Source organism: Collinsella sp. 1033st1_E11_1033SCRN_220408 (assembly GCF_039062465.1).
GTDB lineage: Bacteria > Actinomycetota > Coriobacteriia > Coriobacteriales > Atopobiaceae > Parolsenella.
This window is the reverse complement of record NZ_JBCLNF010000002.1, coordinates 228,620-284,532: the sequence shown is the minus strand read 5'-3', so window position 1 is coordinate 284,532 and position 55,913 is coordinate 228,620. Positions and strand designations below refer to the sequence as shown.

At 62.9% G+C, this 55,913-nt stretch carries 52 protein-coding genes and 1 tRNA gene (1 of these 53 cut by a window edge); 36 read left to right on the top strand and 17 right to left on the bottom strand.

The window, feature by feature from the left end; translation table 11 throughout:
• Window positions 1-325: 325 nt before the first annotated feature.
• From ABCN07_RS03270 to ABCN07_RS03260, 3 genes are all read left to right on the top strand, one after another.
• Window positions 326-2,167 (top strand): CBS domain-containing protein, encoded by a 1,842-nt coding sequence (locus tag ABCN07_RS03270; RefSeq protein ID WP_343005354.1) that lies wholly within the window; start codon window positions 326-328, stop codon window positions 2,165-2,167.
• Window positions 2,168-2,324: 157 nt separating this feature from the next.
• Complete coding sequence (locus tag ABCN07_RS03265) at window positions 2,325-3,515, top strand: Nramp family divalent metal transporter (RefSeq protein ID WP_343005415.1); 1,191 nt, start codon at window positions 2,325-2,327, stop codon at window positions 3,513-3,515.
• 594 nt (window positions 3,516-4,109) lie between these two features.
• Window positions 4,110-4,982 carry a hypothetical protein gene (locus ABCN07_RS03260; protein ID WP_343005353.1) on the top strand — a complete coding sequence of 291 codons (873 nt, stop codon included), beginning with the start codon at window positions 4,110-4,112 and terminating at the stop codon, window positions 4,980-4,982.
• 254 nt (window positions 4,983-5,236) lie between these two features.
• Here the strand turns inward: ABCN07_RS03260 and deoC (ABCN07_RS03255) are convergent, their stop codons facing one another.
• Complete coding sequence (gene deoC, locus ABCN07_RS03255; protein WP_343005352.1) at window positions 5,237-5,968, bottom strand: deoxyribose-phosphate aldolase; 732 nt, start codon at window positions 5,966-5,968, stop codon at window positions 5,237-5,239.
• Between the two features lie 283 nt (window positions 5,969-6,251).
• Here deoC (ABCN07_RS03255) and ABCN07_RS03250 point away from each other — a divergent pair, with 283 nt between their 5' ends.
• The 10 genes from ABCN07_RS03250 (at window position 6,252) to ABCN07_RS03205 (ending at window position 15,551) form a co-directional block, all read left to right on the top strand.
• Window positions 6,252-6,992, top strand: a complete 741-nt coding sequence (locus tag ABCN07_RS03250; RefSeq protein ID WP_343005351.1) for a GntR family transcriptional regulator — start codon at window positions 6,252-6,254, stop codon at window positions 6,990-6,992.
• Window positions 6,993-7,460: 468 nt separating this feature from the next.
• Window positions 7,461-8,351 carry a DMT family transporter gene (locus ABCN07_RS03245; protein WP_343005350.1) on the top strand — a complete coding sequence of 297 codons (891 nt, stop codon included), beginning with the start codon at window positions 7,461-7,463 and terminating at the stop codon, window positions 8,349-8,351.
• 26 nt (window positions 8,352-8,377) lie between these two features.
• Window positions 8,378-8,851, top strand: coding sequence for a PTS galactosamine transporter subunit IIB (agaB, locus tag ABCN07_RS03240; protein WP_343005349.1), 474 nt, complete (start codon window positions 8,378-8,380; stop codon window positions 8,849-8,851).
• Between the two features lie 61 nt (window positions 8,852-8,912).
• The gene (locus ABCN07_RS03235) at window positions 8,913-9,719 is read left to right on the top strand and encodes a PTS sugar transporter subunit IIC (RefSeq protein ID WP_343005348.1); all 807 of its coding nucleotides are present in this window, start codon (window positions 8,913-8,915) and stop codon (window positions 9,717-9,719) included.
• A complete protein-coding gene (locus ABCN07_RS03230; RefSeq protein ID WP_293814802.1) occupies window positions 9,706-10,509 on the top strand; it encodes a PTS system mannose/fructose/sorbose family transporter subunit IID in 804 nt (267 codons plus the stop codon). Before ABCN07_RS03235 ends, ABCN07_RS03230 begins: the two co-directional genes overlap by 14 nt.
• Before the next feature lie 197 nt (window positions 10,510-10,706).
• The gene (locus tag ABCN07_RS03225) at window positions 10,707-11,714 is read left to right on the top strand and encodes an SIS domain-containing protein (protein WP_343005347.1); all 1,008 of its coding nucleotides are present in this window, start codon (window positions 10,707-10,709) and stop codon (window positions 11,712-11,714) included.
• Entirely contained in the window at window positions 11,714-13,219 is a 1,506-nt protein-coding gene (locus tag ABCN07_RS03220; RefSeq protein ID WP_343005346.1) for a PfkB family carbohydrate kinase, read from the top strand. The genes ABCN07_RS03225 and ABCN07_RS03220 overlap by 1 nt, the downstream gene beginning before the upstream one ends.
• Window positions 13,216-13,650 carry a PTS galactosamine/N-acetylgalactosamine transporter subunit IIA gene (agaF, locus tag ABCN07_RS03215; RefSeq protein WP_343005345.1) on the top strand — a complete coding sequence of 145 codons (435 nt, stop codon included), beginning with the start codon at window positions 13,216-13,218 and terminating at the stop codon, window positions 13,648-13,650. Before ABCN07_RS03220 ends, agaF begins: the two co-directional genes overlap by 4 nt.
• A gap of 52 nt (window positions 13,651-13,702) precedes the next feature.
• Complete coding sequence (locus ABCN07_RS03210; protein WP_343005344.1) at window positions 13,703-14,818, top strand: SIS domain-containing protein; 1,116 nt, start codon at window positions 13,703-13,705, stop codon at window positions 14,816-14,818.
• 136 nt (window positions 14,819-14,954) lie between these two features.
• The gene (locus ABCN07_RS03205) at window positions 14,955-15,551 is read left to right on the top strand and encodes a hypothetical protein (protein ID WP_343005343.1); all 597 of its coding nucleotides are present in this window, start codon (window positions 14,955-14,957) and stop codon (window positions 15,549-15,551) included.
• 220 nt (window positions 15,552-15,771) lie between these two features.
• Here ABCN07_RS03205 and ABCN07_RS03200 read toward each other — a convergent pair whose 3' ends face one another.
• Window positions 15,772-16,527 (bottom strand): DeoR/GlpR family DNA-binding transcription regulator, encoded by a 756-nt coding sequence (locus ABCN07_RS03200; RefSeq protein ID WP_343005342.1) that lies wholly within the window; start codon window positions 16,525-16,527, stop codon window positions 15,772-15,774.
• Window positions 16,528-16,780: 253 nt separating this feature from the next.
• Here ABCN07_RS03200 and ABCN07_RS03195 point away from each other — a divergent pair, with 253 nt between their 5' ends.
• A complete protein-coding gene (locus ABCN07_RS03195) occupies window positions 16,781-17,449 on the top strand; it encodes a transaldolase family protein (RefSeq protein ID WP_343005341.1) in 669 nt (222 codons plus the stop codon).
• Window positions 17,450-17,824: 375 nt separating this feature from the next.
• Here ABCN07_RS03195 and ABCN07_RS03190 read toward each other — a convergent pair whose 3' ends face one another.
• Entirely contained in the window at window positions 17,825-18,610 is a 786-nt protein-coding gene (locus ABCN07_RS03190; RefSeq protein WP_343005340.1) for a DeoR/GlpR family DNA-binding transcription regulator, read from the bottom strand.
• A 356-nt stretch (window positions 18,611-18,966) separates the two neighbouring features.
• On the opposite strand from ABCN07_RS03190, the gene ABCN07_RS03185 reads away from it, so the two are divergent.
• From ABCN07_RS03185 to deoC (ABCN07_RS03170), 4 genes are all read left to right on the top strand, one after another.
• Window positions 18,967-19,422 (top strand): PTS sugar transporter subunit IIA, encoded by a 456-nt coding sequence (locus tag ABCN07_RS03185; RefSeq protein ID WP_293814788.1) that lies wholly within the window; start codon window positions 18,967-18,969, stop codon window positions 19,420-19,422.
• Between the two features lie 93 nt (window positions 19,423-19,515).
• Window positions 19,516-20,937: a PTS ascorbate transporter subunit IIC gene (locus ABCN07_RS03180; RefSeq protein ID WP_343005339.1), complete on the top strand. Its 1,422-nt coding sequence runs from the start codon at window positions 19,516-19,518 to the stop codon at window positions 20,935-20,937.
• A gap of 203 nt (window positions 20,938-21,140) precedes the next feature.
• Complete coding sequence (locus ABCN07_RS03175) at window positions 21,141-21,425, top strand: PTS sugar transporter subunit IIB (RefSeq protein WP_293814784.1); 285 nt, start codon at window positions 21,141-21,143, stop codon at window positions 21,423-21,425.
• Window positions 21,426-21,693: 268 nt separating this feature from the next.
• The gene (gene deoC / locus ABCN07_RS03170; protein WP_343005338.1) at window positions 21,694-22,338 is read left to right on the top strand and encodes a deoxyribose-phosphate aldolase; all 645 of its coding nucleotides are present in this window, start codon (window positions 21,694-21,696) and stop codon (window positions 22,336-22,338) included.
• Window positions 22,339-22,684: 346 nt separating this feature from the next.
• On the opposite strand, the gene ABCN07_RS03165 is transcribed toward deoC (ABCN07_RS03170), so the two are convergent.
• From ABCN07_RS03165 to ABCN07_RS03145, 5 genes are all read right to left on the bottom strand, one after another.
• Window positions 22,685-23,230, bottom strand: coding sequence for a LemA family protein (locus ABCN07_RS03165; RefSeq protein WP_343005337.1), 546 nt, complete (start codon window positions 23,228-23,230; stop codon window positions 22,685-22,687).
• 175 nt (window positions 23,231-23,405) lie between these two features.
• A tRNA-Ser gene (locus ABCN07_RS03160) sits at window positions 23,406-23,496 on the bottom strand.
• 53 nt (window positions 23,497-23,549) lie between these two features.
• On the bottom strand, window positions 23,550-23,909 hold the full coding sequence (locus ABCN07_RS03155; RefSeq protein ID WP_293814779.1) for a cupin domain-containing protein: 360 nt from the start codon (window positions 23,907-23,909) through the stop codon (window positions 23,550-23,552).
• 189 nt (window positions 23,910-24,098) lie between these two features.
• Window positions 24,099-25,661 (bottom strand): autoinducer-2 kinase, encoded by a 1,563-nt coding sequence (gene lsrK / locus ABCN07_RS03150; protein ID WP_343005336.1) that lies wholly within the window; start codon window positions 25,659-25,661, stop codon window positions 24,099-24,101.
• 12 nt (window positions 25,662-25,673) lie between these two features.
• Window positions 25,674-26,600, bottom strand: coding sequence for a sugar-binding transcriptional regulator (locus tag ABCN07_RS03145; protein ID WP_343005335.1), 927 nt, complete (start codon window positions 26,598-26,600; stop codon window positions 25,674-25,676).
• Between the two features lie 533 nt (window positions 26,601-27,133).
• Between ABCN07_RS03145 and ABCN07_RS03140 the strand changes: the two genes are divergently transcribed.
• From ABCN07_RS03140 to tadA, 6 genes are all read left to right on the top strand, one after another.
• A complete protein-coding gene (locus ABCN07_RS03140; RefSeq protein WP_343005334.1) occupies window positions 27,134-28,720 on the top strand; it encodes a sugar ABC transporter ATP-binding protein in 1,587 nt (528 codons plus the stop codon).
• Window positions 28,721-28,782: 62 nt separating this feature from the next.
• Window positions 28,783-29,832 (top strand): ABC transporter permease, encoded by a 1,050-nt coding sequence (locus ABCN07_RS03135; protein ID WP_343005333.1) that lies wholly within the window; start codon window positions 28,783-28,785, stop codon window positions 29,830-29,832.
• Window positions 29,832-30,872: an ABC transporter permease gene (locus ABCN07_RS03130; RefSeq protein WP_293836080.1), complete on the top strand. Its 1,041-nt coding sequence runs from the start codon at window positions 29,832-29,834 to the stop codon at window positions 30,870-30,872. The genes ABCN07_RS03135 and ABCN07_RS03130 overlap by 1 nt, the downstream gene beginning before the upstream one ends.
• Window positions 30,873-30,900: 28 nt before the next feature.
• The gene (locus ABCN07_RS03125) at window positions 30,901-32,028 is read left to right on the top strand and encodes a substrate-binding domain-containing protein (RefSeq protein ID WP_343005332.1); all 1,128 of its coding nucleotides are present in this window, start codon (window positions 30,901-30,903) and stop codon (window positions 32,026-32,028) included.
• A gap of 261 nt (window positions 32,029-32,289) precedes the next feature.
• A complete protein-coding gene (lsrF, locus tag ABCN07_RS03120) occupies window positions 32,290-33,168 on the top strand; it encodes a 3-hydroxy-5-phosphonooxypentane-2,4-dione thiolase (protein ID WP_293814765.1) in 879 nt (292 codons plus the stop codon).
• Window positions 33,169-33,360: 192 nt separating this feature from the next.
• Window positions 33,361-33,858, top strand: a complete 498-nt coding sequence (gene tadA, locus ABCN07_RS03115) for a tRNA adenosine(34) deaminase TadA (protein WP_343005331.1) — start codon at window positions 33,361-33,363, stop codon at window positions 33,856-33,858.
• A 129-nt stretch (window positions 33,859-33,987) separates the two neighbouring features.
• Here tadA and ABCN07_RS03110 read toward each other — a convergent pair whose 3' ends face one another.
• The 5 genes from ABCN07_RS03110 to ABCN07_RS03090 form a co-directional block, all read right to left on the bottom strand.
• Window positions 33,988-35,247, bottom strand: a complete 1,260-nt coding sequence (locus tag ABCN07_RS03110; protein ID WP_343005330.1) for a DEAD/DEAH box helicase — start codon at window positions 35,245-35,247, stop codon at window positions 33,988-33,990.
• A 79-nt stretch (window positions 35,248-35,326) separates the two neighbouring features.
• The gene (locus ABCN07_RS03105; RefSeq protein ID WP_343005329.1) at window positions 35,327-36,187 is read right to left on the bottom strand and encodes a MetQ/NlpA family ABC transporter substrate-binding protein; all 861 of its coding nucleotides are present in this window, start codon (window positions 36,185-36,187) and stop codon (window positions 35,327-35,329) included.
• Window positions 36,188-36,320: 133 nt separating this feature from the next.
• Entirely contained in the window at window positions 36,321-36,998 is a 678-nt protein-coding gene (locus tag ABCN07_RS03100; protein ID WP_293814761.1) for a methionine ABC transporter permease, read from the bottom strand.
• Window positions 36,998-37,756: a methionine ABC transporter ATP-binding protein gene (locus ABCN07_RS03095; protein ID WP_343005328.1), complete on the bottom strand. Its 759-nt coding sequence runs from the start codon at window positions 37,754-37,756 to the stop codon at window positions 36,998-37,000. Before ABCN07_RS03095 ends, ABCN07_RS03100 begins: the two co-directional genes overlap by 1 nt.
• A gap of 236 nt (window positions 37,757-37,992) precedes the next feature.
• Window positions 37,993-38,517: a nitroreductase family protein gene (locus ABCN07_RS03090; RefSeq protein WP_343005327.1), complete on the bottom strand. Its 525-nt coding sequence runs from the start codon at window positions 38,515-38,517 to the stop codon at window positions 37,993-37,995.
• Window positions 38,518-38,918: 401 nt separating this feature from the next.
• On the opposite strand from ABCN07_RS03090, the gene metA reads away from it, so the two are divergent.
• The 3 genes from metA to ABCN07_RS03075 all read left to right on the top strand — a co-directional run bounded on the left by metA (window position 38,919) and on the right by ABCN07_RS03075 (window position 40,732).
• Window positions 38,919-39,899: a homoserine O-succinyltransferase gene (metA, locus tag ABCN07_RS03085; protein WP_343005326.1), complete on the top strand. Its 981-nt coding sequence runs from the start codon at window positions 38,919-38,921 to the stop codon at window positions 39,897-39,899.
• Between the two features lie 244 nt (window positions 39,900-40,143).
• Window positions 40,144-40,422, top strand: coding sequence for an AbrB/MazE/SpoVT family DNA-binding domain-containing protein (locus tag ABCN07_RS03080; protein ID WP_343005325.1), 279 nt, complete (start codon window positions 40,144-40,146; stop codon window positions 40,420-40,422).
• A complete protein-coding gene (locus ABCN07_RS03075; RefSeq protein WP_330029745.1) occupies window positions 40,412-40,732 on the top strand; it encodes a type II toxin-antitoxin system RelE/ParE family toxin in 321 nt (106 codons plus the stop codon). The genes ABCN07_RS03080 and ABCN07_RS03075 overlap by 11 nt, the downstream gene beginning before the upstream one ends.
• Window positions 40,733-40,937: 205 nt before the next feature.
• Here ABCN07_RS03075 and yfcE read toward each other — a convergent pair whose 3' ends face one another.
• The 3 genes from yfcE to ABCN07_RS03060 all read right to left on the bottom strand — a co-directional run bounded on the left by yfcE (window position 40,938) and on the right by ABCN07_RS03060 (window position 43,319).
• On the bottom strand, window positions 40,938-41,522 hold the full coding sequence (gene yfcE, locus ABCN07_RS03070) for a phosphodiesterase (RefSeq protein ID WP_343005324.1): 585 nt from the start codon (window positions 41,520-41,522) through the stop codon (window positions 40,938-40,940).
• 10 nt (window positions 41,523-41,532) lie between these two features.
• The gene (locus ABCN07_RS03065) at window positions 41,533-42,684 is read right to left on the bottom strand and encodes an amidohydrolase (RefSeq protein WP_343005323.1); all 1,152 of its coding nucleotides are present in this window, start codon (window positions 42,682-42,684) and stop codon (window positions 41,533-41,535) included.
• A 212-nt stretch (window positions 42,685-42,896) separates the two neighbouring features.
• Window positions 42,897-43,319 (bottom strand): hypothetical protein, encoded by a 423-nt coding sequence (locus ABCN07_RS03060; RefSeq protein WP_343005322.1) that lies wholly within the window; start codon window positions 43,317-43,319, stop codon window positions 42,897-42,899.
• 300 nt (window positions 43,320-43,619) lie between these two features.
• On the opposite strand from ABCN07_RS03060, the gene ABCN07_RS03055 reads away from it, so the two are divergent.
• The 4 genes from ABCN07_RS03055 (at window position 43,620) to dapD (ending at window position 47,680) form a co-directional block, all read left to right on the top strand.
• Entirely contained in the window at window positions 43,620-45,044 is a 1,425-nt protein-coding gene (locus ABCN07_RS03055; protein ID WP_343005321.1) for a diaminopimelate decarboxylase, read from the top strand.
• Window positions 45,045-45,189: 145 nt separating this feature from the next.
• A complete protein-coding gene (gene dapA, locus ABCN07_RS03050) occupies window positions 45,190-46,080 on the top strand; it encodes a 4-hydroxy-tetrahydrodipicolinate synthase (protein ID WP_343005320.1) in 891 nt (296 codons plus the stop codon).
• Window positions 46,073-46,852, top strand: a complete 780-nt coding sequence (gene dapB / locus ABCN07_RS03045; protein WP_343005319.1) for a 4-hydroxy-tetrahydrodipicolinate reductase — start codon at window positions 46,073-46,075, stop codon at window positions 46,850-46,852. Before dapA ends, dapB begins: the two co-directional genes overlap by 8 nt.
• 123 nt (window positions 46,853-46,975) lie before the next feature.
• Window positions 46,976-47,680, top strand: coding sequence for a 2,3,4,5-tetrahydropyridine-2,6-dicarboxylate N-acetyltransferase (gene dapD / locus ABCN07_RS03040; RefSeq protein ID WP_343005318.1), 705 nt, complete (start codon window positions 46,976-46,978; stop codon window positions 47,678-47,680).
• Window positions 47,681-47,973: 293 nt separating this feature from the next.
• Here dapD and ABCN07_RS03035 read toward each other — a convergent pair whose 3' ends face one another.
• Window positions 47,974-48,162, bottom strand: coding sequence for a ferredoxin family protein (locus tag ABCN07_RS03035; RefSeq protein WP_293814750.1), 189 nt, complete (start codon window positions 48,160-48,162; stop codon window positions 47,974-47,976).
• Window positions 48,163-48,639: 477 nt separating this feature from the next.
• On the opposite strand from ABCN07_RS03035, the gene dnaK reads away from it, so the two are divergent.
• The 5 genes from dnaK to clpB form a co-directional block, all read left to right on the top strand.
• Window positions 48,640-50,547, top strand: a complete 1,908-nt coding sequence (gene dnaK / locus ABCN07_RS03030) for a molecular chaperone DnaK (protein ID WP_343005317.1) — start codon at window positions 48,640-48,642, stop codon at window positions 50,545-50,547.
• Between the two features lie 17 nt (window positions 50,548-50,564).
• Window positions 50,565-51,428 (top strand): nucleotide exchange factor GrpE, encoded by an 864-nt coding sequence (locus ABCN07_RS03025; RefSeq protein ID WP_343005316.1) that lies wholly within the window; start codon window positions 50,565-50,567, stop codon window positions 51,426-51,428.
• Between the two features lie 117 nt (window positions 51,429-51,545).
• On the top strand, window positions 51,546-52,511 hold the full coding sequence (locus tag ABCN07_RS03020) for a DnaJ C-terminal domain-containing protein (protein ID WP_343005315.1): 966 nt from the start codon (window positions 51,546-51,548) through the stop codon (window positions 52,509-52,511).
• A 63-nt stretch (window positions 52,512-52,574) separates the two neighbouring features.
• A complete protein-coding gene (locus ABCN07_RS03015) occupies window positions 52,575-53,009 on the top strand; it encodes a MerR family transcriptional regulator (protein WP_343005314.1) in 435 nt (144 codons plus the stop codon).
• Between the two features lie 289 nt (window positions 53,010-53,298).
• Window positions 53,299-55,913 carry the 5' portion of an ATP-dependent chaperone ClpB gene (gene clpB / locus ABCN07_RS03010; protein ID WP_343005313.1) on the top strand. 16 nt of this gene lie beyond the right edge of the window, so only the first 2,615 of its 2,631 coding nucleotides appear in the window; the start codon lies at window positions 53,299-53,301; its stop codon lies off the right edge, out of view.

Sequence of the window (55,913 nt, the reverse complement as noted above, 5' to 3'; positions counted from 1 at the left end):
GTGTGCCTGGCAGCAGCTTTTTTGGGCAAGGTAGTCGCCCCTTACCCTCAGCTGACGTTTTGCGTGTACAATTGGCGGCGCTAGGGCCTCGATGGCCCGGCGCCGCCGGCTTAGTTTCGGCGGTGGTGTGGCATGTTCGCCGCGCCTCTATCCAAAGAGAAGGGTCATTGATGAAACCTCGACCTGTGAGTCGATGACCCCGTGTGACGTGCTTCAAACGGACGCGCCGCATGGGATGTCCGAGCCTCGGCGCCGTCGCCTGAGAGCGTCTCGCGCGGGTGGCTAAGGTTGCGATCGCTTTGGTCGCAAGCGCGAAGGAGCACAAATGATTTATCTGTCCCAGCTTCTGGGAAATCCAGTTCTTGACGCCAACGGCGAGAAGATTGGCGTCGTCAATGACCTCGGCATCGCCACGCGCGAGGTCTTTCCCCGCGTTACCTCGCTCGCATTCCGCGGCCCCGGCAAGACGCCGTTCATGATTTCGTGGCGCAAGTACGTCGACTCCTTCGATGACGGCGAGGTTAGGCTCGCGGTTCCCGCGACGGATATCCGCTTCTCCTACCTGCAGCCGGACGAGGTCCTCATCGCGCGTGACCTCCTCAACAAGCAGATCGTCGACACGCGCGGCATGCGCGTCGTCCGCGTGAATGACCTCAAGCTCTCCGATACTAGCCAGAGCCAGCTGCGCCTCCTTGGTGCCGAGGTGGGCGCTCGTGGCATCCTCCGCGCGCTGTCTCCCGCCCTCGAGCGCCTGGCCGTTCGCGCTGCCCACGCTTTTGGTGATGAGATTCCCGAGAAGATCATCGCGTGGAACTACATGGACCTCATCGATCGAGACCTTTCGAGCGTGAAGCTCTCCGTCTCGCACCAGACGCTCGATGACCTGCATCCCGCTGACGTCGCGGACATCATCGAGCAGCTCGACCCGCGCCTGCGTGGTCAGGTCTTCGCCCAGCTGGACGACGCCCAGGCCGCCGAGGCAATCGCGGAGCTCGATGACGACGAGATGGCTGCGAGGATCATGGACAACATGGAAGACGCCGACGCGTCGCGCATGCTGTCCGAGATGGACCCAGACGACGCCGCCGAGCTCGTGGGAGAGCTCGACTATGAGCGCGCCGAGAAGCTCCTGCGCCTCATGGGCATCAAGGAGCAGCGCGCCATTCGACAGCTGCTGGGCTATAAGGACGACACCGCGGGTCGAATCATGACCTCGGAGTTCGTTGCCTTGCCGCGCGATACCACCGTCGCCGAGGTCGTCGACCGCATGCGTGCGCTCCCGGAGGACTTCGAGCCCGTCAACTACATCTACGTGACCGATGACGAGGAAAAACTCGCCGGGGTTGTCCCCGTGCGCCGCCTGTTCGTCTCGCAGCCCGAGGACACCATTGGCAAGCTTGCCAGTGACGACGCGGTTCTCACCGCCAGGCCGGATGACGACCAGGAGGACGTCGCCGAGGACATCGCCAAGTACAACCTGCTTGCTATGCCCGTCGTCGATGAGAACAGCGGCAAGATTCTCGGCATCGTCACGGTCGATGACGCGCTCGACGTTCTCGAGGAAGAGCACGAGGAGGACCTGCGCATTGCGGGTGGCTCGACCAACACCTCTGATTCCGGCGAGAGTTCGGGCGAGTTCCTGCGCTTCCTCCGCAACCAGATGTGGTTCTTCTTCTGGGCGATTGCCGGCCTTGCACTCGCACTTCTTCTCGGCCCGGAGATTGGCATTGCCGTCTCTGTGGGTGCGCCCGTCGCGCTCGTTGCAGCTAGCGAGATGATTCGCTATGTGACCGGCTTCTTCATCGAGTATGACGAGGACGACGAGGACGCGCCGTCCATCGGCGGCTTCGCCGTCAAGGGTCTCGCGATCGGTGTGGTTTGGGCCGCCATCGTTCTTCTCGTCATCGTGGGCGTGAACGGCGTTCTCTCGACCGCGAGCGAGGGTCTTGGTGCCGTTGTGTTTGAGCTGCTTCGCGGCTTCGAGGCGGCTGCGGTCGTGATTGTGCTGAGCTTCGCCACGGCGCCCGCGTACCTCAAGTTCCTCCGTCAGCGCGATGCCAATGGCGCGGATACGAGTGGCCTTGCTCTCCAGATCGCTGCTCTGGCGATCGCCCTCGTCGTGTTCGTTGTGGTGGCCTTCCTGCTGACCACGCCCATCATGGGGTAGCGCGTATGGCGAACCAACGTGACTGCATAGGGGGAGATGCCGCGTGAGGTCCTTTAAAGCGTGGCGTAACCTTCGGGGTGTCCGAGCCGTGGGCGCCGACACCTCCACCACCTCGCCCATCCGCAAGCCGCTTAAGGCAGCGCTCGTTCTCGGCGCGATGGGACCGGGTCTCTTGACCGCCCTCGCCGGCATGGACGCCGGCGGCGTGGCGACCTTCTCAAACGCCGGCGCCGTCTTTGGCTATGAGCAGCTATGGAGTATCCCTGTGATGTGCTTCCTGCTCATCGTCGTGCAGGAGACCGCCGCGCGCATGGGCTGCGTCACGGGCAAGGGCTTTGCGGCGCTCATTCGCGAGCAGTATGGCGTGCGCCTTTCTGCGTTCGCGATGCTGGCGCTTATCGTCTCCAACACGGCCGTTACGCTGTCTGAGTTCGCGGGTATTGCCTCCGGTATGCAGTTGTTTGGTGTTCCGCCCATCGTGAGCGTGCCCATTGCTGCCATCGCAGTGTGGCTCTTGGGCATGAGCGGGTCCTACAAGCGCATCGAGAAGATTCTCCTTGCTATTGGCTGCGTGTTCGTGACGTACGTCGCGGCGAGCTTCATGGTGGGTCCGGATTGGGGCGTGGTGCTCCACTCTACGTTCCTGCCGCAGGTCAACGTGACGCCCGCATACGTGAGCCTGCTGGTGGCAAACATCGGTACCACTATCTCGCCGTACATGATCTTCATGGGCCAAGGCAACGTCGTGGAGAAGAACTGCGACGCCGACGACCTTCCCTATCAGCGTATCGACACCGTGAGCGGTGCCGTGGTGGCGCAGCTCATCGCTTTCTTCATCGTGGTATGCACGGGTAGCGTGCTGCACCCAGCGGGAATCGAGGTCAACTCGGCCGAGGCCGCTGCCCGCGCGCTGGCGCCTCTCGCCGGCCCGTATGCCGAGGTCCTGTTTGGCGTGGGCCTCGTGGGCGCGAGCTTCCTTGCCGCGTGCGTGCTGCCGGGCATCACCTCGAGCGCCGTGTGCGAGGCCTTTGGCTGGGAGCGCGGCCAGGACAAGAGCTGGGCCGAGGCCCCGGCGTATCGCGGCATGGTCACGGCGATTACGCTGCTTTCTGCGCTTGTCGTCGTCATGCCTAACGTGGACCTCTTCGGCATCATGATGATCGCGCAGGTCATCAACGGCGTGCTGCTGCCGGTCCTTCTCGTCTTCATGGTGCGCATTGCCGACGACCGTCACGTCATGGGCGCCTACGCCAACAGCCGTCTCTGGACCACGCTGACCTGGTTCATCGTGGTCGTCGTCGCGATCCTCACCGTCGTGATGTTCGTGCTGCAGGCCATGGGCTACTAGCGGCACTTTCGCGGGCGCAGCCGAGCGCCGCCGGGCCACCGAGCTGCTGAGCCGCCGCCGGGCCGTTGCGCTGCCGCGTCGCCGGCTCTCGCGCGGCCGTCCCCAACGCGCCCGCCCCTCTCGTCCTTTTGCCGAGACATACACTTTTTCGAGATGCGGGGCCGATTCGCCCTCAATAACTCGAATACTTGCATGTCTCGAGGGGGCTTCTCGTTTGCCAGCGTGCAGTCAGGCGGACACTAATGAATCTCGCTGGCGCCGCCGACCAGTTTCAACACCGGACGTCCCGACGTCGTCACAGTTAAACGTGGCGCGCACCTTCTTGTTTGAATTCGATTGGTACAAAATCGCCAAAACGTGTTGGGTTGCTGTCTGATTCGCGTTTGAGCGCGCGGGTCTTTTTTCGCTTTCTCGAGCTTGTCGTGATTCTTCCATCCATGCTCTTGCCCATACGATGCGGAGGGGGCGTTCATGGGGAGTAGCACTCGGGAAAAGCGGCGTGTCAGCGAAAGGCTCAACGGTTTGTTTGAGCTTGCGGAGCGAGACGGGCGTTGCCTCGCCGGGGATGCTCCGTGGCTTGTCTCGGCTCTTAGCGTGAGGACCAAGAATGGCGGCGTTATTCGGGTGCGGCGAGGCCTCTATGCCCGCATGTCTTACTGGGCGGACTTGAACCCGGTCGAAAGGCACCTCCATGTCGCGCGTGCGCTCGCACGCGAGCATCCGGATTGGGTCTTCTGCAGGATGACGGCTGCCATGGCGCTGGGTCTATCCATGACGTACGCGCGCCATGATTTCGAAGGGCTGCCAATCGAGATCGCGGCACCTTCGGAGGCGCATTGCGGCGAGCGAAATGGCATCCGCATGTTGCCTCGTTTGGGTTCCGATGCCGTCTGGCGAGCTTCGGGCCTGCTCTTTGCTTCGCCAGCGCAAACGGTATTCGACTGCGTCCGCTGCTTGCCATTTGACGAGTCTCTGGCGATGGCGGACTCGGCCCTCCACATGAGGCTGATGGAGGTGGGCGAGTTCGCGGGCCTTGTTGTTGGCGCCACCCGAGCGAGGGGAATCAGAAACGCTCGTCGCGTCCTCGAGTGTATGGACGGCCGCGCGGAGAGTGGCGGGGAGTCCATGGTTCGCGCGCGCATGATCGAGCTTGGCTACAAGGAGCCAGAGCTACAGGTTGAGTTTCCCAATCCGCTTGAGCCTGGGCACACGTATCGCGCCGACATGCTAATTCGATGCGGCGAGAGGCTGGTCGTTGTTGAGCTCGATGGCAAGTGCAAGTACGAGGACCCCGAGATGCTTGTCGGAAGGGCTCCACTCAGAGTCCTGCTCGACGAGCGCCAGCGCGAAGCGCTGCTCACGTCGCACGGAGTCGAGGTGATGCGCCTGCGCTACGAGGACGTGATGGACGAGGGGCGTTTCAAGAGGTTGATGGATGCGTATCGGATTCCGCGAGCGGCACGTTGAGGGCGCGCGGCGGCGAAGACGGTTGCCGAGACACGCACTTTCTCGAGGTGTCGAAGTCGAATTGGCGCCATAGCTCGAGAAAGTGCGTGTCTCGGCGCATGTGGGCGGGCCCGGGCGGGCGCGAGGTGTCGGTCGCGGCCGCCCGAGCGGGCGAGTCGGTGCAGGCCGCGGGTTGCGGGTCGGTGCAGGTCGCGGGTTGCGGGTCGCGGGCTGCGGGTCGCGTGCGGCGGCAGCCTGGCGCGACCCGCAGCCCGCTAGATCTCGAGGTAGTCGAGGCCCTCGGCAGCGAATCGCTGGCGGAGCTCGTCCATGATAGCTACGCTGGCGCGAGCGCCGATGCGCTCGGCTCCGGCGGCGACCATGGCGAGCATCGTCTCGGCATCGCGGATCTTGCCGGCGGCCTTTACCTTGACGTTGGGGCCGACATTCTCGCGCATGAGGCGCACGTCATCGACGGTGGCGCCGCCCGTCGAGAAGCCGGTGCTGGTCTTGACGAACGTGGGCTCGACCTCGCGCGCGATCTCGCAGAGCTTGAGCTTCTCGTCTCGCGTGAGCAGGCAGTTCTCGAAGATGACCTTCGAGGGGACGAGGACGCCGCGGCGATCGGTCTCCTCGCGGCAGGCGTCGACGATCGAGCGCATCTCCTCGGTCACGTAGGACCAGTTGCCCTCCTTGACTTCGGTGAGGTTAACCACGTAGTCGATCTCGTCCGCGCCGGCGGCGAGGGCATCTTTGGTCTCGAAGGTTTTGCAGGCAATGGAGGTCTGGCCAAGAGGGAAGCCAATCGCGGCGCCAACGTGGATGTCGGTTCCCTCGAGCATGGCGTGGCAGCGAGCGCTCTGGCCAGAGTTGATGGCGACCATGCAGAAGTGATTCTCGAGCGCCTCGTCGCAGAGCTTGCGCATGTCGGCGTCGGTGGCGTCCGGCTGGAGGTTCGTGTGGTCGAAGAGGCGGGCGAAGTCATCGAGCGTATAGCGTTTGGTCATGGAGCACTCCAATCGACAAAGAGACACGTGAATACAGCCACCTTATAACGTTACAATACGTATTAAAGCTGACACGTCGCTTCTTCTCGGCGAGCGGTGCGAGACTAGCGATGTTATTGTCCGAAAAGTGTTCTAGCTGGTTAGGCGTTACTATAAAAAGGCAGATGCATGCCGTTGGACCAGTGTCTCGTTGGGGGCGTGGCGGTGCCCCGGCAGCGTGTCGAACACTTCATTGTTGCGTTGGCGACATGGCAATCAAACGGAACTGGGAGGTACGGGACATATGGCAAAGCAAGTGATGACATCGTCGCTTATGCCCTTGTACCTGCAGGTTGTTGGTAATATCAAGTACGCTATCGATTCCGGCAAGTATAAGGTCGGCGACAAGATTCCCACCGAGGCCGAGCTGGGCGAGCAGTACGGTGTGAGCCGCATCACCGTTCGTCGTGCCGTGAGCGAGCTCGTTGAGGCCGGATACCTCGTGAAGCAGCAGGGACGCGGAACGTTCGTCAAGAGCTCTCGCGATCTCATGATGGTGCAGCACAGGACGGACCTCGAGGTCCAGAGCTTTAGCGAGGCTTGTCGCAACAGCGGCTACGTTCCTGGTTCAATCGAGACAGAGCACTGCGTTCGCGAGGCGGCTCCGGATGAGTGCGCGTTCCTCGGCCTTTCCGAGGGCGACGAGGTTATCTCTTTCACGCGAGTCTGCCTTGCGGACTCGACGCCCATCATGATCGAGACGAACGTGTTTCCGAGGGCGGGGTTCGAGTTCCTCGTAGATGCGAAGCTCGGCGGCATTTCGCTTTACAAGTTGATTGAGGAGAAGGCCGGCAAAGTTCCCCACATGGTGGGCGAGTGTCGAATCAGTTCCACTCGTGCCGACGCCGTGCTCGCGGATGTGCTGAGCGTTTCCGTCGGCGAGCCGCTCTTCGTGTTTACGGCGCAATACAACGATCAGGACGAGAAGCCGCTCTACATGGGCGTTCAGCGCGTCGTGGGGTCTCGTTACACCTTCGCGTTCTAGCGGCGACGCGCCGTAGAGCCCGCCACGCCTTCGCGTTCTAGCGGCGATGCGTCGTGGGGTCCCGTTACACCTTCGCGTTCTGGCGGCGGCGTGTCGTGTGATCCCGCCACACCTTCGTGACTCAAAATTCGTCATCTAGCAGCGAGCTTGAAAGTCGTTCAGAAGCTCTGGGCATCGTGACGTCCGCGGCTTTTCTCCATCCGCGTTATCGATAACGAATATAAAGATATATAACGTTTGCCGGAAGTCTTATACCGTTCGCCCCGTTCGGCTGGTCACATGGCTCCGCGGCGTCTATGGTGAAGCTGTCGTTATAACGATATATGACGTTTTGCAAATGGAAACAGTCGCATGCAATAGTTGGAAACAAATCGAGACGACACTCAAGACGGTTCGAGACGCGCTTGGTTAACGCGAAAAGCGATGAAGGACGCGGACAGACACGGGGGCGAGGTGAAGATGGCGAACTTGACGGCAGAAGACAGGACGGGTGGCTACGCCGACCTCTTCCTTACGGCGCTGTGCTGGAGCTTCGTCGGCCTCTTCACGAGGTCAAACGCTTGCTCCGCATGGCTCACTTCTGCCGTGGCCTCGCTGTCCGGCCTGCTCTTTCTCCTCGTTGTCGTACGTCCCACTCTCAGGTTCACCAAGCGCGCTGTGTTCGTTGGCCTTGCGAGCTGCGTGACGAGCGTAACGTTCATATTCGCCAATAAGCTAACCTCCGTGGGCAATGCGATCGTCCTGCAGTACAGCTCGACGATCTTCGTCATCATCTACGAGTCGATTGAGCGCCGTCGCTTCCCCCGCGCCTCGAAGATCGGCGTTGTGGCGACGGCGTTTGCCGGCATGCTGCTGTTCTTCCTTGATGAGCTTACGGCCGAGGGGATGTTGGGCAATCTCCTTTCAATCGTCTCGGGCGCGTTCTTTGGCCTTGTGTTCTTCATGAACGCCAAGCCAGGTGCCCTTCCCATGCCCTCTTCGCTCGTGGGGTTTGCCGTGGCCTCGCTCGGCTTCCTTGTCGTCGCGCCCGAGGTTCCAACCGTCTCGCCTATGAACTGGGCGCTCATGCTTGGCCAGGGCATCGTGTGCTCTGGAGTCTCAAGCATCTTCTACGCCCGCGGCATTCGCCGTGTTCCTGCGTTCAGCGCGAACATGATCTGCATGAGCGAGGTCATTCTCGCGCCGACCTGGGCGTTTCTCGCCTTTGGCGAATCCTTCGGGCGCTTCGCTTTCATAGGTGCCATGCTGATTGTGGCAAGCATCGTCATCAACCTCGTTCTCGATAGCCGTGCGACATGCAAGGACGAGGGTCCCGCTGGGCATATATTGCCCTGTGAGGGGTGCGAAAGCACCCGGTGAACTAACCAGGGAGAACGGAGAGCATCATGGCAGAAGCAGGAATCGTTTGGACGCGTATCGATAACCGTCTCGTCCACGGCCAGGTGGGAAACGCCTGGGTGGGCGCCACTGGCGCCAATCTCGTCATTGTCGCTGATGACGCGGCGGCCGAGGACAAGGTCCAGCAGCAGCTCATGAAGATGACGGCGGAGTCCGCAGGCTGCGACATCAAGTTCTTCACGCTCGATCACACCATTGACGTCTTCTCTCGTAAGACCCCGAAGAAGTCGATCCTGCTCGTGGTCCATGATCCCGCGGCCGTTCGCAAGCTCGTTGAGGGTGGCGTGCCCATCAAGAGCGTGAACGTTGGCAACATGCACGCTGACGGCAAGAAGACCGTCTACCACGAGTCTCACGTCTATGTGAACGATCAGGACCTCGCCGATTTCGACGCCATCAAGGCGGCTGGCGTTGACCTCTTCATCCAGATTCTCCCCACCGACCGCAAGACCGAGATTTAGGAGGCGATGCCTGCGTAGTTAGACGATTGCACGTGTCTGTTTGGAAGAAAGGAAGGAAAGCATGGAGATTACCCTTGTACAAGGCCTGCTTCTCGCGCTCGTCGCATTTATCTGTGCGCTAGACCAGGTCTTCGAGGCGTTCTATTGGTTCCGTCCGCTGGTCGTGTCGTTCTTTGCCGGCATCATGCTGGGTGACATGCAGCTAGGCATCGCTTGCGGTGCCGTGGCCGAGCTGAGCTATCTCGGCCTGCTCACCGTTGGCGGCACCGTCCCGCCTGACCCGCTGATGGCCGGTCTGATGACCGTGGTCATCGCCTACACCACCGGTCAGTCTGCTGAGGCGGCCCTCGGCCTGTCCCTGCCGTTCGCCCTCCTCGCGCAGTGGCTCGGCATCTTCTTCAACACCGTGTACGTCTCCGTCGCCCACAAGTGCGACGCCTGCGCCGCGGCTGGCGACGCGAAGGCCCTCAACCGCACCGTCTGGGGCGCCCTCATCCTGAAGGCTGGCGCCGTGGCGCTGCTCGCGTTCCTCTGCTCCTTCGCCCTCCAGGCTCCGCTCCAGGCCTTCGTTAACACCTTCCCCGTCTGGCTTGTCCACGGCTTCGAGGTTGCTGGCGGCATCCTGCCCGCGGTCGGCCTTGGCCTCCTGCTCATGGTCATGCTCAAGAGCAGCAACATCGCCTACCTGTTCCTCGGCTTCATCATGGCTACGTTCATGAACCTCCCGAACGTCCTGCCCATCGCCATTGCCGCGGTGTGCCTTGCTTACATCAACTTTGTGCATGAGAAGAAGGGTGACGACGCCATTGCCCTCGCCACCTCCTCGCACAGCGACACCGATGGGAGCGACGACGATGACGACATCTAACGAGACCACTGAGCGCAAGCTCACCCGCAACGATCTTTACAAGCTCGGCATCCGCTCCATCGCGATGCAGTCTGGCTTCAGCTTCGAGCGCATGCAGGCCCCTGGCTTCACCATGTCGATGATGCCCACCTTCGAGAAGCTTTACGGCGACTCCAAGGAGGACATGGTCGAGTTCATGACCTACAACATGGAGTTCATGAACACCGAGATGCACATGGGCACCTTCCTCATGGGCCTCATCCTCTCCATGGAGGAGAAGCACGAGGACCGCAAGCTCATCGCCGGCATCCGTAACGGCCTGTTCGGACCGCTCGCCGGCCTGGGCGACGCCATCTTCTGGTTCACCCTCCTGCCGATCTCTGCCGCCATCTGCTGCTCCCTCGCGCAGAACGGTTCCCCGCTCGGCCCGATCCTCTACATGCTCATCTGGGGCTTCTCGGCCATCTCCCGCATCTGGTTTGCTGAGCTCGGCTACAACCTCGGCTCGAAGTTCATCGACAAGATCAGCGAGAACACCAAGTACGTCACCGAGGCTGCTGGCATTCTCGGCACGATGGTCGTGGGCGGCCTGATCCCGTCCTACGTCTCCCTCGCCTTCAGCGAGGAGCTTGTCTTCGGCATCGGCGGCACCACGGTGCAGAGCGTCTTTGATGGCGTGCTGCCCAACATGCTCCCGCTCGCCCTGGTCTTCTTCATCTACTGGCTCTTCAAGAAGAAGGTCAACGTCATCGCGATCATTCTCGGAATCATCGCGTTCGGCATCCTTATGTCGTTCCTGGGCTGGATGTAGTCCGGTCTAGTAACACCCTGGTTAGGGGAGGGACCTTCGGGTCCCTCCCTGTGGGGTCCTTCCTGCGACGTCCCGTTATAGGCGAGCCGTCGCAGGGCGGACCGATGGGGCATCGGTCTTGCTCGTGCGGGCGCATCCGGAAGCGCTCGCGTGCCCCCTTCTGCAAATACGTCAACTACCTTGGAGGTTAAAGGTCCATGGCAGAAATGGTCACGTTCAACGAGGAAACGATCCTTGCCCAGGGCGAGGCGATCTATAGCCGCCGCGCCGAGATCGAGGCGATGGCGGACGCCGTCGCCGAGAAGGGCTTCTCCGGCATTCTCATTTCCTCCTCCGGCGGTTCCCAGGCCATGCTCGCTCCGTTCTCCGCGATGATCGACGAGCTGAGCGACATCCCCTGGCGCTCCGTCCTCTCCGCCGAGCTCGTGCTCACCGGCTGCAACATGGTGGACGAGAAGACCCTCGTTCTCATGACCAGCAAGTCCGGCGACACCACTGAGACCCTCGCCGCCGCCCGCTGGCTCAAGGAGCGCGGCTGCACGATCTTCTCCGTCATCGGCAAGGCGGACTCTCCGCTCGAGGAGGTCTCTGACTTCAGCTTCGTCTACGGCGACGGTCGTCCGCAGGAGCTCATCGTCTACCTGTTCCTGGGCCGCCTGCTTCACAACGCTGGCTGCTTCGACGCCTATCCCACCTTTGCCGACGAGCTCGCCAACCTCGTTCCGGGTCTCGTCTCCGTGCGCAAACAGTTCGATGCCCGAGCTCGCGCCTACTGCGAGCGCTATCACGACGCGCCGTATCACATCTGGGTCTCCTCTGGTGACATCTGGCCCACCTGCTATGCCTATGCCATGTGCGTGCTCGAGGAGAGCCAGTGGATTCGCACCAAGAGCGTCTCGAGCCCAGAGTTCTTCCATGGCACGCTCGAGCTCCTCGAGAAGGACGTGCCCCTCACGCTGCTCGTGGGCGAAGGTTCCACGCGCGCCCTGGATCTTCGCGTGAAGGATTTCGCCGAGAAGGTCACCGATGAGCTCACCGTCATCGACGCCGCCGAGTTCGACATGCCCGGCATTTCCGCCGAGACCCGCCACTGGCTTGGCCCCGTCGTGATGAACGCCGCCCTCCAGCGCATCTCTAAGAACATGGAGGACGTTACCGGCCACTCGCTCGACATTCGTCGCTACTACCGCAAGCTGGAGTACTAATGAAGGTCCTCGGCCTGGGAGACAACGTCTTCGACTCCTACGACAATCTCGGCATCGCCTATCCCGGTGGCAACGCCGTGAACGTTGCCGTGAGCGCGTCGCGCCTCGGGCACGAGGCGAGCTACCTTGGCCGTGTGGCGGATGACCTCTGGGGAGAGCGCCTGCTCGGCGCGCTCAAGGCAGAGCGCGTGGACGCGAGCGCCTGCGAGATCGTCCCCGGCGGTACGACCAAGGTCTGCCATCAGGACCGCATTGAGGGCGAGCGTCACTTCAAAGGCGTCGAGCTGGGGGAGACCTGGCCGGGAGCTCCCGTGCCGAGTGGCCCTGCCGTCGAGTACGCCTGCGGGTTCGACGCTATCCTCACGAGCTGCAACGCGAAGGTCGACGATTGGCTACCCCTGCTCGACGGGCGTCGGGGCGTTCTCTCCTATGACTTCGGCGAGAAGGACAAGTACCGCACGCCTGAGAACCTCGCCAAGATAGCTCCCCATATCGATTTGGCGCAGTTCTCGATGAGTGGCATCGACCAGGCGGTCATTGACGAGTTTCTTGCCGACTGGCAGTTCGATTGCCCCGTGCTCGTTACGAGGGGTAGTCTGCCGCCGCTTCTCTCTTGGGACGGAGGGTGGGTCCATGGGGTCGCTGCTGCGGGCGACGCCGTGGACACGATGGGCGCGGGCGACTCGTTCGTGACGGCGCTCGTGACTTCCCTCGTCGAGAGGGGCTGGCGTCGAGGCGCGGCCCTGCCTGAGGCGAGCCGGCTTGAGGACGCGCTTGCCACCGCCGCCGCGCACGCCGCGAGGATGTGCCAGGTCGAAGGTGCCTTTGGCCATGCCGCGCGCGATGGCGAGGTTCGTGCCGTCGTCTTTGACATGGATGGCGTGATTATCGAGTCCGAGCCGCTTTACCTCGCGATCATCGATGACTTCCTTACGAGCCGCGGTGCTACCAAGCTCACCGAGGAAGACCGCAACGCGATGTACGGCTGCACGACCCAGATTCAGAACGTGACCATCGCCAAGCACCTCGACGAGACCGCGGAAGAGATTGCGCCTGCCGTCACGGCGTATTTCGCTGCGCGCCCCATCGACTATCGCGAAGCTCTCATTCCCGGTATCCGCGAGCTGCTCGCGTGGCTGCATGAGGAGGGTATCGCCGTTGGCCTTGCTTCCTCAAGCTCCATGCCGGAGATTCGCCAGATGCTCGACGAGTGCGAGCTTGGGCATGCATTTGACGCTGTCGTCACGGGCGATGACTTCGAGGAGTCCAAACCCAATCCGGAGATCTACCTCCACACGTTTGGCGAGCTTGGTTGCCAGCCGGGCGAGGCGGTTGTCGTGGAGGATTCCGAATATGGCATTACCGCCGGTAGGCGAGCGGGCGCTGAGGTGGTTGCCCTTTGCAAGACGCATGGCAACATCAGCGACCGCGACGCTACGCTAGCATTCGATACGCACCAGGAAATTCTCGAGTATCTCAAGAGAAGGATTGGAGAGTCCAAATGATCGGTTTGATCGTCACGGGCCACGGCCATTTCGCGACCGGCCTCAAGAGCGCGCTTGCCCTTCTCGGCGGCGAGCCGAGTGACTTCGTCGCCGTCGATTTCCCCGACGGCGACACCACCGAGGACCTCACCGCGAAGCTGACGGCGGCGCTCGATGAGCTTGCCGGCTGCGAAGGCGTTCTTGTCTGCTGCGACCTTCTCGGTGGGTCGCCCTTCAAGGCCGCCGTGGTGCTTGCACAGGGTCGCGACGACGTTCGCGTCATCGCTGGTACCAACCTGCCGCTTCTTGTCGAGACGCACCTCACGCGCGCCGGCTTTGACTCTGTTGACGCTCTTGCGGACGCCGCGATTGCCTCCGGCCACGCCTCACTCGTGAAGTTCGAGATGCCCGCGAGCGCCAACGACGATGACGACGACGATGACGACATCTAAGTAGCGCTTTGTCCTTCAGGCCAAACTAAGACTCCAAGGGAAGGGAACGGATATGTCCGAAGAGAACCGTCCTACTATGCTCACCTACATCGAGGAGACCCCGGCTCAGCTCGCCGCTAATATCGAGAACCGCCAGGCGCTCGTCGGCGGCCTGGTCGATGCCTATGTCGATGGCGGATACCACAACATCTGGATCGTTGCGTGCGGCTCTAGCTCCAACGCCTCCCAGTGCGCCAAGCCGTTCATGATGAAGTACCTCGATGTTGACGTGCAGGTTGTGCCGCCCAACACGTTCATCGCCTACAAGGATCGCCTCGCAGAGGACGACTTCGTCTTCGTGGTTTCCCAGAGCGGTTGCTCCACCAACTCCATCGAGGCGCTCGACAAGCTTCGCGCGATGGGCCGCAAGGCCGTTGGCCTTACCGGCAACCTCGAGTCCGACTTCAAGGACCACGCCGATGTCCTCGTTGATTATGGTGTGGGCGAGGAGTACGTGGGATACGTCACGAAGGGCGTGACCACGCTCGCCGAGTTCCTCATGCTGTTCGCCATCGAGGCCGGTGCCAAGCGCGGCGTCGTCTCCGCCGAGGCCCACGATGCGGTTATCGCCGAGATGGAGAAGTGCCCCGAGCGCCATGTTGCCTTCCAGAAGCAGGTCCACGAGTTCTATGACCGCAACAAGGCTGCGCTCACTTCGATGACGGTCGCCTACTCCTGCGGCTTTGCCCAGGGCTATGGCATCGCCTGCGAGGGCGCTCTCAAGATTGGCGAGACCATCCAGATCCCGAGCTTCGCCTATGAGGCGGAGGAGTTCAACCATGGTCCCAACCTGCAGCTTACGCCCAACTACACGCTGTTCTTCATCGATGACCTCGGCAAGACGTCCGATCGTCTCGTCCAGCTCGCCCGCGCCTCCCACAGCGTGAGCGACCGCGTCTTCGTGGTCACGAACAACCCCGAGGTCGACGACGCGCATGCGCTGCGTCTGCCCGAGGATATCGAGGAACCGCTGCTCATGCCGCTTTACGTGCTGCCGCTGTACCAGATCCTGGCGTATCGCGCGACGACCGATCTCCACAAGTGGGAGAAGCACCCCATGTTCGACAACTTCAGGAAGATTTGCGAGTCCAAGACGGCTTCCATCTCGAAGATCATGCCTTTCGAATAGGTTTTGCTAGAGTGTCTTCTGCTTCGCGCCCGAGCGCCGCGTCCTGGCGCGGTGGGGCGGCGAGCTTGGCAATGTTGATTTGAGCTGGTGGGGCGTCGGCATGTCCGGCGCCCCGTCTGTATCCGGGAGAAGGCATATGTATAGGTTTGCGCAGCGTAGGATGGGGATTGTGGCGGCCGTGATTATCGCGGCCCTTGCCATCGTGATCTTTGCGGTGTTTCCGGGCATCTATGCGGACCCGAAGGGTGGTCCAATCTCCGCGCTGCTGATGGTCGTTGCCGCGACTGCCGTTGCCTATCTGGTGCTGCGTTTCGCTGCCGTGCGTGCGGAGGCTGTGCTCGTGGCACTTCGCGTGCGCCGCGGCAAGATCGCCCTCGCGCGTATTGACAAGATCGAGGAGCTGGGCGAGGCGCGCGACATCTGCCTGATGCCTCATCGTCTTTGCGCGTTCGAGACCGAGGTATTCGTGACGGGCGACGAGAGCTTCTCGTGCCGCATCGTGGAGGACATAGACAAGAGATTCGAGGTCAAGACGCCTGCCTGGGTGTATGTCATCTACGAGGGTGAAGCGGCGCGAGATCGTGTTGGAATCGTTCCCACCTCCGTGCTGTTCGCCACGCCGAGCCTCGAGCCCGTGGTGCGCGAGCTCGAGAAGCGCTGTCATCCTGCCTACGTCGAGGTCTCCCGCGGCCTTCACGGCCTTGCGATGGCGCCGTTCAAGCGCAGGGGCTAGCGAGCAAGCCGGCGACGAGCGAGCCAACGTCGGCCGCGTGTTGCTGCGCCCGGTGCTCGCTTGCCCGACGCTGCTCGAGACCTGCCGGTGCGCCGAGACATGCACTTTCTCGAGCTATTGGCCCGCGTGCGACGCCATAGCTCGAGAAAGTGTAGGTCTCGACGGCAGTCGGCCTGGTCGCACCGCGCGTCGGCCACGGCGTCCACGCCGCGTCTCGGCGCTACGCCACCGTGAGGCCCGTGGCGCGGAGGCGCTCGATGGCGTCCGGGCGGACCTCGTCGCAGATGGCGAGGTCGAAGTCGTCGAGTGTGGCGTAGCGGTAGGTGCCCGCGTGGCCGAGCTTGTCTGTGTCGCACAGCAGCACGTTTACCTCGGCGCGGGCCATTGCGGCCTGCTTGGCGGGAACGTCTTCCATGTCGAGCGTGAGCACGTCGCCAGCCTCGGCCTCGATGCCCACGGCACCCATGAATGCGGCGTCGAAGCGGTACGGGTCGAGCGCGGCCGCGGCGAGGTTGCCGACAAACCCGTTGTACTCCGCGTCATACGAGCCGCCGGGGCAGAAGGTACGCACGTTGGTGCCGGAACTGGCGGCACGCAGCACGTCAACGGAGCTCGAGACGATGGTGAGCGAGAGGTCGCCCGCGCCCACGAGCTGAGCGAGGAGGATGTTCGAGGAGGAGAAGTCGAGGTAGACGGTCTGCCTGGGCTTGAGCATCGCGAACGCCTTCGCGGCGATGGCTTGCTTCTCTGGGCGGAGGAGGTCGACGCGCTCCGCGACGACGCGGTTTACCTCGGGGTCAATTCGCGTGGCTCCGCCGTAGACCTTGCGGCAGCGACCCTCGGCGACAAGTCTGCGAAGGTCTTTGCGGATGCAATCCTCCGTCACGTCGAACTTCTCCGCGAGGGCGGAGACGGTGACGTGACCTTCCCGCTCGATGAGCTGGGCTATCACTTCTTGGCGTGCTTCGAGAAACATCCGCTCTCCGTCTCACTTTGTTCGAGTTCGTAGCTTGCGCCCAAATCATACCATCCAAATTCTGCCGAATACGGACGAACTACGACAGAATAAGAGAAAGTACTTGCAAATCAATACAGCCCGAAGTAATCTGAGCGCAGATGGAAGCATCGCGTGAGGCGACGTGTGGCACGTCGTGCGAGGGGCCACGAGTTGGCGCCACGCGCAATGCCGCGCTAGGAGGACCGCACGCGGCCAGTCGAAGGGATTGCTCATGGAACTCATCATCGATACCGCCAACCTCGACGAGATCAAGAAGCTCGATGCCCTGCTCAACGTCGACGGCGTGACCACCAACCCCACGATCATCACGCGTAGCGGCAAGACCCCGGAGGTCGTCATCCCCGAGATCCTTGAGTATCTCCGCCCGGACCAGAAGCTCTTCATCCAGGTCGTCTCCGAGGACTACGACGGCATCATGGAGGAGGCCCGCTACATCAACGGCCTTCGCCCGGAGAACACCTACGCCAAGATCCCCGTCACCCGCGATGGCCTCAAGGCCGTGAAGGATGCCCACAACGAGGGCCTCGGCGTCCTCGCCACGGCGATCTTCTCGCCTGAGTCCGCCTTCCTCGCCGCCCTCAACGGCGCCGACTACCTCGCTCCCTACGTGAACCGCATGTCCAACTACGGCGATGGCATCCAGCAGGTCGCAGACCTCATCGAGATGCTCGCCGTGCAGGGCCTCGACACGAAGGTCATGGCCGCGTCGTTGCACAACACCAACCAGGTGCACGAGCTCATCCTCGCGGGCATTCAGGCGATCACCTTCCCGCCGGCGATCCTCAACTCGATGATTGACCAGCCGGGCACCGTGGGTGCCGTGCACGACTTCACCGCTTCGTGGGAGAAGAACTACGGCCGCACCACGCTGAGGGCGTAGCTGACGGATTCCCAACGGGCTCCAGCCGACTGCGTCTCGCGCTCAGACAGCTTCGCCTTCGGCGAAGAACTCGCGCGAGACGCAGCCGGTCTGGGGCCCTTTTTCATATCGAGCTGGCCTTTGAGTGCGATCTAGGTTCAGATTCTCTGGCTGCTTTTCGCTTCGCCGGTGGCGAAGAACTCGCGGGGAACGACGGTCGCTCGTCGCCTTTTGTATCTCTGTTGGTTGGTCCGTTACCATCGCGAGGCAATCCTCCCGTGTGGCCGAGGGTGCTCACAGGCGGTTAAATCGGCTCTTTAGCTGCTGGTTGAGATGGGTGCGAATGGTGGCCGCTTTTCGATTCGCATGAGGCGCGATGCGCCGGGATGCTTGTTGCTAGCAGAGGGCGGGGGTGCCGGTGGAGGCGATGGCGGTGAGGATGTCGCGATCCGTGGCATCCGTGATGATGGCGCTGAAGTCCGAGACGGAGGCATAGCGATAGCCCGTGCGGATTTCGAACTTCCCTTCCTCCGCAAGGAGGAAGCAATAGGAGGCGTTCTTGATGACCTGCTCGTTCACGCGGCCGTCATCGACGGAAGTCGCGAGGACGGCGTTCTTGGAAAGGTCCACGCCACACGCGCCGATAAAAGCTTTCGAAAACAAGAGCGGCTCAAGAAGGCTGATTGTGGACGGACCCGTGAAGCCATTGAGATGCACGTTGAGATAGCCACCCGTTGCGAGAGCCGTGACCTTGGGATTTCTCGCGAGGCGGGGGAGGACGTCAATCATGTTCGTGGTCACGATAAGGCGCTTGTCGCTTGAGGCGATCATGTCCGCAAGATAGAGGTTCGTGCGGGAGACGCCGAGGAAGATTGCATCACCATCGTTGATCTCGAGGAAGGCGCGGGCGGCGACGGCTCGACGCCCATCATCCTCGGCATCGCGCTGGAGCGCGACGGTCTCCGCCACGCCGTCGTGCTGGGGAGTCTTCGTGGCGGGATTGTCTGCCTTAAGAGCTCCGCCATACTCGCGCTTGATCTTTCCCTCTTTCTGAAGGACCTTGAGGTCCTTTCGAATGCTGTCAACGCTGACGGCAAAGCGCTTGGCGAGATCATCCACGGTGGCAAAGCCGGTGGAATTCACGATGCTGACAATCTCTTTGCGGCGCTCTTTCGGGAACAACGTAGACTCCGGTCGAGGGTGGTTTGACGGGTTAATAGCTTGGTTGCTTACATAATAAATCCGAATTTGTCCTTCACATGCCTGGAGATAATGTGCTAATCGACTCACATATAGAAGTGGCGAGATCTAAAACCCCAGGTAAAACTATTTACTAAGTCGCGGAGGAAGTGGAGCAAGTAGGAAATATGCCAGACCGGCACCTACCGTTCACGGCTGAAAACCTACCGTAAGCGGGAAGCAAAAAGGACAAAACAGGAAAAACCAGGAAATGTCGAATCTGTTTCTCTCCGGTCGTGTACAATCGGTGAAGAATATAAATGGAACTATGCCTTTTTAGTGCAGAAAGGGGTTTGTCCATGGCCGGTATGGAGGACATGCTCAAGCGCGAGAACGTGCAGATCATCGAGAAGGTCTCTGACTGGGAGGAGTCCGTCCACGTCGCGGTGCAGCCGCTCGTCGACCAGGGCTACGTCAAGAGCGACTACATCGACGGCATCATCTCGAACGCCAAGGAGTTTGGCCCCTACTTCGTGATCTGCCCCGATCTCGCTCTTCTTCACGCCCGCCCCGAGCAGGGCGTCATCAAGCAGCAGCTTGCCGTCACCGTGCTTCGCGAGCCCGTCCGTTTCAAGGAGGAGGGCCCGGATGTCCGCCTTCTCGTGACGCTTGCCGCTGAGGACGCCGACTCTCACATTGAGGTCATGCGCTCGCTCGCTGTTATGTTCAGTGATCCCGCCAACATCACCAAGATTGCCGAGGCTAAGGACGCGGATGAGGTATACGCCGATTTCGTCGCTCCTGCCGAGGCATAACTTCTTGATTTTGGCGATCGCGCCGCGCGGAGTGTCCGCAGCCACGAACCGCGGCATGTATAGGAAGTAAGTTGGAAGGAAAGGAAGGAAAGAATGGCTGTTATTAACTTTATCGTCAGCATTCTGTCCGAGCCGGCGCTGCTAGTCGGCCTCCTTGCTCTCGTGGGTCTCGCCCTCCAGGGCAAGGCTATCGAGGATATTGTCATGGGCACCGTGAAGACCGTTGTCGGCTTCCTCGTGCTCTCTGCTGGTGCTAGCTACCTGCAGTCCGGTTCCCTGCTCGCCTTCGGTGAGCTGTTCAACTACGCCTTCCACATGCAGGGCGTCGTCCCGAACAACGAGGCCGTCGTTTCCATGGCTCTCACCCAGTTCGGCTCTGACTCCGCTCTGATCATGTGCGTCGGCATGGTCCTGAACATCGTGCTTGCTCGCTTCTCCCGCATGCACTACATCTTCCTCACCGGTCACCACACGCTGTACATGGCCTGCATGCTCGCCGTCGTGCTCAGCATCGGTGGCCTCCAGGGCCCGATGCTCATCATCGGCGGTGGCTGCGTCCTCGCCATGATCATGGTTCTCTCCCCGGCTTACTGCCAGCCCACCTTCCGCAAGGTGACTGGTGCTGGTGACGCTGTGGGCTTCGGCCACTTCGGCGGCATCGGCTACGCCATCGCCGGCCAGGTTGGCAAGCTCTTCAAGGGCGGCAAGTCCACCGAGGACATCAACTTCCCGAAGCGTCTCATCTTCCTGCGTGACACCACCGTCGCCATCTCCATCACGATGATGATCTTCTTCCTCATCGTGACCGGCATTGCCGTTGCCAACGGCATCCTCGACGCTGACCCGACGCAGTTCTCCAACCTCAACGTCCTCCTCAACGTTGGTACCGAGACCACGACCAACTGGATCGTCTGGGCCCTCGAGTCCGGCATGGCCTTCGCTGGTGGCGTCTACATCGTTCTTTCCGGCGTCCGTCTGATCGTCGGCGAGATCGTCCCCGCCTTCAAGGGCATCTCCGAGAAGCTCGTCCCTGGCGCCATCCCCGCCATCGACTGCCCGGTCTGCTTCCCGTACGCTCCTAACGCGGTCATCATCGGCTTCCTTGTCTCCTTCGTTGGCGGCATCGTGGGCCTCCTCATCCTCATGGCCATCGACGCCAACCTCGCTCCCGTTGCCCTGATTCTCCCCGGCGTTGTCCCGCACTTCTTCTGCGGCGCTTCCGCTGGTGTCTTCGGCAACGCTGAGGGCGGTCTCAAGGGCTGCGTCGCCGGTGCTTTCGTACACGGCCTGCTCATCACCTTCCTGCCTGCCATCTGCATGCCCGTCTTCACGGCTCTGGGCTTCACCTCCGCTACCTTCTCCGACGCTGACTTCTCCTGGCTCGGCATCGTGTTCGGTAACCTCGCCCAGGCCACCCCTGGCATGCCGCTGTTCGTCATCTGCCTCCTTTGCTTCATCGTGCCGATCGTTTACAACTTCGTCGCCCCGAAGCCCAAGGCTGCTGTTGCCGAGTAGCATCTGCTGCGGAGGGTTAGCGACCAACATGGCGCTTTAGCTCGTGTTATCCGTCTAACCCTTAAATAGTGTCACTTACCGGTTGCGGGGTCGGGGCTGCGGCTTCGGCCCCGCAATTGGGTAATATCTGATATGCGCGGGCATCCGCGTACCGCCAACAAGCGGCTGGCCCTCCGGCCAATCGCGATATGAAAAGAGGAAACATGGAAGTCCGCAGCATTATGTGCGCTTGTGGTTCTGGCCTCGGCTCCAGCCTTATGGTCCAGATGAACATCGAGAGCGTCCTCAAGGAGCTCGGCAAGAGCGATGTCACCGTTGGCCACACCACCACCTCTGACGTTACGCCTGAGATGGCTGACCTCTTCGTCGTCGGCCGCGATCTCGCTGACTTCATCAAGGGTGTTCCTGATGAGCGCAAGGTCGTTCTCACCAACATCGTTGATAAGAACGAGCTCAAGGAGAAGCTGGTCGCTGCTCTCGAGCAGTAAGCATCTCCGCGCCCCATGGGCGCATACCATCAAATTTGATGGAATCCTTTCCAGAGGAACGGGCCCGGTGCTGTCGCGTGGCGAAAGCTGGCGGCGGCCCGGGTCTTTCATTTGGATATGAGCTCTGGTGCTACAAAGGTCATCTCGCGGTTGGTCACGCGCCAGTCTTCAGCAAAGCAAAGCAGATCTGTCTTTGAAGCCAGGCACACCTGTGGCGTGTCTCGCTTTGTAGACAGAGCGCCTGCGGGCGCTAAGCAAAGGAGGAACCATGGAACTTAACCGCATGATCGACCACACGCTGCTGAAGGCCAATGCCACGCGCGCTCAGATCGAGAAGCTCTGCGACGAGGCTCTGGAGTACAACTTCGCCTCTGTCTGCGTGAACACCTGCTGGGTACCGCTTGCCCACGAGAAGCTGGCCGGCAGCGAGGTTAACACGTGCTGCGTCGTCGGCTTCCCCCTCGGCGCCATGCTGACTGAGGCCAAGGCCGCCGAGACTCGCCTTGCCGTCGAGGCGCGCGCTGACGAGGTCGACATGGTCATCAACGTCGGTTGGCTGCTCGATGGCGAATACGACGCCGTGCGCGACGACATCGCGGCCGTCGTGAAGGCTGCTGACGGCAAGTGCGTGAAGGTCATCATCGAGGCCTGCCTGCTTACGGACGAGCAGAAGGTTAAGGCCTGCGAGCTCTCCGTCGAGGCCGGAGCGACCTTTGTGAAGACGAGCACGGGCTTCTCCACCGGTGGCGCTACCGTGGCCGATGTCGCCCTTATGCGCAAGACCGTGGGCGACCGCTGCCTGGTCAAGGCTGCCGGCGGCATCCACACCGCCGACGAGGCCCGTGCCATGGTCGAGGCCGGAGCCGACCGTCTCGGCTGCAGCGCCGGAATCCAGATCATGGCCGGCTGCTAACGGATCCCAAGCCGAAAGGGTGGGGGAGGGCCTCGGGGCATACTTGCGCGCGTTGCGCGCTGCGAAAATGCCCCTCAACCCTCCCCCACCCTTTCGGCGGCCGTTAGAGCGCTTTCATTCGCTTCTTAAGAGCGGGCGGGGAATGCCTCTCAACCTTCCCCTCGCCCCGCCGCGCTCGTTAGAGCGCTTTCATTCGCTTCTTAAGTGCAAGTTGAAAGAAGAAGCTAAGGGATACGTTTCGACTACGTAGAGGAAGGCCCCATCCCATTGAGGAGCATTTTTCGAGCGCAAAGCGCGAGAATGCGACGAAATGGGATGGGGCCTTCCGGCTTATATGTGGGCGAGACTAGAACTGCACCCGGGGTGCGGTGGCGTCAGCCTCGGAGATCTCGAAGCCCTTCTTGGGCGTGCGGCCGCCGGCGAAGAGGGTGCCGGGGAAGGTCTGGATCGCGTTGTTGAACATGAGGACGCAGTCGTTATAGCTCTGGCGAGCATAGACGATCTTGTTCTCAGTCTCCTCAAGTTGCGCCTGAAGCTGCTGGAAGTTGGCGTTGGCCTTCAGGTCGGGGTAGCTCTCGGAAAGGGCGAAGAGCTGGCGGAGGGCGCCGGTGAGCTGGTTGTTGGCGGCCATGACATCCTCGGGCGTGGCCGCGGCGGCAACGCCGTTGCGAGCGGCGATGACGGCCTCGAGCGTGCCGGACTCGTGCGAAGCGTAGCCCTTGACGGTCTCGACGAGGTTGGGGATGAGGTCTGCGCGACGCTTGAGCTGGGCGTTAATCTGATCCCAGGCGTTGTCGCAGCGATTGGAAGCGCGAACGATATCGTTGCTCATCTTGATGCAGAAGAGCGCGACGGCAATCGCGATGACGACGATGACGATAATGGCGGGCATGGTGTCTCCTTGCGGTAATGTCGCTTCCTGCGACGTTTGGTGTGGAGTATACCCAGGTGCTATGGCGGCCGAGCGTGGACCGGCTCGGTATTTGGCCCGGCGCGGCGCTGGTCATTCCAGGGTAAGCAAAAGCGGGGCAGCGACACTACCGTCGCCGTCCCGCTTACACGTCAAATGGCGGAGGAGGAGAGATTCGAACTCTCGAGACGGACGAGCCGCCCAACGGTTTTCAAGACCGCCGCATTCAACCGCTCTGCCACTCCTCCGAGCAGAAGAACATTCTACCGAACACGAGGTTTTCGTGTCGGGCACGATGTCTCTAGTACTCGGGGTTCGGGTCCTCGATCTTGTCGACCTCCTGGAAGGGGGCGAGGGTGGAGACCATCTTGATGGGCTCGTCATACGGGTTGTTCACGAAGTGGACCTCACCCGGGCCAATGTGAATGAAGTCTCCGGCGGACAGCGTGTGTACGACGCCGTCGACCACGATGTCGACCTTACCCTCGAGGATGAAGAAGTTCTCCTCCATGATGTTGTGGTGGTGGGCCTGGAAGTTCTGGTGGGGCTGGAACTGTACCAGCGCGTAGTTCATGCGCGGGCCCTTCATGAGGTACTTGGGGCCGGAATCACCGAAGCGATACTCGAAGTCGTTCTCGTTGACGACGAAGGTCTCTGCCATGTTCTGCTCCTTTTACTCACCCAGGCGCTGGGCGTGCTGACTGGGACTAATTGGCTGTGCGGACTGGAACTAATTGATACGCGAGCGTGCGCGGTCGGACTGCTGGCGGGCAAACGCTCGCGCTTGCCCGATGGGCGAATCGGCGCCGCGGTGGCGCATAGCTACGAGCCATCGCGGCGTGCGAGGACCTTACAGGCCGGGGGCGCGCCACATGCTCTTGGTCACGCCGGCCTCGCTCAGCGCAAACTGCGCCTTGTAGACCTCGCGCCATGTCTTGTAAAGCTCCTCGTAGACGGCGGCGTTCTCGGGGTTGGGCTCAAAGGTGCGCTCGAACTTGACGACCTGCTTGGCACCCTCGGAGACGCTCGGGTAGATGCCCACGCCGGTGCCGGCGATGATGGCGGCGCCAAGGGCGGTGGCCTCCTTCACCACGGGGACCTTGACCGTCTTGCCCGTGACATCGGCGACGATCTGGCTCCAGAGGGGGCTCTTGGAGGCGCCGCCGGCGAACATGAGCTCGTCGGGCTCGTTGCCCGTGGCCTCGCGGACGAGGTCGATGTGACCACGGACGAGCAGCGCCGTGTTCTCGAGGATGGCACGGTAGAAGGTGTACTTGTTGAACTTCTCCGGCTCGAGCTCGAAGTTGGTGAAGGTGGGCGAGGAGTGCGTCCAGTGGATGTAGTTCATGACGTCGCTGAAGCAGCAGAGCATGCCGTAGGAGCCCGCGGGGATCTTCTCGGCGTGCTCGTTCATGACGTCATAGACATCGCGGCCCTCGGCCTTGGCCTGCTCCTTCTCCGCCTGGCAGAAGCCGTCGCGGAACCAGCGCATAACGAGGCCCGGCTTGAAGGCGAGCGCCTCGTACTGCCAGACGCCTGGGGTGGCGTGGCAGTTCACGCGCACGCGGCACTGCGGGTCGGTGGCAGCGTTGTCGGTGTTGAACTCGTACTGCCAGAAGCTGCCGCCAAAGACGCCGGCCTGGTTGGGGAGGCAGGCGCCCACGCCGATCATGCCAAGCTGGCAGTCGCCGCCGCCAACGATGACGGGCGTGCCCTCGGCAAGGCCGGTGTCAGCGGCGCCCTTGGCGTTGACGTGGCCGGCGAGCTCGCCGCTCTCCTTGACCGCGCCGAAGATGTCGGTGCGCAGACCGCAGCGCTCGGCGATGGTCGGGTCCCAGTTGCGGGTCTCGAGGCTCATGATGCCGGTGGTCGAGCCGTTGGAGGGCTCGACGGCCAGCTCGCCGGTGAGCTTGTAGATGAGCCAGTCGTTGAACATGCCGATGCGGGCGGTCTTCTCGTAGACCTCGGGCATCTTATTCTTGACCCACAGCAGGCGCGGGAGGGCGCCGAGGGCGTAGGTCTGGCCGCTCTCGCGGTAGAGCTCCGCCTCAAGCTCCGGGTTCATGGCGATGAGTTCGCCCACCTCGTCGTTTGAGCGGGCGTCGACGTTGGCACAAGCCCAAATCTCGTTGCCCTTCTCGTCATAGAGGAGGATGCCCTCGCGCATGCAGGTGGTTGAGACGGCGGCGATGTCGGAGGCGTCGATGCCCGTCTCGGCTAGAACCTCGCTCACGCAGGTGCGGGCAAGCTCCCAGTTGGTTACCCAGTCGAAGTCCATGCTGCCGGGCCAACGGGGATCCTCGTTGTGGGTCCACTCCTTCTGGACGCAGCCCACCTGGTCGCCTTCGGTGGAGAAGATGACAGCGCGCACGCTGCCGGTTCCCGCGTCCATTGCCATCAGGTACTTTGCCATGGCGTACATCTCCTAGCTCTTGGTCGAATACTCGAGGAGTTCCTTTGCCGTTTGTTCGTCCGTGACGAGGACGTTGAAATAGCCGTGCGTGAGGGCCGCGTGCATAGCGGGCACCTTTACGGAGCCTCCCGCCGCGCCGATGACGTTGCGCATGCTCTGGAGCTTGTCGAGGCTCGAGCTGACGATGCGGTCCTCGATGGAGGTTCCCACGGGGTTACCGTCGGCGTCGATGAAGTGATTGAGGATGTCTCCCACGGCGCCCTGCATCTTGAGGAGCGCGAAGTCCGTCTTGGAGAGGATGCCGTTGCGGATGATCGTGGCGTCCTCGTCCATACTGCCCACGCCCACGACGGTCATGTCCGCGTGGGAGGTCATGCGGAAGACGTCCTGGATCGCCGGCTCCTTGAGGAGCTGATCCCTGAGTTCGGCGGAGGAGAGAATCAGGGGCGAGGGCACGAGATAGAGGTGCATCGCGAAGACCTCGGAGCTCACCTTGGGCAGGTAGTAGCTCACGCCGCCCGTGAGGCTCGCGACGTTGATGTCGGAGCGTCGGCTCGAGGCAAGGTTGTCGAGGATGAGGCCCGTCATGTCGCCATAGCCGATGTTGAGGAAGCCGTCCGCGCGCAGGTGGTCCGAGATGTAGACGGAGGCCGCCTGGGCGATGCTCTGCGTGAGGTCCGCGGTGTGGGCGGGCGTGGGTACGACGAAGGCGTCCTCGAGGCCGAAGTGGCCGATCAACTCGCGCTCGACCTCCATGCGGGCGCGGTCGTCCTCACGGAACAGGAAGCGGATGACCCCGGTGGCACGCGCCTCGTCGAGAAGGCGAATGACCTTGGCCCTACTCACACCCAGAAGTTGTGAGATCTGCTGCTGGGTGTAGTTCTCCATGTAGTAGTACCAGGTTGCCTTGAGCATCAACTGGTAGTCTGCATCGGCCATGTGCCGCCCCCTCCCCTCGGGTGCCTTGCTGTGCGGCGCAGCCATTTGCGCGGCGCGCCGTCGCTGTAAGAAGGCTTCTGAATGAGCCCTTAAAAGCGAACAAATGTTGAAGCATCCAACAAAAGTACGCTTTTGCTATACCCCTCACATAAGGGAGAGTCAATCGAATGCGATGGTAATTCCCGCGAGAGGTCTGAACTCCTAGGCGAACAGCACCAATGGGATGTTGGCGCGTAAATAATCGCATTTATATGGGGTGTAATCCGCATGAAACAAAGCTGCTGCGTGAAATGCAAATCTGTCCGCAAGATACTGGGTCTAGATGGTGGGCCGCCACAAGCCTGTTATGGCGACACTTGATTGCTTACAATTCTGGACAATCGTCCACCTCGTGAGCAAATTACCGTTCGTTGGCCAATTCCTACCGTTCGGTCTCCACGGTATTTGGCGGGCGGGGTCGAATGGATACCGTCTTAGGCGTATCGAAGTATTTCGTTGCTGACTGTGTCATTTGTCCAAGGGGAGGGAATCGAATGACCAACGATACCCAGACGACGCCCACGACGGGCGCCACGCATGCCCTCCGCGAGGTTGTCGAGGACATCCAGAGCCGTGACACGCTTCTGTCAGTGCACGACATCTATAAGTCCTTCGGAACCAACGCGGTCCTGAAGGGCATTAGCCTGGAGGTCCGTCCGGGCGAGGTGCTTGCGCTCATCGGAGGTAACGGCGCTGGTAAGTCGACGCTCATGAAGATCATCATGGGCATCTACTCGGCTGATAGCGGAGAGATCGAGATCGACGGAGACAAGGTTGACATCTCCAACCCCAAGGCCGCTCTCGCCCACAGCATCTATATGGTTCCGCAGGAGCCCATGCTGTTCCCGAACATGACCGTGCGCGAGAACATCACGATTGGCTTCAACGAGAAGCCCTCCGTGCTGTCCGAGCGCCTCGAGAAGGTCATGGATACCACGGGTTGGCACATGGACCTCGACCGCAAGGCCCTCACGCTCTCCATCGCGGAGCAGGGCATGGTCGAGATTCTCCGTGGCCTCATGCGCGACCCCGAGGTGCTCATCCTCGACGAGCCCACCTCGGCACTTACCTTCGATGAGGTCCAGAGCCTGTTCAACTGCGTGCATGAGCTGCAGAAGAAGAACATTGGCATCGTCTACATCACCCACCGTCTGGCCGAGGTCTTCGAGCTCGCCACGACGGTCGCCATCCTCCGCGACGGCATCGTCGCCATGCAGGGCAGCGTGAAGGACTTCACGCGTGAGGATCTTGTCCGCGGGCTGCTCCCGCCCGACGCCGGCAACATCGAGAAGGAGAAGGTTGTCGCGTCTGACGTTATCGACTACGACGCGAGGCCCGTTCTCGAGCTCAAGGACTTCAGCGGCTATGGCTTCGCCGATGTCAACCTCAAGGTCTACCCCGGCGAGATCGTGGGTATGGCTGGCGTCGTGGGCGCCGGCCGCACCGAGATGGCGACCACCATCTTCGGCCGTGACAAGGTGCTGGGCGGCAAGGTGCTCCTCGACGGTCGCGACATCACGGGCATGAAGACGCCTGACGTCATTAACGCCGGCGTTAACTACCTGCCCGAGGACCGCTTCGCCGACGCCCTCTTCCGCATTCGCGACGTCTCCGAGAACACGACGAGCTCGCTGCTCTGCGGCAAGAAGATCGGCAGCTTCCTGCTCAACTCCAAGAAGGCCGACGAGATCAGCCAGGGCTATGTCAATGACTTCCGCACCAAGGTGACGGGCCTCGATCAGGAGGTTGGCGGCCTTTCCGGTGGCAACCAGCAGAAGATCATCATCGGCCGCATCTTCGCGACCGAGCCCAAGCTCGTCATCCTCGATGAGCCCACCCGCGGCATCGACGCCGCGGCTCGTGGCGACGTCTACGCCGTGCTCCAGGAGCTCCGTAAGACCGGCGTTTCGATCCTTCTCATCTCCTCTGACATGGAGGAGGTCGTCGAGCTCGCCGACCGCGCCGTGGTCATGTTCCAGGGCCGCATCAACAGCGAGTTCAAGAAGTCGGATATCACGCAGGATAACCTCATGGCCGCCGCCTTTGGCGTCTCCGGCGACAAGGAGGCGGTGTCGGCATGAGCCTAAACCGCCAGATCGAAGAGACCCGTTCGGATAGCGACCAGAGGAAAGAGGTGTAATCGATGGAGAAGGTAAAGAAGCTTTTCAAGGCGCGCGAGCTCACCAGCCTGATCTTCCTCATCGCGCTGTTTGCCATCGTTGGCTTCATGAACCCGATGTTCTTGAGCCCGTCCAACGTCTCCGCGTGCTTCAACACGTCCGTCGTCTACACGCTTATTGCAGTTGGTATGGCTTTCGTCCTGTTCATTGGCGAGATCGACGTTTCCGTCGGCTCGAACCTCGGCCTCGTCGCCGCCGTCGTGGGCACGTTCCTGCGCGACGGGCAGTCGCTCGTGGTTGCAATCGTCGTTGCCATCATCATTGGCGTCGTCATCGGCCTCATCAATGGTTGGGGCGTCTGCATCATGGGTGCGCCGTCGCTGATCTTTACCCTCGGCGTCAACGGTATCCTGCGCGGCATCATCTACCTGTATACGAATGGTGCCTGGGTTGAGAACCTGCCCAAGTCCTTCAAGGACTTCTCGTCCGTCACGCTGGTTGGCCCCCTGACGGTCTACTACTGCGCCGTCATCGCGCTCGTCATCATCATTCACCTCATCCTCACCCGTACGCGTCAGGGCCGTTACTTCGTGGCCGTGGGCGACAACGCCCAGGGTGCCACGCTCGTCGGCCTGCCTACGCTCAAGACGAAGATGCTCGCCTACGTGATCTGCGCGGTCATGGCCTCCATCGGCGGCGTGATCTTCTGCAGCCGCATCGGCTTCGTCACCCCGATGAGCGGCAATGGCTATGAGATGAAGGCCATCGCGGCCTGCGTCCTCGGTGGCATCTCGCTCGCCGGCGGCGTCGGCTCCGTGATCGGCTCCGCCATCGGCGCCGTCATCATGGCTTCGATCTCCTACCTGCTCGTCTTCATGGGCTTCTCGTCCAACTACGACAACGCGATTACCGGCATCATCCTGCTCGTCATCGTCGTCGTCGACGCCGTGATCCAGCACCGTTCGCTCGTCAACAACCGTCACGCGAGGCTCGCTGCCCGCGTCTCCGCCTCGGCTCCCGCTGCGGAGGCCCCTGCTGCGAATGTCAACGCCGAGAAGGGCGGTGAGCAGTAATGGATAAGCTCAAGAAGGTGCTCACCCACGGCCAGTCCGCCTGGAACATCCTGCTCGTGGTTCTTATCGTCCTGGAGTTCGCTATCTTTGGCGGCGCCAACCCCAAGTTCCTGCGTCCGGCACTCCTCTTTACCAGCATCAACGACAACCTTGCCGTGTTCATCCTGTCGCTCTTCGTCACGCTCGTCATGTGCACTGGCGGCATCGACATCCAGGTTGCCTCGCTCGTTGGCCTCACGTCGATCATCATCGGCGTATCCTGGCAGGACTTCGGCCTGTCCATCTGGGCCGCCGTTGCGCTCGCTACCGTCGTCGTCTGCCTCTGTGGCGCTCTCTCTGGCTTCCTGATTGGCTATTGCGGCGTCCAAGCGATGGTCATTACCCTGGGCGGCAGCTTCCTGTACTCCGGCCTCGCCCTGCTCGTCTCCACGCTTTCCAGCACCGCCTCGTACGAGTCCATCGGAGGCTTCCCCGACGAGTTCAAATTCATCGCGAACTACAAGGTCGGCGGCGAGATTCCGTTCCAGATCATCATCTATGTTGTCATGCTCGTGGTCGCTTACATCCTGCTCCACAAGACCAAGTATGGCCGCAAGGTGATACTCACCGGCGTAAACCCCTCGGCTGCCGAATACTCGGGCATTAATACGCGCAGGGTGATAATGTCCACGTATGTCCTGAGCGCGCTCGCCGCCGCCATCGCCGGCACCGTTCTCACCGCGTACCTCGGCACCGCTAAGTCCGATCTCGGTGGCGATCTCACGATGGACATCATCACGGCCGTCGTCCTCGGAGGCACGCTCTCCACGGGCGGCAAGGGATCGATCATCGGAACCGCCCTGGCATCTCTCGCCATCGCGTTCCTTCGCTTCGGTCTCCCGCTCTGCTTCAAGATCGGCACCCAGTACCTCGACATCCCGGTTGGTGTCCTGCTTGTCGCGGTCATCGTTGGGCGTTCTGCGGCGACAAACACGGGAATCGTCCCGTGGCTGCGCTCGCTGTTTGCAAGGAAGGGTAGTTCGGAGGCAAGTGCCCAATAACGGGCAAGAAAAGGGAGGTTCGTTAGTTATGAAGAACATGACTCGTCGCGGATTCCTGAAGGTTGCCGGTGCTGGCGCCGCCGTCGCAGGCCTTGGCCTGGCCGGCTGTGGTGGCTCTGGTTCCGCCGCCACCACCGCTGCCGCCAGCGGTGCTGCCGAGGGTGGAGACATCACCGGCAAGACCGTTGCCTTCATCCCGAAGGTGACCGGCAACGCCTTCTTCGAGTCCGCCAACGACGGCGCTCAGAAGTACGCCAAGGACTGGGGCATCACCGTTGACTACATCGGCGATTCCACCGCTTCCGCGTCCGCTCAGGTCGCCGTCATCAACCAGGCCGTCGCCAATGGCGTCGACGCCCTCTGCATCTCCACGGTTGACGCCGCTGGTGTGTCTGACGCCCTGAAGAAGGCCACGGACGCCGGCATCGTCGTCACCACCTGGGACTCCGACGCCCAGGTCGAGGACCGTACCCTCATGGTTTCCCAGGGCACCCCTGAGATCCTCGGCCAGATGCTCGTCGACATGTCCGTCGACGGCCTCAAGGAGCGCGGCAAGGATCCCTCTGCCGACGAGATCACCTACGTCTGGCACTACTCTCAGGCCACCGTCACCGACCAGAACTCCTGGCAGGTCGCCGCTGAGGCCATCATCCAGAAGGATTACCCGAACTGGAAGAAGGTCGCTGACAACTACTACAGCAACCAGGACGCCGAGCTCGCCATCACGACCGGCGAGGCCGTTCTCGACGCTTACCCCGACATTGACCTGATCATCTGCAACGACTCCACCGCTCTCCCCGGCCAGCTCCAGGCCGCCGAGAACAAGGGCTACGACGCCACGAAGATCACGATCACCGGCTTCGCTTCCCCGCAGTCCATCAAGAGCTACTGCGAGCACGGCACCATCTACAACTGGGGCCTCTGGGACTGCGCCGTCCAGGGCGCCATGGGCTGCTTCGTCGCTGCCTACCTCGCCGCTGGCAACACCGTCAAGGTCGGCGACACCATCTCCATCCCGAGCATCGGTGACGTCACCGTCGAGGCCAACGACTCCATCTCCGAGGGCGCCGAGACCCTCGCCGAGAACAACGGCGTCGTGCTCCTGCCCGAGCGCCTCGTCTTCACCAAGGACAACATGAACGACTACAACTTCTAAGCTGTCGCTTCGCTCCTTGTAAGGGGGCGTCGCCGCTCGGCGGCGTCCCCGTTTGCCCCGCGTGAGGTCGTTCGCCTGGCGACTCGCGCACGCTCTCACGCGGGGCACACACGAGTGGGGACATTGTCGTCCGATACCACGGAGGCTCCGCCTCATGCTTGCGCAGCGCATTCGCTGACGCGGGCCGCATCTGTCAAATCGCTACCATACTGGTGACCTCCCGCGGGGGCGTGGGGGGCAGACGAGGAAAGGAATCCACCTATGGCTGATCTGGATGGACTGAAGGTCGCTCACGACTATCACGTCGATACCCCGTTTGCGAACGACAAGGGCTTCTACGTCAAGGGCGCCAACAGCCTTGATTGGGGCATGAAGAAGCACCTCTCCAACATCTTCAACCCCAAGAGCGGCAACACCGTGATGTTCGCCTTCGACCACGGCTACTTCATGGGCGCTACCGCCGGCCTCGAGCGCCTCGACCTGCTCCTGCCGCAGCTCGCTCCCTACGTTGACTGCTTCATGGGCACCCGCGGTGCCATTCGCTCCTGCGTTCCGCCCGAGATCACGAAGGGCATCGCCCTCCGCACCACCTCCGGCTCCTCCATGCTCCAGGCTGACCTCTCCCACGAGGTCATCGCTGTTGACGTCGAGGACGCCATCCGTATGAACGCCGACTGCATGGCCGTTCAGACCTTCATCGGCGGCGACGGCCAGCTGTCCTCCATCGACAACCTGAGCCAGACCATCAACGCCGGCTTCCGCTATAGCATCCCGACACTCGGCGTCTGCGCCGTGGGCAAGGACATGGAGCGCACCCCGCGCTTCTTCAAGCTCGCGACCCGCATCATCGCCGAGATGGGCTGCCAGATGGTCAAGACCTATGACTGCGATGACTTTGAGGAGGTCGTGGCTGCCTGCCCCGTGCCCATCGTCGTCGCCGGCGGCAAGAAGCTTCCCGAGAAGGACGCCCTGCACCTCGCCTACGACGTCATCCGCAAGGGTGCCCACGGCGTTGACATGGGCCGTAACATCTTCCAGTCCACGCACCCCATCGAGATGGCCCAGTGCGTCAACAAGATCGTCCACGAGGGCATGACCGACGTCGAGGCTTGGGAGATGTTCCAGGACATCGCCAAGTAGCACAGCCTTCGCGCTCGCTGCGAATGCGAGTGACGCTAGCTAGCTCTTTCATATGCGACCTCTAGCCTCAGGCGAAGGGTCGCCTCCCGCGCCCGGGTCCAGTTCCTCCCCTTCCACTGGATCCGGGCGCATTGGGTATGCTGTAGGTTCATCAGCCGCCGTGCGGCGGAGAAGGCGGACGAGGGGAGCGCCATGACGGACGAGGATTACATGCGCCTGGCGCTTGATGAGGCGCACCTGGCCGCCGAGGAGGGCGAGGTGCCCATCGGCGCTGTCGTCGTGTGTGATGGCGAGGTCGTGGCGCGGGCGCACAATCGTCGCGAGACTGATCGCGACCCCTCGGCTCACGCGGAGTTCTCCGCCATGTGCGCCGCCGCCCGCGCGCTTGACCGCTGGCGCCTAACGGGCTGCACCGTCTATGTGACGCTCGAGCCCTGCATCATGTGTGCGGGCCTTATGGTCAACTCGCGCATCGATAGGTGCGTCTATGGCGCGCCGGACCCAAAGGGCGGTGCGCTTGGCACCCTCTTCGACGTAAGCCATGACGAGAGGCTCAACCACGAGTTCGAGGTGACGTCTGGCGTGCTCCAGCAGGAGTGTGCGGACGAGCTGAGGACATTCTTCCGAGAGAGGCGCGCCAAGAAGAAGGCGGCGTCTGTCGCGAGCGAGATGGCCGCAAGCGAGGCCTGACCGCATGGCTGGACCGCCTATCCGACAACCTCGGCGTAAGAGTATAAGATAGGGCCATCGACCTGCGTCGATGGCCCTGCTATTGCGTGTCGTTCGTTTCGCGCCCGCGCTTTCGCGCCCACGCGTCGCCTAGAAGTGCCTTCCGTAGCGGCCGCCACGAGGGCCGCGGCCGCGGCCGCGTGAGCCGCTGAAGAGGCTGCGGGTGGGCTTGGAGGTGCTGCGTCGCTCGTTGGGAACGATGCGACCCTCAGAGTACGAGAACCCCTCGAGGTCAAAGAGGGGAATGAGCTTCTTGGTGAAGTACTCGATCTCTCGAAGCGGGCTCACCTCGTCTGGCGCCATGAAGGTGTAGGCCTGTCCCGCGGCACCGGCGCGGCCCGTGCGGCCGATGCGGTGGACGTAATCCTCCGGGTCCATGGGGACGTCGAAGTTCACGACGGCGTCAATGCCGGAGATGTCGATGCCGCGGCTCATGACGTCCGTGGCGACGAGCACGCGAATCTTGCCGTCGCGGAAGCGCTCGAGTGCCTTCTCGCGAGCCTTCTGCGGGCGGTCTGCGTGCATGACATCGACCTTGATCCCACTCTTCTTCAAAGTGCCGCACACGCCGTCGACGCGCATCTTGGTGCGGCAGAAGACGAGCACGCGCTCGAAGCTCTCCTGCTTCATAAGGGCCTCGAGCAGCGAGATCTTGTCGCCTTGGGTGACGGGGCAAAGGTGCTCGTCAACCGTGGCTGCCGTCTCGCCGACGCGGGCGATCTCGACTACGACCGGGTCTGGGAGCATGGCGTCGACCGTGCCCTTGATGCTGGGCGGGATGGTGGCGGAGAACAGGAGCGTCTGGCGCTTATCGGGGCAGGCCTTTACGATGCGACGGACGCTCGGCCAAAAGCCCATGTCGAGCATACGGTCAGCCTCGTCGAGAACGAGGACCTGGACCTCGGAGAGGCTCACGTGGTCATGCTCCATGAGGTCGATGAGGCGGCCGGGGGTGGCGACGAGGAGGTCGCAGCCCTTCTCAAGCGCACGAATCTGCTTGTCGAACTTGGCGCCGCCCATCACGACGACGGTCGACTGGCCGGTCTGCGCGCAGACCTCCTTCGTGACGTCCTCGATCTGCGCCGCGAGCTCGCGCGTGGGCGTGATGACGAGGGCACGGGGCTTTTTGGGCGAGGCCTTACTCTTCGTCTCGGCGATGCGCTGGAGCGTCGGCAGGGTGAAGGCGCAGGTCTTGCCCGTGCCGGTCTGCGCACTGGCGAGCACGTCTCTGCCGCCGAGAACGGCGGGGATGGCGGCTGCCTGGACGGGAGTTGGCTCCGTGAAGCCGAGGGCGTTGACCCCGGCGAGAATCTGCTCGTTTAGCCCGAGCTCGGCAAATGAAGTAGTCATAGCTGCAAGTATGCAGCAACGCCCCCGTCTCTGCACGCGAGACGGGGGCGTTGGTCCCACCATATGGGGCTGATGCCTCTTAGAACACCGGGATGACGGAGCCCTTGTAGGTGTCCTCGATGAACTTGCGGGCGGTGTCCGAGGTGAGGGCCTTCAGGAGGGCCTGGGTCTTCTCGGAGTTCTCGTCGCCATTGCGGACGGCGATGATGTTGGCGTAGGTCTGGGCGGCCTCGGAGTCAGCACCCTCGCTGGCGAGGGTGGCGGAGGTGTCAAGGCCGGCGGAGAGCGCGTAGTTGCCGTTGATCACACCGAAGTCGACGTCCTGGAGGGAGCGGGGAACGGCGGCGGCCTCAACCTCGACGAGCTCGACGTTGTGCGGGTTCTCGACGATGTCGTTGGCGGTGGCCTCGAGGCCCACGCCGTCGGTGAGCTTGATCACGCCCTGGTCCTGGAGCAGCAGCAGCGCGCGAGCCTCGTTGGTGGCGTCGGAGGGAACGGCAATCTTGGCGCCGTCGGGGACGTTGGTGATGTCGGAGCTCTTGCCGGCGTAGAGACCCATCGGCTCGAAGTGGATGGCACCAGCGCTCGCGAGGTCAGTGCCGTTCTCGGTGTTGTAGTTCTCCAGGTAGGGGAGGTGCTGGAAGTAGTTGGCATCCAGGTCGCCCTCGGAGAGCGCGACGTTGGGCTGGACGTAGTCGCTGTACTCGACGACCTTCAGCTCGTAGCCCTGGGCCTCAAGCTCGGGTTTGATGGCCTCGAGGATCTCTGCGTGGGGCGAGGGGGAGGCGCCGACGGTGATGACGTTGTCGGAGGCGGCGCTGGAGGAGGCGGCCGCGGTGGTGGCGGCGCCGGAGTTGCCGCCGCAGGCGGTCAGGGCGAGGGCGAGGCCGGCGGCGGCCACGATGCCGGCGAGCGGCTTGATGTGCTGCTTGATGGACATGGCGGTTCCTTTCGAATGAGAACGATTTGACTGATCGTGGTGGGCAATTTCGATATGAGTAGCCAAAGGGCATCGCCCAAGGGCAAGACTCCGAGTTTGGATTGCGCCGTCTGGCGCTGACTATGTGCGCTCGCTAGGAGCGCATTCGCTTGTCGCAGACGCGAACGAGCAGGTTGCACACCGTCTGAATGACCTGGACCATGATGATGAGGATAATCACGGTCGCGAACATGACGTCATCCTGATAGCGCTGGTAGCCGTAGCGGATGGCGATGTCGCCCAGGCCGCCGGCGCCAACGGTGCCGGCCATCGCGGTGTAGCCGAGAATCGTGATGATCACGATGGGAAGGCCGCGGAGCAGGCTGGGAAGGCCCTCGTGCAGATAGACCTTGACGATGATCTCCCAGGTGGAGGCTCCCATGGAGCTGGCCGCCTCGATGAGGCCGCGGTCGACCTCTGCCTCGCTCGACTCGACCATGCGGGCAACGAACGGGGCCGCGGAGATGATGAGGGGGAATACCGCCGCCGGCACGCCGAGGGTGGTGCCTACGACAACGCGCGTCACGGGGATGATGAAGAGCAAGAGGATGATGAACGGCAGCGAGCGCGCCATGTTGACGAGCCAGCCAAGGGCGGAATAGGCGACGCGGTTGGGACGCAGGCCGTCCGGCCCAAGCACCGTGAGGAGCGTGCCCAGGACGATGCCGATGACATAGGCGCCGAGCGTCGATGCGAGCACCATGACCGTGGTGTCGACGGTGCCCTGCGCGAGAAGCTCGCCGTACTTGTCGAAGAATGCGGACAACTCCATTAGCGCGTCTCTCCCTCGAATTGGAGCAGGGCGCGCGTGACGTCAGCCTGCGGGTTGCTGAAAATCTCCTCCGCGGTGCCCTGCTCGACCACACGGCCGTGATCCATGACGACGATGTGGTTGCAGATGCGGCGGGCAACGGCGAGCGAGTGGGTGATGAGGACGATGGTCACGCCGAGCTCCTCGTTGATGCGCGCAAGGAGGTCGAGGACCTGGCTGGTGGTGAGCGTGTCGAGGGCGCTCGTGGCCTCGTCGCACAGGAGGGTCTTCGGGCGCGTCATGAGCGCGCGGGCAATTGCCACGCGCTGCTGCTGACCACCGGAGAGCTGAGAGGGGTAGGAACCCTCCTTGCCTTCGAGGCCGACAAGGCGCAGGAGCTTGCGGGCGCGCTCCGGAGCCTCGGCGCGGGAGATGCGCTTGCCGGTGCTCGTGAGCGTTGCGGGGAAGATGACGTTGTCGAGCACGGTGCGCTGCTGGAACAGGCTGAAGCTCTGAAAGATCATGCCGATGTCCGCACGAAGCTCGCGGAGCTCACGGCCGCGAAGGCTCGTGACGTCGCGCCCGTCGATGGCGACCGTGCCGCTCGTGGGCTCCTCAAGAAGGTTGATGCAGCGCACGAGGGTGGACTTGCCGGCGCCGGACTCTCCGATGATGCCGAAGATGTCGCCAGAGCCGATGCTCAGCGTGACGTCATCGATGGCGTGGAAGGGGCCAGCGGGCGTGTCGTAAACCTTGGATATGTTAGTCAGCTCAATCATGCGGACGAGTATATCAGCGAATCTGAAAGCCGAGTTAAATAAAACCCTATAACCCCACCATGAATTACTGATACGAAGCCATAGGACAAAGCTATGGATATCCAGGGAAAAGAGCCGTCGCCTGCATCGCGCGGGCGGCGGCCGGGAGATGTGTTGCGCGGTGCCCAGGTGGCGCGGAGATGCCCCGGCGAGTCGATGGCGGGCTGGCGGCGTCTGCTCGGGCTTTGGGCGCCTGGCTACTTCACGTAGGTGACGCGGCCCGCGAGGCGCTCGACAGCGGGCTTCTCGCCGCCCTCGTCTGCGTAGCCGAGGATGCAGTGGCCGACGCCGCGCCACTCGCCCTCGACGCCCCACTTGGCGAGTAGTGCCTTGCCCTCGTCGCTCTCGAACTCCTCTTTGGCACGGTGGATCCAGCAGGAGGCGACGCCAAGGCCGTGGGCGGCTGCCATGAGGTTGCCCATGACGAGGGCGCCGTCCTCGACGCAGGTGGCGTTCGCGGGGTTGGAGAGGACGACGATGACGGTCTTGGCTCCGTAGAACGGGTCGCCCTCGCTCCCCATGATGGCGGCGTTCATATGACTGAGCTCGGCGACCATATCCGGATCAGTCACGACGACGAGGTGCGTGCCCTGCCTGCCCATGCCGCTTGCCGCCCAAAGGCCGGCATCGACGATCTGCTGGAGCTTCTCGGGCTCGACGGGCTGGTCAGTGTACTTGCGGCAGCTGCGGCGCGATTCGAGCGTATCGATGAACTCAGACATGGTGTTCCCCTCTCTTGCCCGGATGGGCGAATACATCTGCATGCCTCGGAGATACCCCGTTCGCGACGATTGATATCGCGGGAAACAGTAAACAGCCGAAGCGATTTTGCGCCTGGGGATTTGTCACGCGTTGCGCGGCGAAAGGTGGCACACCCGCATCTGTTGCGCGTTGCGCGGCGAAAGGCGGGGCGCCTGCATCTGTCGCGCGGGCGTAACGGCTCCGGCGTGTTGTTGCGAGTCCATAGCCGCGCCGCTCGCCGCGTCTGTCTCGCATATGCTCGGTTGCCTGCGGTACCATTTAGCTTCGTATCTATGCTTGCCGGCGGCAGACCGTCCGGCACCATGGTCCGCGCTGGGTCTCATTCGCCGGGCGCCAGGGCCCAGAAAGGTCTTTCGTTCCAATGCCCATCAACATCCCAGACGGCCTGCCCGCCAAGCGCATCCTCCAGCAGGAGCGCATTTTCGCCCTCGAGGAGGACGTGGCTAGCAAGCAGCAGATTCGTCCGCTGCGCATTGCCCTGCTCAACCTGATGCCCACGAAGATCGAGACGGAGACGCAGATCCTCCGCCTCATATCGAAGTCGCCCATCCAGGTGAGCGTTGACTTCATGCGTGTCTCGAGCCATGAGGCTGCGCACGCGGCGGACCATCTCGTGAAGTTCTACGACACGTTCGACGAGCTCAAGTCCAACAACTATGACGGCCTCATCATCACGGGCGCACCCGTCGAGCAGATGCCGTTCGAGAGCGTCGACTATTGGGACGAGCTTTGCCGCATCATGGATTGGGCCCAGGAGCACGTGCTTTCCACGATGTTCCTTTGCTGGGGCGCGTTCGCGGGCCTCTATCACCTTCACGGTGTTCACAAGCGTCTGCTGGGCAGCAAGCTCTTTGGCGTGTTCCCGCAGCGTCTCTGCGATGAGTACAACTTCCTCACGAACGGCTTCGACGAGGTTCACAACATGCCGCACAGTCGCCACGCTGCGCCCGATGAGAAGGAGATCGACGCCGATCCGTCGCTCCAGGTGCTCAGCCGCGGCGAGACGAGCGGTCCGGCCCTCATCGCCACGCGTGACTTCTGCGAGATCTACGCGCTCGGCCACTTCGAGTACGGCCGCGACACGCTGGCGGACGAGTACTGGCGCGACTTCCACGCGGGCCTGCCCATCCAGCTGCCGGTGAACTACTTCCCCGACGATGACCCGGAGAAGCAGCCTATTTTCACTTGGCGAAGCCATGCCAACCTGCTCTACCGCAACTGGGTCAACTACGTCTACCAGACGACGCCCTACGAGCTCGATCGCATCCCCGAGGTCGTCCGCGAGCTTCGCGAGCACACCGAGGCGCTTCTCGCAAAGGGTGGCATCCCGACAAAGTTCTAGGGATCAGCGGGTGCCAGGGGCGAGATCCTCCGGTGCCCGCCGCCTGCCCGCATCGCGCCGAAAGCACTCTAAAACGTAAGACTTCGCTATATCGTGCCGAACGCACCTTATCTGGGCCTCTCGAGGGCTTGATAAGGTGCGTTCGGCGTAGCTAGCGAGTGACGATGCATCGCAAGATGGCTTCGCATATCGATGGGGTGGTTGCTACAATGAAATTATTAATTTCATTGAATTGGAGGCTGTCATGGTGACGATGATGAGCACGAAGATGACGAAGGCCGGGCAGACCACCGTTCCAAAGGAAATCCGTGCCGCGCTTGGCATTGCGGATGACTCTCGCGTGTACTGGTTCTGGGATGGCGAGCACGCCTTCATCGCCTCCACGCCCTCGCCTTTGCCGGAGGTGACTTCGGCAAAGGAGTTCTGGCGGGGGATTGCGGACGCGGAGAGACAGGTAGATGCCGGCAAAACCCGCTCCGCCAACGAGGTCGTATCAGAGATGAGGTCGAGGTATGGCTGCTGATGGTTACGAGGCCGTGCTCACCAACCTTTTCGAGGAAGACTTGGATACGGAGCTGGCATGGCGAGCGCATGAAGTGGGGCCGGGGAGTGCTGCGAGCTTTCTCGATTCCTTCGAGCAGGCAAAAGATGCGGCGGTTTCCTTTCCTGCCTTTATGCCGCAAGTCGAGGGCTCGGATTATCGTTGGGTACCGGTTAAGAAGAGGGTTGCGGTGTTTCGCATAGACGAGCGTGCCCGTAGGGTTGTTTTCCTGCGCTTGTATAACGCGTCCTCGAATTGGAAGAGCGTGCTGAGGAAATCTGCCAAGTCGTAGGACTCCAGTGATTTCAGTCCGGCTGTTTATCGTGCCAAACGCACCTTATCTGGGCCCGCGGACGGGACTCTGCCGGGTAGCTGGGTTGTGACTTGGCTCGGCAACACCGTCGTTGCCTGATTTGGCGCCGTTAGTGTGGCACCGCAGTTCGAACAGAACTTTGCGCCGTCTGGCTGCTGCTTGCCGCACCTCGGACAAAACATGTCTACGCCTCCATGACGACCTGGCGAACGGCGCCGTTCTCGTAGACGCCATAGCTGTGCGTGCCGTCCTTAGGGATGGAGACGCTGCCGGGATTGAACGCCCAGACGCCCTCGTGCGTGGGCGCGGGTTCGCTTACCTTCTTGTGCGTGTGGCCGTAGAGCAGGATGGAGCCGGCGGGGAGCTCCGGCAGCTTGTCGACGCTGTTGTGGAAGCCCGCTCCGTAGACGTGGCCGTGCGTGAGGAAGAGCTCGCAGCCGGGCTTCTCGCGTTCGGAACCATCCGCGGCGAGCGCGGCCGCGGGGTCGAAGATGGTGGTGTAGTCCGCCATGCAGGGGAAATCGAGGACCATCTGGTCGACCTCCGCCTCGCAGTTGCCGCGCACGGCGATGATGCTCGACGCGAGCGGATTGAGCATGGCGATGACCTCCTTGGGCGCGTAGCCCGCGGGGAGGTCGTTGCGCGGCCCGTGGTAGAGGACGTCGCCGAGGAGGAGCAGACGGTCGGGCTGCTCGGCGTCGAGGGCGTCCATGAGGCGACGGCACCAGGCGGCTGAGCCGTGGATATCGCTTGCGATGAGGAACTTCATGAGGTTCTCCTTACTCGCACCGCAGAAGGGCGCGATAGGTCTCGAGTCCGTGGACGAGCACGTCCTCGTCCATGCGGAATTCATCCGAGTGAAGCGGGATGCCGGTGCCAGTGCCGAGCAGCATGAACAGGCCCGGGAGGTGGCGCTGGTAGAAGGCGAAGTCCTCGGCGATGAGGAGGGGATCGGGCACGAGCTCGAGCGTGTCTCCGAGGGCGGACTTCGCGAGGCCATAGAGGGCCGCATCGTTCGTGACGGGCGGGTAGCCTTCGGCGAAGTCGAGGTCATAGGTGCAGCCGTAGGAGGCGCAGGCGTCCGCGAGGCGCTGCTCGACGCCGGCGCGGGCGCGGTCGAACATCTCGTCCGAGAAGACGCGCAGGCTGCCGGCGACCTTCGTCTCCGCGCTGATGGCGTTGCAGACCGTGCCGCTCTGCATGAGGCCGAACTTGAGCAGGCATGGCTCCTCGGCGGAGAGCTCCGCCATGAGGGCCTCGACGCCGGTGAGGAAGTGCGCGCCGGCGAGCAGCGCGTCGTTGCCGTCCGCGCTCTTGGCGATGTGGCTCGAGGTGCCGTGGATGGTCACGTGGGTCTCGCTCGCGCGGGCGAGAAGGGCACCCGGGCGCGTCGCGACGACGCCGGCGGGAAGGTCCGGCCAGACGTGGAAGCCGAAGATGCGGTCTGCGTGGTAGCGCTCGAACACGCCGCTCTCGCAGACGATGCGGGCGCCGCCGGTGGTCTCCTCCGCGGGCTGGAACACGAACAGGACGTTGCGCGGCAGGGGGCAGGCGCCGCCGTCGCGGACGCCTCGCAGCACCTCGTCCACCCAGCAGGCCGCGGCGAGGGCCATGGCCATGTGGCCGTCGTGGCCGCAGGCGTGCATGTGGCCGGGCTTGGAGGAGCAGAACTCGACGCCACTGTTCTCGGTAATGGGGAGGGCGTCCATGTCGGCGCGGATGGCGGTGGCGGGGCCGCCGGGCTTGCGCCCGCAGGCGGCGTCGACGTCGAAGAAGGCGGCGACACAGCTCTCGCAGGGGACGGTCACCTCGCAGGAGAGGCTCTCGAGGACATTGCGCACGTAGGCGCATGTCTCGGGGAGGTCAAAGGAAAGCTCCGGTATGCGATGTAGGTCGCGGCGGAACTTCGTGAGCAGCTCAAGATCGGTCATGGGACCTCCGTTGCGTGGCGTTGGCGAGCGTGTGCGGCTCGAGTTTGCGCGGCTCCTGCGGGTGCGGGTGCCGCGCGCATCGTTTTCGTTACGAGAATATACGCCACGCCGGGAGCGCTGCGGCCGGAAAGGCGACGGGCGCGGCAGCCTCGAGCGGTGTGCGCCCGGGGCGACCACTCGAGGCTGCTGCGCGCCCGAGGTGATCCGCTTGGTTAGTCGGCCCGCTCCGCCTCGCGGACGTCACCTCCACCGTAATCGACCATGACGCGCTCGATGGGAGAGACCCTGGCGGCGTCTTCGGGCGTGAGGCGCCACTCGGAGATGAGGAGATCCATCGTCTGGGGGCCGTCCTGCACCTCGAGCGTCACCGTGAGTGTGCTGTCCTTCTCGGAGACGGACTCGATCTTCTGGCCGGGGATGGACGCGCCGCAAAGCTGGAGCTGGATGAATCCCTCGCGCGGGGTCCAGGCGTCGCCGGTCAGGACGGATGAGTCGCCGTCCGCGCCCTCGCGAGCGAGGTAGTCGAGAGAGTCATCCGCCTCGGCACTCCAAGAGGCCCCCTGCTTCTGGCAGGCGGCAAGGCCGAATGCCGCGGTGGCGGCGCTGAGCAAGAACGCCCTTCTCGTGATGAGCATGGCTCCTCCTTAAGGGGAATGTCATGTCGACGTCTCGTAAACCTTATTTTACCGGATATGGTCTTCGCTGCTTCGGGGGCATGTTTGTGGTAGGGTTGCCCCACTGATAGAGGTGCGGGAGAGAGGGCGCACGGGCGAGCCGGCAGGCATCGACCCCCTGCGTGGGCAACCCCGCCGAACCTGGGCGTCGGGCGCGGCGAACCGGGTGGGCCGTCGGGGGAGACCCGCCGGACTGTCTGCAGTGGCTGCGCCGTGGGCGTGGCTCACCGTCCCTGCAGGAGCGCTATCGATTGGAGCCGCATGAGCGCGCCGGAAGACACCTGTCTGCCCACTGGGGCAGCGCAAGGTGAGACGTCGGAGGTCCGCACCGCCGCTGACCTCGAACGTCTCCCAAATCATGGATATGACCTCAAGGTCCCCTTCGCCAGCAAGACCACGCTTGAGTCCCTGGCGGAGAAGTACCCCACGCCCTTCCATCTGTATGACGAGACGGGCATTCGCCGCAACATGGAGGCCATTCGCGAGGCCTTCTCGTGGAACCCCGGCTTTCGCGAGTACTTCGCCGTGAAGGCCAACCCCAACCCCGCGCTGATTTCCATCCTGCGCGAGTACGGCTGCGGCTGCGATTGCTCGAGCTACACGGAGCTCATGATCGCCGAGGCCGTGGGTGCCACCGGCCAGAACATCATGTTCTCGAGCAACGACACGCCTGCGGCGGACTTCGCCCTCGCCCGCAAGCTGGGGGCGATCGTCAACTTCGACGACATCAGCCACATCGACTTCTTCGAAAGGGTCGCCGGCCCCATCCCCGAGACCGTGAGCTGCCGCTTCAACCCGGGCGGCCTCTTCCAGCTCGCCAATGGCATCATGGATAACCCCGGCGACTCCAAGTACGGCATGACGACGGAGCAGCTCTTCGAGGCGTTCTCCCAGCTCAAGGCCAAGGGTGCCAAGAACTTCGGTATCCATGCGTTCCTTGCGAGCAACACCGTGACGAACGACTACTACCCCAAGCTCGCGCGCATCCTGTTCAAGCTTGCCGTCGAGCTCGAGGAGAAGACGGGCGCGCACGTGGCGTTCGTCAACCTCTCCGGTGGCGTGGGCGTGCCCTACCTGCCCGGCCAGATCGCGAACGACATCCGCGCGATCGGCGAGGGTGTGCGTACCGCCTACGAGGAGATCCTCGTTCCCGCCGGCATGGGGGACGTCGCGATCTATACCGAGATGGGCCGCTTCGTGCTGGCGCCCTATGGCTGCGTCGTGACGCGCGCCATCCACGAGAAGCGCATCTACAAGGACTACATCGGCGTTGACGCGAGCGCCGTCGACCTTATCCGCCCCGCGATGTATGGCGCCTACCACCACGTGAGCGTCGTGGGTCAGCCAGGCGGCGCGGACAAGACGCGTGCCCAGGCGAGCGAGACCTATGACGTGACGGGCAACCTCTGCGAGAACAACGACAAGTTCGCCGTCGACCGTCACCTGCCAAAGATTGAGGTGGGGGACCTCCTCGTCATCCATGACTCGGGCGCTCACGGTTATTCGATGGGCTACAACTACAACGGCCGCCTGCGCGCCGCCGAGGTACTCCTCCGCGAGGACGGGGGAGACGAGCTCATTCGCCGCGCCGAGACCCCGACGGACTACTTCGCCACGTTCGACGTGCTCCCGGGCGTTCGCGCGCGCCTCGCGGCCGAGTCCGAGGGGCTCGCGGGGATCAAGTAGCCTCGCGCAGCCGTGCGGACCGGGTCGTGCGGCGGGTGCCGGGCGTCTGGCCGCAAGGCTCGCTCGATAACCGGCCGAGGGGCCAAACAACCAGGTATCAGGCTTGCTCGGCAGCTATGCTGGGCAATCACATAAGGAGAAAACCATGGACGTACGCAAGCTCGAAGGCTCGATCGTAGCCCTCATCACGCCGTTCAACGAGGACGGCTCGGTCAACTTTGACCAGCTCGAGCGCCTGCTCGAGTTCCACGTCGAGAATGGCACGGACGCGATCCTCACGCTCGGCACCACGGGCGAGAGCGCCACGATGACGGACGAGGAGGACAACTCCGTCGTCAAGTTCGTCGTGGACCACATCGCGGGCCGCATCCCCGTCATCGCGGGCTCGGGCTCCAACAGCACCGCCGTTCAGACGGCCAAGAGCCTCAAGTACCAGGAGCTTGGCGCCGACGCCCTGCTCATCATCTCGCCCTACTACAACAAGTCGAACGAAGAGGGCATCTACCAGCACCTCAAGCAGACCGCCGATGCGGTGGACATCCCTTGCATCCTCTATAACATCCCTGGTCGCACGGGTTGCTCCATCTCCGTGCACAATGTCGAGCGCCTCGCTGCCCACCCCAACGTGATGGGCATCAAGGAGGCGAGTGGCAACATGGCTTATGCCGCGAGCATCGCCCATTGCCTGTCCGATGACTTCCGCCTGTACTCCGGTGAGGACGCGCTCACCGTGCCGCTCATGGCCCTTGGCGGCTCCGGTACGATCAGCGTCTGGGCTGACGTCCAGCCGGCGCTCGTCCACGAGATGTGCCGCGCCTACCTCGACGGCGACGTCGCGCGCGCCACGCGCATCCAGGTCGAGGGCCAGCCGCTCATTTCCGCCCTGTTCGGCGAGGTCAACCCGATCCCGGTCAAGGAGGCGCTCGCCCAGATGGGCATGATCGACGCCAACTATCGTCTGCCGCTGTATCCCATGAGCGAGGGCCCCAAGGCCAAGCTCGTCGAGGCCATGAAGGGGGCAGGGCTCCTTGACTAACGAGATGACTGCACAGAAGGCGCCTATCAGGCTTGCCATCATGGGTGAGGGGCGCATGGGCTCGCTCATCCGCTCCACGGCTGAGGCTGCTCGCAACGAGGACGGCTCTCCTACGTTCGAGGTCGTCGCGCAGATCGGCTTCGACCTCTCCGTGGCGGATTCCGCTCCCGCAGCTGACGTGCTGATCGACTTCTCCAACGTCGCGACGCTCTCCGCCGTGTGCGCATACGTGCGTCGAACGGGTGCGGCGCTCGTCTCGGGCACCACAGGCTACTCCGACGACCAGATGGCCGAGCTTCGTGAGCTTGCCGGCGCGGCTGCCGTGCTGCACTCCGGCAACTACTCGCTGGGCATCGCGGCGCTGCGCCATGCCACGGCGCTTGCCGCGCGCGAACTTGCCGGGTTCGATGTGGAGATCGTCGAGACGCACCACAATCAGAAGGTCGATGCCCCGAGCGGAACGGCGAAGCTGCTGCTCGACGCAGTGGTCAAGACCGAGGCCGAGGAAGGACGTGGCGAGTATTACCCCGTCTACGGCCGCGAGGGCATGCTGGGCAAGCGCGACCCGGGCGAGGTCGGCGTTCACGCGCTGCGCGGCGGCACTGTCGCTGGCGTGCACACCGTGAGCTTCTTTGGGACGGACGAGGAGATCTCGCTCACGCACCGCGCCACGAGTCGCCAGATCTTCGTGAACGGTGCCCTCGCCGCCGCGCGCAAGATGGCGGGACGCGAGCCGGGCTTCTATGGGTTCGACGAGGTTATGTTCGGCTAGGAATCGATTGTTGCCCGTACTGTGGGGTGCGCCCCGTCGTGCGGGCTTGAAGCGCTCGCTCGTCTCTGTCGCTCGCATCGGTGCGGGCGGAGGCGGGCGACTCACTACGAAAGGACGCGCCGCATGGACGCACAGGAGATCATCAACTACATCGCGACGGCCCCCAAGAAGACGCCGGTCAAGGTCTATATCCGTCTGAAGGAGGGTGCCTCCGTCGACCTTTCCTGCGCCGACCACGTCTTTGGTACGGATAAGAACAAGGTCGTCTTTGGTGACTGGGCGCTCCTCGAGCCGGTGCTCGACGCCGCCTCTGATTCCATCGAGGACATGGTGGTCGAGAACGACGGCCGCAACACCGGCGTGCCGATGCTCGACAAGAAGGGCATTCACGCCCGCATCGAGCCGGGCGCCATCATCCGTGACAAGGTGGAGATTGGCGACAACGCCGTCATCATGATGGGCGCCGTCATCAACATCGGATCGGTCATCGGTGACGGCACGATGATCGACATGGGCGCCGTGCTGGGCGGCCGTGCCACGGTGGGCAAGAACTGCCACATCGGTGCCGGCACCGTGCTCGCGGGCGTCGTCGAGCCGGCGAGCGCCACGCCCGTCATCATCGAGGACAACGTGCTTATCGGCGCGAACGCCGTCGTGCTTGAGGGCGTTCGCGTGGGCGAGGGCGCCGTGGTCGCCGCGGGTGCCGTCTGCGTCGAGGACGTGCCGGCGGGTGCCGTGGTGGCTGGCGTGCCGGCAAAGGTCATCAAGCAGGCGAGCGAGGTCGCCGAGGGTAAGGTGTCTCTGGTCGACGCCCTGCGCAACCTGTAGGTAGATCGGGCGCGGGGTGGTGGAAACGCCGTCTCGCGCCCGCGTGCCTGCGCACCTGCGTGCCCGGACCCGTGCGAACGCGCGAGGACATGCGCCCCGCGCCCATGGCGTTGCGCGGTGCCGACACATCCGACATATAACAGGAGAGGGAGGCGAGCCTTGCGGTTCGCCTCCCTCTCGCTTTTTGCGCCAAGCCCGAAAGCCCCCTTGTGGCGCTGGGCATTCGCCCAAGCCGGACTACCTCTCCGTAGCCCGGCAAATCGCTCGGATGAATCCGAGCGTCCCCCAACTAGTTAGTCCTCAGCGATCTCGGTGATCGCGCCGGCCGGGCAGGCCTCCTGGCAGGAGCCGCAGGCGACGCAGGAGTCCTCGTCCTTGACCTGAGCGGAGTCGTCGCCGAGCTCGAGGACATCGCACGGGCAGGTGTCAACGCAAACGCCGCAGGCGACGCACTCGTCAGTATCGATTACGGGGTGAGCCATGATAGATCCCTTCTCCAAAAAAGCCATAGCAATGTGAATCCCAGTTGCTGGGGCAGCCAAAAAGTAAACCTTGGTAACCTCTCTAGCTGCTCCTTTAGGTGAGAATACCAATCGGCGGCGCGAATGCAAGACGTTGTCGGAAATTGCATGGCTTGCATTCGCGAACGGCATACTTCGAGGTAAAACCCCACCTTTAATAGGGTATTTAACCGGGACGAACGGCCGGTGGCGGTTTGGAGCGCATGCGCAGCCCAGAGCTGGGGGTTTGCCTCACGGTGATCCCTAAAGTGTCCAAAACAAGAAATCTATCGTAAAGCGACTTAGATTTTGTATAAGTTGAGCGCGCAAAGGATATATAGTGTGCAGTAACAAACGCGCCCGCAGATGCGGGCAGGCCGGCAGGGCACCTGGCTGGCCGGCCAAGCGAGCGCGGAGGCATCACGCATTCGCGCGCAAGAAGAAAGGAACGTGCCAACTATGAGCAAGATTCTCGGCATTGACCTCGGTACCACCAACTCCGCCATGGCAGTCCTCGAGGGCGGCCAGCCCACTATCATCGTGAACGCCGAGGGCGACCGCACCACTCCGTCCGTCGTCGGCTTCCGCGCCGAGGGCGATCGTATCGTCGGTAAGTCCGCTAAGAACCAGGCAGTCACCAACCCGCAGAACACCGTCTTCTCCATCAAGCGCTTCATGGGCCGCAAGTACTCTGAGTGCACCTCTGAGCTCAAGACCGTCCCGTACAAGGTCAAGGAGGGTCAGGGCGGCCGCGCCGTCGTCGAGATTGACGGCGAGGACTTCACGCCCGAGCAGGTCTCCGCTATGGTCCTTGCCAAGATGAAGGCTGACGCCGAGAAGTACCTCGGTGAGACCGTGACTGACGCCGTCATCACCGTCCCTGCCTACTTCAATGACGCCCAGCGTCAGGCCACCAAGGACGCCGGCAAGATCGCTGGTCTCAACGTCAAGCGTATCGTCAACGAGCCCACCGCCGCGGCCCTCGCCTATGGCCTCGACAAGAAGGGCACGGAGCAGAAGGTTCTCGTCTTCGACCTCGGCGGCGGCACCTTCGACGTCTCCCTGCTTGACCTCGCTGACGGCGTCTTCGAGGTTCTCGCCACCAACGGCGACAACCACCTCGGCGGCGATGACTGGGATCAGCGTGTGATCGACTGGATGGCTGACAAGTTCCAGCAGGAGAACGGCGTTGACCTCCGCAAGGACCCGATGGCCCTCCAGCGCCTCAAGGAGGCCGCCGAGAACGCCAAGAAGGAGCTCTCCGCTGGCCAGCAGACCACCATCAACCTGCCGTTCATCACGATGAACCAGTCTGGTCCTCTGCACCTCAACTACACGCTGACCCGCGCTGAGTTCGAAAAGATCACGCGTGACCTGCTCGATCGCTGCAAGGCTCCTGTCACCAAGGCCCTGCATGACGCCAACATGCAGATCTCTGACGTCTCTGAGGTCATCCTCGTCGGCGGCTCCACTCGTATGCCCGCTGTCCAGGAGCTCGTCAAGCAGATCACCGGCAAGCAGCCCAACATGTCCGTGAACCCGGATGAGGTCGTCGCTGACGGCGCTGCCGTCCAGGGCGGCGTTCTCACCGGCGACGTCGAGGGCATCCTCCTGCTCGACGTGACCCCGCTGTCCCTTGGCGTCGAGACCATGGGCGGCATCATGACCAAGATGATCGACCGCAACACCACTATCCCGACGTCCAAGACCGAGGTCTACTCCACTGCCGCTGACAACCAGACCAGCGTCGAGATCAACGTCCTCCAGGGCGAGCGCGAGATGGCTGCCGACAACAAGAGCCTCGGCAAGTTCCAGCTCACCGGCATCCCCGCCGCGCGCCGTGGCGTGCCGCAGATTGAGGTCACCTTCGACATCGACGCCAACGGCATCGTGAAGGTCACCGCCAAGGACAAGGGCACCGGCAAGGAGCAGCAGATCACCATTTCCGGTTCCACCGCCCTCTCTGACGACGAAGTCGACCGCATGGTCAAGGACGCCGAGTCCCACGCCGAGGAGGACAAGAAGCACAAGGACGAGATCGAGGTCCGCAACCAGACTGACAGCCTCGCCTACTCGACCGAGCAGACCGTCAAGGAGCTTGGCGACAAGGTCCCCGCTGACATGAAGCAGCAGGCTGACGATGCCGTCGCCGAGGCCAAGAAGGCCCTCGAGGGTACTGATATCGATGCCATCAAGGCTGCCGGCGAGAAGCTCCAGGAGGTTGGCCACAAGCTCGCTGAGGTCGTCTACTCCAGCGCTCAGGCTGACGCTGGCCAGGCTGGCGCTCAGGGTGGCGCCCAGGGCGGCTCTGACGACGTGGTCGATGCTGACTACGAGGTCGTCGACGACGATCAGAACAACCAGTAAGCGGGAAGTGAGTCACGATGGCTCGCACCACCAGTAAGAACAACCAGGCGGGAGCCGCTCCGGCTCCCGCGCCGGACCCCAAGGGGGGCGACGTGAAGGTCGACATCGAGGTCGAGGGCGAGGAGAAGCCCGAGCAGGTTGAGAAGCCCGAGGCTGTCGAGGCCGAAGTGATCGAGCCTGACGAGGTAGCGGAGGACGCTGCCGAGGATGCAGCCGATGACGAGGCTGCAGAGCGCGCCCGCGTAGAGGCTGCTATCAAGGCGGGCGAGGCCGCAGCGGACGAGGACTTCAAGTCCGAGGCGGACGGTCTTCGTGCCGAGCGCGACGAGCTCGCCAAGAAGCTCGCCGGCGTCTCGGATGAGATCAACGCTGCCAAGGCCGAGGCCGCTGCCGCGACCGATCGCCTCTCAAGGCTCCAGGCCGATTGGGACAACTATCGTCGTCGCATGGACCGCGAGCGCGCAATCGAGCGCGAGCGTGCCTGCGAGGGCCTCGTGAAGGATCTCCTGCCGGCGATTGACGACCTTGAGCGTGCGATTACGCACGCAAGCGCCGCCGAGGAGAACGAGGTTGCCAAGCAGCTCGTGGACGGTGTCACCGCCGTTCATGCCAAGGTCATTTCCGTCCTTGAGAAGCAGGGCGCCGAGGTTATCGACCCTGCCGGCGATCCCTTCGATCCCCAGGACCACCAGGCCGTGGGTCGCGTCGAGGACGCGGAGGCCTATGACGAGACGGTCCGCGACGTCTACCAGAAGGGCTATCGCCTTGGTGGCAAGGTCGTGAGGCCGGCCATGGTCACGGTGACCTATGGCGGCCCGAAGCGTCCGGCCGAACCCAAGGAAGACGAGGCAAAGCCTGAGGCAGGCGCCGAAGCTAAGTAGGTTCAAGCGTGCGCCCGGGCGGAACCCCGGGCGCACGCATCTGTACGCAATCAGGCCGGCGTGAGGGCAAGCTCCTTCATGCCGGCCAAGTGACTAGGAAAGGGGGTGCCCTTCGCCATGGCACAGAGAACGTTCTACGACGTGCTTGGCGTCAAGAAAGACGCCACTGCCGACGAGATCAAGAAGGCATTCCGCAAGCTCGCGGTGAAGTATCACCCCGATGCCGGCGGAGACGAGCAGAAGTTCAAGGAGATCAGCGAGGCGTACGAGACCCTCTCTGACGATAAGAAGCGCCGTGAGTACGATCAGATGCTCATGTTCGGTGGCATTCCCGGGGGTGGCTACGGCGCTCCGGGTGGCGGCTACTCGTACACCACGAATGTGGGCGGCAACTGGTCTGACATCTTCAACAACGTGAGGAGCGGAGACGGCGCCTTCGGAGCCAACTTCGATTTCTCCCAGATATTCGGCGGTGCCGCGGGTGCCTCTCAGGCGCGCAGGTCGATGCGTGGTGGCGATTTGACGCTCACCATCAGCCTCACTCCGGAGGAGGCCTTCAAGGGCACGAGCCGCGATGTCTCTTACATGGTTCCGTCATCCGGCGAGCGCGCGAAGCTCACCGTGAAGGTGCCGGCGGGAGCCTATGACGGCATGAAGCTTCGTTACCATGACCGTGGTGAGTACGGTAGGAACGGCGGCGGTCGTGGCGACCTCGTCATCACGACGAGTGTCGCGGAGCACCCGATCTTCAAGCGCGATGGTGCGGACGTGAAGATGGAGCTTCCCATGAGCATGTGGGATCTCGCTCTGGGCACTTCGGTTGACGTTCCCACGCCTTCCGGGGCCACGGTGCGCCTGCGCGTTCCGGCGGGCACTCAGGATGGCCGCACCTTCCGCTTCCGTGACCTGGGAGCTCCCAGCGTGAAGCGCAAGGGCTCGTGGGGTGCCTTGTTCGTCACCATTCGCGCCAAGGTCCCGACTCGCCTCACCACCAAGGAGCGCGATGCGCTCGAGGCTCTTCGCGACGCGGACGAGCGCAGCTATCATGCCGAGGTGGACAAGTACATCGGCGCCAAGGAGTAGGGACGCTAGAGAGAAGCCGCCCGCCAGCGACGCCCGGCGGGCTCTGGGAGAGGGAGGGCCACCATGGCCCACAAGAAAGAGGAGAGCCGCAACAAGCCGCTCTACATGATCAGTGTCGCCGCCGAGCTCACGGGCATGCATCCGCAGACGCTGCGCGTCTACGAGCAGAAGGGCCTTGTGAACCCCGGCCGCTCTCGCGGCAACACCCGCCTGTACTCCCAGGCTGACATCGAGCGCCTTGAGCTCATCGGCCGTCTCACTGACGAGGGCATTAACCTCGCCGGTGTGGTGCGCATCCTCGACATGCGCGAACACGAGGAGGAGATGGAGCACGAGATTGACGAGCTCCGCGACCGTGTGCGCGAGCTCGAGGACCAGGTGCGCGAGTTCAAGACCCGCGAGCGCATCACAGCCCTTGCCCCTTACGAGGGCATGACGCCTGAGAAGGTCATGCGCGGCCTTCTCGGCGGCAATGTCGAGAGGCCACAAGACGAATAGCGCCTCCAAGATATCCGCAACACCAGGCCGCGGCGCCCCTCCCGGGTGCCGCGGCCTTGCTATCCGCGCGACCTGCAAAAGGGACAGTCCCTTTTGCAGGTTGAGTTGACAAAGGGACAGTCCCTTTGTCAACTTGCGAATCCTGCGTGTTACAAGGTTAGGAAATCTATAACGCACGCACTTAGATTTATGTTTGCGCGCGGTGCTCGCGGGGTACAATCAACAACGATAAACAGCGAGCCCACCGCGAGGATACCGTCGCGGCGGGCACCCAAGAGAGGTGATAACTATGAGGCTAGATAAAATGGCCGTCACGGCCCAGGAGGCTCTTCAGGCCGCCATCGGCATCGCCTCGGATGCGCAGGCTGGCTCCGTCGAGTCCATCCACCTGCTCAAGGCCCTGCTCGACTCCGGGGAGCGCAACCTGAGCTCCATCATCGAGCGTGTCGGGGCGGACCCTGACGCCGTCGCGAAGGCGGTCGATGACCAGATTGCGCGCGAGCCCAAGGTAAGCGGTTCGGGCCAGCAGGTTGGTCTCGCCAACGAATTCGTCAAGGTCGTTGACGCCGCGGAGAAGCTCGCCACCAAGATGGGTGACTCCTATGTCACGAGCGAGCACCTCCTCTGCGCCCTTGCGGACGATCGCTCTGATGCCGGCCGCATCCTCAAGGACGCGGGCCTCACGGGCAAGCGCATCCAGGAGGCCTACAACGACCTCCGCGGTGACGAGCGTGTGACCAGCCAGGATTCCAAGCCGGAGTTCGAGGCGCTCGAGCGATACGGCCGCAACGTGACGGACCTCGCCCGCCAGGGCAAGCTCGACCCGGTCATCGGCCGTGTCGAGGAGATCCGCCGCACCATCCAGGTGCTCTCGCGCCGCACCAAGAACAACCCCGTGCTCATCGGCGAGCCCGGCGTGGGCAAGACCGCCATCGTCGAGGGTCTCGCGGAGCGTATCGTTGCAGGCGACGTCCCTTCCACGCTGAAGGATAAGGAGCTTGTTGAGCTCGACATGAGCGCCCTGGTTGCCGGCGCCAAGTACCGTGGTGAGTTCGAGGATCGTCTCAAGAGCGTGCTCAAGGAGGTCGCCAAGGCAGACGGCCGCGTCATTCTGTTCATCGATGAGCTCCACACCATCGTCGGCGCGGGCGCGACCGAGGGCTCCATGGATGCCGGCAACATCCTGAAGCCGGCCTTGGCCCGCGGCGAGCTCCACGCGATTGGTGCCACGACGCTCGATGAGTACCGCAAGTACATCGAGAAGGACGCCGCCCTCGCCCGTCGTTTCCAGACGGTGCTCGTGTCGGAGCCCACGGTGGAAGACACTATCTCCATCCTGCGCGGTCTGAAGGAGAAGTACGAGATGCACCACGGCGTGCGCATTACCGACGCCGCCCTCGTCTCCGCCGCAGACCTCTCCAACCGCTACATCGCGGACCGCTTCCTCCCTGACAAGGCGATTGACCTGGTCGACGAGGCGGCGAGCCGTCTGCGCATGGAGCTTGACAGCATGCCCTCTGACATCGACGCCGTCGACCGTCAACTCACCCAGATGCAGATCGAGGAGCAGGCCCTCATGAAGGAGGAGGACGCTGCCAGCAAGGAGCGCCTCGAGACCCTCCGCAAGGAGATTGCCACCACCCGCGAGAAGCTCGATGGCATGAAGGCCAAGTGGCAGAACGAGAAGGGCGCTATCGACCAGGTGCAGGACCTCAAGCGCCAGATTGATGACGCCAAGACCGAGGAGGAGCGCGCCACCCGCGCGGGCGACCTCGCCCACGCCTCGGAGCTCCGCTACTCCACGATCCCAGACCTGCAGAGGCGCTATGACGAGGCGGAGGCGGCCCTTACCGCCAAGCAGCAGGAGGGCGGCCTTCTCAAGGAGGAGGTCACGAGCGAGGAGATCGCCGAGGTCGTGAGCGCCTGGACCGGCGTGCCCGTGTCGAAGATGATGCAGGGCGAGGTCGAGAAGCTCCAGAACCTCGAGGCGGAGCTGCACAAACGCGTTGTGGGCCAGGACGCCGCTGTGAACGCGGTCGCCGCGGCCGTGCGCCGCAGCCGCGCCGGCCTCGCGGACCCGAACCGCCCGCTCGGCAGCTTCTTCTTCCTCGGCCCCACCGGCGTCGGCAAGACCGAGCTCGCGAAGGCGCTCGCGGACTACCTGTTCGATGACGAGCGCGCCCTCGTGCGCATCGACATGTCTGAGTACATGGAGAAGTTCAGCGTCCAGCGCCTCATCGGTGCCCCTCCCGGATACGTGGGCTATGACGAGGGCGGCCAGCTGACCGAGGCCGTGCGCCGTCGCCCGTACTCCGTCATCCTCATGGACGAGATGGAGAAGGCGCACCCTGACGTCTTCAACATCCTTCTGCAGGTGCTTGATGATGGCCGTCTGACTGATGGCCAGGGTCGTGTCGTGAGCTTCAAGAACACGATCATCATCATGACGAGCAACGTTGGCAGCCAGGTGATCGCCGCGGGCGAGCAGAACGGAGAAGACAAGGCCGTCGTCGACAGGAAGGTCAATGACGCCCTTCGCGCCACCTTCAAGCCGGAGTTCCTGAACCGTATCGATGACATCGTCGTCTTCCATCCGCTTGGCCTGGCAGATATCGAGAAGATCGTGGACATCCAGCTCAAGGGCGTTCGCGAGCGCCTCGACAATGAGCGCATCTCGCTTACGCTCACGCCTGCCGCGATCGAGGCGCTGGCGCTCGATGGCCTCGACCCGGTCTATGGCGCGCGTCCGCTCAAGCGCCTGATTCAGCGCCAGGTCGTGGATAACGTCGCCAACCTCATCATTGCCGGCGAGCTCCACGAGGGTGACTCGGTTAAGATCGATGTCCGCGGCAACAACGAGTTCTTCGCCGAGCGCGTCGCCGCGTCAGACGTACCCGTCACGGC

What these genes read in the sequence shown, in the direction of transcription:
- ABCN07_RS03270 (WP_343005354.1), top strand. Translation starts at nt 326, where the DNA reads ATGATTTATCTGTCCCAGCTTCTGGGAAATCCAGTTCTTGACGCCAAC.
- ABCN07_RS03265 (WP_343005415.1), top strand. Translation starts at nt 2,325, where the DNA reads ATGGGACCGGGTCTCTTGACCGCCCTCGCCGGCATGGACGCCGGCGGC.
- deoC (WP_343005352.1), bottom strand. Translation starts at nt 5,968, where the DNA reads ATGACCAAACGCTATACGCTCGATGACTTCGCCCGCCTCTTCGACCAC.
- ABCN07_RS03250 (WP_343005351.1), top strand. Translation starts at nt 6,252, where the DNA reads ATGGCAAAGCAAGTGATGACATCGTCGCTTATGCCCTTGTACCTGCAG.
- agaB (WP_343005349.1), top strand. Translation starts at nt 8,378, where the DNA reads ATGGCAGAAGCAGGAATCGTTTGGACGCGTATCGATAACCGTCTCGTC.
- ABCN07_RS03235 (WP_343005348.1), top strand. Translation starts at nt 8,913, where the DNA reads ATGGAGATTACCCTTGTACAAGGCCTGCTTCTCGCGCTCGTCGCATTT.
- ABCN07_RS03230 (WP_293814802.1), top strand. Translation starts at nt 9,706, where the DNA reads ATGACGACATCTAACGAGACCACTGAGCGCAAGCTCACCCGCAACGAT.
- ABCN07_RS03225 (WP_343005347.1), top strand. Translation starts at nt 10,707, where the DNA reads ATGGCAGAAATGGTCACGTTCAACGAGGAAACGATCCTTGCCCAGGGC.
- ABCN07_RS03220 (WP_343005346.1), top strand. Translation starts at nt 11,714, where the DNA reads ATGAAGGTCCTCGGCCTGGGAGACAACGTCTTCGACTCCTACGACAAT.
- agaF (WP_343005345.1), top strand. Translation starts at nt 13,216, where the DNA reads ATGATCGGTTTGATCGTCACGGGCCACGGCCATTTCGCGACCGGCCTC.
- ABCN07_RS03210 (WP_343005344.1), top strand. Translation starts at nt 13,703, where the DNA reads ATGTCCGAAGAGAACCGTCCTACTATGCTCACCTACATCGAGGAGACC.
- ABCN07_RS03205 (WP_343005343.1), top strand. Translation starts at nt 14,955, where the DNA reads ATGTATAGGTTTGCGCAGCGTAGGATGGGGATTGTGGCGGCCGTGATT.
- ABCN07_RS03200 (WP_343005342.1), bottom strand. Translation starts at nt 16,527, where the DNA reads ATGTTTCTCGAAGCACGCCAAGAAGTGATAGCCCAGCTCATCGAGCGG.
- ABCN07_RS03195 (WP_343005341.1), top strand. Translation starts at nt 16,781, where the DNA reads ATGGAACTCATCATCGATACCGCCAACCTCGACGAGATCAAGAAGCTC.
- ABCN07_RS03185 (WP_293814788.1), top strand. Translation starts at nt 18,967, where the DNA reads ATGGCCGGTATGGAGGACATGCTCAAGCGCGAGAACGTGCAGATCATC.
- ABCN07_RS03180 (WP_343005339.1), top strand. Translation starts at nt 19,516, where the DNA reads ATGGCTGTTATTAACTTTATCGTCAGCATTCTGTCCGAGCCGGCGCTG.
- ABCN07_RS03175 (WP_293814784.1), top strand. Translation starts at nt 21,141, where the DNA reads ATGGAAGTCCGCAGCATTATGTGCGCTTGTGGTTCTGGCCTCGGCTCC.
- deoC (WP_343005338.1), top strand. Translation starts at nt 21,694, where the DNA reads ATGGAACTTAACCGCATGATCGACCACACGCTGCTGAAGGCCAATGCC.
- ABCN07_RS03165 (WP_343005337.1), bottom strand. Translation starts at nt 23,230, where the DNA reads ATGCCCGCCATTATCGTCATCGTCGTCATCGCGATTGCCGTCGCGCTC.
- ABCN07_RS03155 (WP_293814779.1), bottom strand. Translation starts at nt 23,909, where the DNA reads ATGGCAGAGACCTTCGTCGTCAACGAGAACGACTTCGAGTATCGCTTC.
- lsrK (WP_343005336.1), bottom strand. Translation starts at nt 25,661, where the DNA reads ATGGCAAAGTACCTGATGGCAATGGACGCGGGAACCGGCAGCGTGCGC.
- ABCN07_RS03145 (WP_343005335.1), bottom strand. Translation starts at nt 26,600, where the DNA reads ATGGCCGATGCAGACTACCAGTTGATGCTCAAGGCAACCTGGTACTAC.
- ABCN07_RS03140 (WP_343005334.1), top strand. Translation starts at nt 27,134, where the DNA reads ATGACCAACGATACCCAGACGACGCCCACGACGGGCGCCACGCATGCC.
- ABCN07_RS03135 (WP_343005333.1), top strand. Translation starts at nt 28,783, where the DNA reads ATGGAGAAGGTAAAGAAGCTTTTCAAGGCGCGCGAGCTCACCAGCCTG.
- ABCN07_RS03130 (WP_293836080.1), top strand. Translation starts at nt 29,832, where the DNA reads ATGGATAAGCTCAAGAAGGTGCTCACCCACGGCCAGTCCGCCTGGAAC.
- ABCN07_RS03125 (WP_343005332.1), top strand. Translation starts at nt 30,901, where the DNA reads ATGAAGAACATGACTCGTCGCGGATTCCTGAAGGTTGCCGGTGCTGGC.
- lsrF (WP_293814765.1), top strand. Translation starts at nt 32,290, where the DNA reads ATGGCTGATCTGGATGGACTGAAGGTCGCTCACGACTATCACGTCGAT.
- tadA (WP_343005331.1), top strand. Translation starts at nt 33,361, where the DNA reads ATGACGGACGAGGATTACATGCGCCTGGCGCTTGATGAGGCGCACCTG.
- ABCN07_RS03110 (WP_343005330.1), bottom strand. Translation starts at nt 35,247, where the DNA reads ATGACTACTTCATTTGCCGAGCTCGGGCTAAACGAGCAGATTCTCGCC.
- ABCN07_RS03105 (WP_343005329.1), bottom strand. Translation starts at nt 36,187, where the DNA reads ATGTCCATCAAGCAGCACATCAAGCCGCTCGCCGGCATCGTGGCCGCC.
- ABCN07_RS03100 (WP_293814761.1), bottom strand. Translation starts at nt 36,998, where the DNA reads ATGGAGTTGTCCGCATTCTTCGACAAGTACGGCGAGCTTCTCGCGCAG.
- ABCN07_RS03095 (WP_343005328.1), bottom strand. Translation starts at nt 37,756, where the DNA reads ATGATTGAGCTGACTAACATATCCAAGGTTTACGACACGCCCGCTGGC.
- ABCN07_RS03090 (WP_343005327.1), bottom strand. Translation starts at nt 38,517, where the DNA reads ATGTCTGAGTTCATCGATACGCTCGAATCGCGCCGCAGCTGCCGCAAG.
- metA (WP_343005326.1), top strand. Translation starts at nt 38,919, where the DNA reads ATGCCCATCAACATCCCAGACGGCCTGCCCGCCAAGCGCATCCTCCAG.
- ABCN07_RS03080 (WP_343005325.1), top strand. Translation starts at nt 40,144, where the DNA reads ATGGTGACGATGATGAGCACGAAGATGACGAAGGCCGGGCAGACCACC.
- ABCN07_RS03075 (WP_330029745.1), top strand. Translation starts at nt 40,412, where the DNA reads ATGGCTGCTGATGGTTACGAGGCCGTGCTCACCAACCTTTTCGAGGAA.
- yfcE (WP_343005324.1), bottom strand. Translation starts at nt 41,522, where the DNA reads ATGAAGTTCCTCATCGCAAGCGATATCCACGGCTCAGCCGCCTGGTGC.
- ABCN07_RS03065 (WP_343005323.1), bottom strand. Translation starts at nt 42,684, where the DNA reads ATGACCGATCTTGAGCTGCTCACGAAGTTCCGCCGCGACCTACATCGC.
- ABCN07_RS03060 (WP_343005322.1), bottom strand. Translation starts at nt 43,319, where the DNA reads ATGCTCATCACGAGAAGGGCGTTCTTGCTCAGCGCCGCCACCGCGGCA.
- ABCN07_RS03055 (WP_343005321.1), top strand. Translation starts at nt 43,620, where the DNA reads ATGAGCGCGCCGGAAGACACCTGTCTGCCCACTGGGGCAGCGCAAGGT.
- dapA (WP_343005320.1), top strand. Translation starts at nt 45,190, where the DNA reads ATGGACGTACGCAAGCTCGAAGGCTCGATCGTAGCCCTCATCACGCCG.
- dapD (WP_343005318.1), top strand. Translation starts at nt 46,976, where the DNA reads ATGGACGCACAGGAGATCATCAACTACATCGCGACGGCCCCCAAGAAG.
- ABCN07_RS03035 (WP_293814750.1), bottom strand. Translation starts at nt 48,162, where the DNA reads ATGGCTCACCCCGTAATCGATACTGACGAGTGCGTCGCCTGCGGCGTT.
- dnaK (WP_343005317.1), top strand. Translation starts at nt 48,640, where the DNA reads ATGAGCAAGATTCTCGGCATTGACCTCGGTACCACCAACTCCGCCATG.
- ABCN07_RS03025 (WP_343005316.1), top strand. Translation starts at nt 50,565, where the DNA reads ATGGCTCGCACCACCAGTAAGAACAACCAGGCGGGAGCCGCTCCGGCT.
- ABCN07_RS03020 (WP_343005315.1), top strand. Translation starts at nt 51,546, where the DNA reads ATGGCACAGAGAACGTTCTACGACGTGCTTGGCGTCAAGAAAGACGCC.
- ABCN07_RS03015 (WP_343005314.1), top strand. Translation starts at nt 52,575, where the DNA reads ATGGCCCACAAGAAAGAGGAGAGCCGCAACAAGCCGCTCTACATGATC.